Raw genomic sequence first — 57,671 nt, forward strand, 5'->3', positions numbered from 1 at the left:
GGATTTATATTGAGAAGATGAAGTTGAAGAAGAAAGAATAGTCTTTGTTACACCTTATGCGTCAAATGCGACATAAAACCTCCACTTATCTTGTTCAACTAGCTCCTCGTTTGCTGAATAAAAGCACCCGATCATTGATCTGCAGCTTTCTCTGTATTACAAACTATCGTTTCCCGTTAGCGTAATGATGTTAGGTTCGATCCGAGGGCCGAATGTCTCGAAGCGTGAATGTGGTGTTATATTAAGTCCCCTGACTTCTTGAGTTGCTCTTAAAATTGATTCTTGTTCTTAGTTAATTTACTAAATAAAGTCTTAGAAAGTCTCAGTTGTTCCTCCAAGACAAATAAATCTCCCCCTACTTCTTCACGATCCTTCAAATTCAAAACAAGTGTTTCAGATAACTTATATATACTTGTAAATACTTCATTGAACCTGCAGTAAATATTCTTGGATATTAGTTTTCCTTCCTTTGAAAATATTGAATGAATTATGTTCCTGTGACTCTTAACATTCCTTTGAACTAATCTTATTGATAAAACTTCATTGTCAACTAATTGAAATGTTATGAAGTTATTTGTATCAGGATAAAAATATACATGACGTTCCGAAATTGTATTACTTTTTGAAATTAGTAACCGCAATTCTTTCAACATAAATCTCAAAGTTGTAATTGGAAGACCATTGTAATTTCTAGTCGGAAAAGTGAGGTCTGCTGTTTCAATGAAAAATTCAGTCATAAAAGTACTGTGTTCATGAGACAAAAATATGTGACTTTGATCTATCTTGAATTCAAGTGCAGTTAGTTTCACTAAATCACTACTTTCAAATCGTTTATTAAGCTCTTAAGGGATTTCAATAATAACATATTACGAATTTCACTAATAACCCTTACTTGGATTATTCGCGAAGGTATTAAACTATCCTGCCCGTTAACGTAACAAGACACAGTCAGCCGGTCCTTGAGCCCGGCTGACTGTGTCTGTACTGAGCTATAGTCTCTCGTTAGTTGAATCTGTATGCTTTCTTTTACTACACAATATCTTCGTACTGTACATCATCATCAAACAGGACCGTTTTGTCAAAAAACAAAATAATACTCTGTCGAGGGAATTAAACTGTGCAGGATACTTTGATAAATTTGATAAATTCCACGAATATCTAATCTCAGTGTTATAACGTTATGTGAGAATAAAGAAAACTAAATAAGGAGACCAACATGGAAAAGCTAATAAAAACTATTCTACTAGCCATGATCCCGAGCATACTAACCATATTTTTATTAATCGAATACTTTCCTTATACTGGTCTTGGAAGAATTTTGAGTGTTCCGATAACCGTATTTCTTAATATTGTTATTTTATTAATCTCTATACTGATTACTCGAAAGATTAAGCCAGGAGTATATAAAAACTTGTATTGGATAACAGTTATTTTAAATCAAATAAGAGAATTAATATTTACCCGTACTTCAAATGAATAGAGCTAAAGGGAGCGTTAGTCAAATAAATCAACAGTAGACTAGGACTCCATTTTCAGTTTAAGACAGCTTGAGCTCTTTGTAATCGGCACAATACTACTCATCGTGCTGGGAGCTGTTACTTATGAGGTGGAATTCGGAGCCCTACACGGTGAAAAAAACACCAAAATGGACCGGTTGCCTCCCGATAACGTTCTATTCGAGATGCAATGACACCAGACGGGGCTACCCATACATAAACAGGCCGCACCTACCTTTAAGGTAAGCACGGCCTATTGTTTAATACAGCTTATTTCAATTTAATCGCTGAACCCGCACCAGCCGCATTGCCATCCGAAGCCTGCACTGTTGCAGTGTAGCCTTCCGGCAGGTAAGTCACAGCAGATGCGCTGGAGATGACCTGCGGATACATGCTGTTCGGATCAGGCTTGGTTACGCTGAAGTAGATTACAGCGGTTTTGTTCTTGCCGAATTCGATCTTGTCGATGGCCAGGCCGTAGCCAGGGTTCGGCAGGTTGTTAACGGTGACGGTAGCTTTGCTGATGCCGTCGGCCGCTTTTTCCAGCTTCACTTCCGCATCGTATTCATAGGCCGGAGCTTCTGTGCTGTCGTCCGGAGTGATCACTTCTTTGGCAAATTTGGCTGCATCGTGGATCCATACCGCTGCTTCGCTGCGGGTTACCGCTTCGGTCGGACGGAAGGTGCCGTTAGCACCAAGGCTTACAATCCGGGTATTAACCAGAATCTGCAGGCTGTTCATTTGCTCTTTGGTCATTTTGTCGCCGTCGGTTACGTTCGCATACATCAGGGTGACCGGGAAATTTCCTTTGCTCTGCAGCGCCTGGGTCAGCAGATGGGCGAACTGGGCCCGGGTGATTGTTCCGTTCGGATCTACGGTTTTGTCCAGAGCCAGTCCATTCTGCTTGGCTGCCACGAATGCGGAAGCATACCAGGCATTATCCTTTATTTTGTCAAAATAGTCGCTAGCCTTACCGGATTCGGTAGGGGACAGCTTCAGGCCGCTGACGATAAACTGCACGCCCTGGGCAAAGGTTACTTTTGCTTTTGGTGCGAACAAATCACTGGTTACTCCGTTAACAATGCCTTCACTGTGCAGTGCGTTGATTTTTGCTTCGTTGGCATCGCCCTTCATATCGGAAAAGGCAAACGCCGATGTTCCCATGGATACTGTTGCCGCCAGGATACCGCACGCTATTGTCAGTTTTTTAGCGCCAGTCTGGAATGATAATTTCTTCATGTGCCTCACCTCTCATACTCATAGATGGGGGAAAGCGGCAAAAGGTTGCAGACTCGCACAAATTCAATGCAATTTGAATGGTTAGCCGCGCAGCAGCGACTCCGCCCCATCCACAAAAATCTCCGTCCCCGTAACATGAAACGACTCATCCGATGCCAGGAACAACACCAGATTCGCGACCTGCTCCGGCTTGCCGGGAGCCTGCTCCAGCGGATGACTGCCCTCCGGGAACTCTACCGGAATCTTCACTTCCTCCAGGTCATCGCTCTTATACGTATTATCGCCAATTTTCGTATCAATAGCACCAGGACAGACCGCATTGACGCGGATTGCATACCGGGCCAGCTCAAGCGCAGCCATTTTCATAAAAGCAACCTGTCCTGCTTTGGAAGAAGCATACGCCGACGCACCCGCATTGGAGAACACACGGTTGCCGTTAATGGAGCTGGTGATGATAATGCTGCCGCCGTGCTCTTTCATTAAAGGAACGGCATATTTCACAGTGGCAAAGGTGCTGCGCAGATTGGTGTTCAGCGTCTCATCCCATTCATCCATGGTAAGCTTTTCGATTGGAGCCATCGTTCCGTTAATCCCGGCATTAACAAAAACCACATCGATCCGCCCCGCCTCCTCGCCAATCCGGTGAATCGCTTCCTCGATCAGTCCCGGGTTAGCCACATCGCATTCCATTACGGCGGCGGTTCCGCCTATATCTTCAATTGCTTGCTTTGTCTCATTGGCCTCATCCGGCGTACGGTCGAGCATATATACTTTGGCCCCGTGCTGGGCGAAACGGATGGCGGTGGCCCGGCCGATTCCCGAGCCTCCTCCGGTAACTACGGCGATTTTATTCTGTAAACGTTGATCTGCCATGATGATTCCTCCTAAAAGTGTTGTGGAGCCTTCCGGCACGTCAGTAACTAATACCCGTCTGACCCTTGATGAACCATCCGCAGCAGGCTCTGGCATTGATCCAAGCTGCATTTTCGCAGTACACTTATAGAATGAGAGCGTTATTATAACTTATTCGTACAGGACTGGAGACAATAGATGAATCAGCAGCAACGCGCAGAGCGTATGAATATCGGGATTTTTGCCCATGTCGATGCCGGGAAGACGACGACTACGGAGCATATTTTATATGAAAGCGGGCGTATCCGCGCACTCGGCAGTGTGGACAGCGGTACGGCGGTGACCGATTCGATGGAGGTGGAGCGGCAGCGGGGCATTTCAGTCCGGGCGGCATTGGCTTCTTTTAGCTGGAAAGGGGTGCAGGTGAACCTGGTCGATACGCCGGGGCATGTCGATTTTCTGTCTGAGGTGGAGCGGAGCCTGCGGGTGATGGACTGCGCGGTGCTGATCCTCTCGGCGGTCGAAGGTGTACAGGCCCAGAGCGAGATGATCTGGAATGCGCTGCGCAAGCTGGGGATTCCTACACTAATTTTTGTCAATAAAATGGACCGGACCGGTGCAGACCCGGAAGCCGTACTGGCGCAGGCGCGGACCTATCTGTCGGGGGACATCATTCCGGTGCAGCAGCCGCTCGGCAGGGAGCAGGATTATCGCGGTGCAGCGGATTTGTGGTCTGGTGAGTCGGCTACGGTTGCACGGACGGAACTGCTGGAGACACTGGCGGAACGGGATGAGTCGCTGCTGGAGCTGTATATGGCGGGCGGGGAGCCGGATCTTCTCTACTGGAAAAAATATATGCAGACCGCGGCTGCTGCCGGGCGCCTGTTCCCGCTCGTATACGGAGTGGCGGCTAAAGGGATCGGCATTACGGACCTGCTGGATGCGATGATTGACTATTTGCCGAGGGCGGGGGGAGATGCGGAGCAGCCCGTTTCCGGTATCGTCTATAACATCCAGCGGGATAAAAGCATGGGCCGTATGGCATTTGTCCGCCTGTATGAGGGTACGATCCGTAACCGTGATTCGGTAACGAACTACTCCCAGGCGACAGAAGCCAAAGTGACGCAGATCCGCAAGGTGGAGGGCGGCCGTACCGAGGATGTCGGCGCGCTTGAGGCCGGTGACATCGCGGTAGTCTACGGTCTATCCGGCGTGCGGATCGGCGATGTACTGGGCCGGCCGGATGCGGTTCCGCAGGAGGCGAAGCTGGCTGTGCCGCTGTTGACCGTGCGGGTGTTCTGGGGCACAGACATGGACGACCACAAGGTAATCGGCGCGCTGCAGGAGCTGGCGGACGAGGATCCGCAGCTTGGCGCCGAGTGGCTGCCGGAGGAGCGTGAGCTGCACATCAAGGTGATGGGGCCGATCCAGCTGGAGGTGCTGGACAGTGTGCTGCAGAGCCGTTACGGCCTGAAGGTCACCTTCGGCCAGCCGTCGGTGATCTATAAGGAAACGCCGCGTGCTGCGGGTGAGGGTTATGTTGCTTACCTGATGCCGAAGCCGTGCTGGGCGATTCTGCGGTTTAAGATTGAGCCGGGGCTACCGGGCAGCGGCCTCGTATATGAATCGGTCGTGCGCAGCTCCGACCTGCTGCCGCAGTACCAGAACGAGACGGCGCGCCGCGTACCGGAGGCGCTGCAGCAGGGGCTGTACGGCTGGGAGGTTACCGACCTGAAAGTGACGCTGGTGGAGGGGAACCATCATGTGTGGCATACCCATCCGCTGGATTTTGCCGTGGCTACGCCGATGGGCCTGATGGACGGGCTGAACCGGATTGGCACCCGGCTGCTGGAGCCGATTCTGGCCGTGCGCATCGTCGTGCCGGAGGAGAACGCCGGCCGCGTGATGAACGACCTCGTGCAAATGCGCGGCAGCTTCGAGCCGCCCGTACTGCAGGGCGAGCGGATGATCATCGAGGGCCGGCTGCCGCTGGCCACGTCACTGGATTATCCGGTGACGCTCAGCTCCTACACGAAGGGGCGCAGCACCTTCGCTTCCGCTTTTGCCGGCTACGAGCCGTGCCCGCCGGACGTCACCGCCGAGCGTACGCGCCGCGGCGTGAACCCGCTGGACCAGGCGAAGTATATTTTGAGTGTGCGGAAGGCGTTGCAGGGGTGAGGGTGCCGTCCATCCGGCCGGAGATAAGCAGTTTCGCTGGACAGCCTGGCGACCCTGTCACCGGATAAGTGTACTTTGTGCAACTAAAACGCCGGAATCTAGAGTATTTCGTGAGTTAACTGCACTTTATACAAATAAAACAGCCCAAAATCGCATTTTTTAGCGAAATGGGTCAACTTAGTTGTATAGAATGCAGTTATCCTTCCGCACTCCCTAAAAAGGTACATAATAGTTGTACAGAGTGCAGTTATTCGTAATCTCGAATTCCGTCTGCCTAAGGATTTAGGAAGATATAAGGAAAGAACGGTTTATTCTTAACTGTATCTGTTTATATTTCCGTAAATAAACATTGCAGGCACTGAATAAACTATATTATTTAGAGATGAGGAGACTTGCGAATGGTCATACTTGGAACCATCGTTGCAATTGTAACCGCTATCATTATATCTTCCTTCCTTGGTCCGTACGGGCTGCTTACGATGCTTGCGGTGGGTTTTGGTTTCTTGTTCAGCATTCACGCCAGAGTCCGGGAGGTACAAAGCGATCTGAAGCTGATTAAGCAGCACTTGGGAATAATGGAGACAAAGGAAGCTGTTGTGAGCAACGAAGAAATTGAGGCGGAGCTGGAGCAGGAGATGGCGGTGGCCAGAGAGTAGTGTCTATATAATGTAAATAAGTGCGTGCCCTCAGTGGAAAGGAAACTGGAGGGGCGCACTTTTTTTTGGCTTAGGCATAGCTTTTGATGTATTGAGAATGTATCTTTCTCTGTAGCATTTCTAATGGAGTGCGTGGATTGAAATACCCTGTGTAAGATTTGCTAATGCTTCACGTTTTCTTTGTACTGCGCATTTTCTTATTCTCAAGTTGCTCAGATTCCCTGATGTTCTAGAACCCGTTTGCGCATCACCGCAGCCTTTATCGTCTTCTTCTCCCACTCCAGTTCTGTATCACCAGCTTTCGTGAACCCGTTCCGCTCCCAGAAATTCAGCACAGAATTTTTGTAACCTGTCACTACATCAATGCGGATCGAGCCGTTAGGAATATTCAGCGACCGGATATATCCTTCAAATGAGGAATAGATCTCTTTGCCGAGTCCTTTAGCTTGATATTCTTGATCTAGCAACAGCAGTGATAAATAGGTCTCCGTTCCTGGCAGAAAATCAATTACTCCGATAATACGTCCTGAAATTTTCTGCACTATTTTACAAGATAAAAAATTCAGTTCCCGCATAGACATAAGCTCTTTCTCCAACCATTCTTCCGCAATCTGCTTCACACCCAAATGTCTTAATAGAAATGCAGGATTGGAGTTGTATACATTAACCAGTTCTGGTACATCGTCATTTCCTACAATTTCTACTATGAATAACTTTGTTTCAAAAATCATTTAACCTTCCCCTATTCCTAAAACGTTCTCAGTATACCTTGTAAGAATCAGTAAATTTACGTCACAGTATGAGTCTACTGCCCATCTTACGTTGCACTTTGCTTGGAGTGCATAAGATACAATACATATAAAGGGTATGCTGTGAGAGTAGACCTATCGCGGTAATCCGGCTGCACTCCATAAAGAGTGGCAAAAGTCTACTCCCCAGCCTTCCTCCGCGCACGGAACCGCCTCACCTTCATCAGATTCCCGCACAATTTATCATCGCAATACCGCTTGGAGCGGTTGCGTGTATCATCATAGTAAACCCAGAGACAGTCGGTATTGTCGCAGATGCGGATGCGGGAGGTTTCTTTCTCGAGTACGGCTTCGGCAAAAGACGCTGCAATCTCGGCCATGATCTGTCCCCAGTCGCTGCGCTGCGGCAGGAGGGTAAGCTCTGGAGGCTTGTCCGGATTACGGATGATTTGCCGGATAACCGAACCTGCCGCCATATAGCTGTTGAGCTGCTCAAGCAGTGACTGATCCGGGGGAGCTCCCTGTACCAGCCGCTGGACTTCTTCCCAGAGCAAACTGCGTAACTGCTTAAGCTGCTGCAATTCCTCCGGTTTTGCCGGTGCAGCTGCCGGCAGCCCGTGCTGCTCCAGCCACTCCGCCAGCCACTGCGGATCGTCCAAACGATCACGGTCCAGGCTCCGGTCGCCGGTCCGCCAGTCCCGCCAATAGCTGTTAATGTAATCATCCCAGAGCATTGTATATCCCTCCTCCCGCAACTTATTCCGTAACTCATTGTTCCCTTGATTGTAACAGTTAAAACTAAGTATTGCTAGTTACTTGATTCAGTTTTGGAGTTGTGCTATATTTTCGTTGTAACTATTATTTATGGATTTAAGTGGTTACGAAAGAATGAATCATATGGCCGAGCTGAATACTAAATACGAGACAATGGACAATGAATGTACTAACCATTTTACGCTAACCATTAAATAACCCCACAGGAGGTTTATCATGCAAAACAAAATAAGCGAAGTACTGCTCGAAAACTGGGATTATGCCATGGACACTGAGGACTGGGCACCGCCGCTGAGTGATGCACTGGAGGGTGTAACGGCCGAGCAGGCGGCCTGGAAGCCGGGCGAAGCGGGGAACACGATCTGGGAGACGGTGAATCATCTTACCTTTTACAAGGAGCGCCTGCTGCGCAAGCTTAAGGGACTTGAGCAACTGCCGGATCTGGAAAGCAACGATGCCACATTTACCGTTACGGAGAGCGGGGAAGAAGCCTGGGCACAGGCCGTTACCAAGCTGAAATCAGTCCATGCATCCTTGCGTGAGATCATCGAAGCACTGGAAGAGGGCGCGTATGACTGGGGCGGTTCCGGACATGCTCCTGGCGAAGAGGTCATGAGCCTGATCCTGCATGACTGCTACCATACCGGACAGATTGTACTGATCCGCAAGCTGCAGGGCTCCTGGCCGTCAACCCGCAGTTTTAACTAAGCTATTCCGTGTACCATAAATCTTGCTAATCTTTAAGCCGCACCTTACGGCGTCCCATTCCATGCCGGGCGCCGTAAGGTGCGGCTATTTGTTTCAATCATAAAAATCCGGGGTTAATGGATGTCATAACAGCTTGATAATCGAAGGGAGAGATTGATGATGGATCCGAATTACAAGGATAGAAGTGTTGAGGTTGAACGCACGGAGGTACGCAAGCACTCGGACTCCAGCGCTGTCGCATCCACCTTTATTAAATACGCCGCTTATATCATTATTATCTTTGGTATCCTGTTCTTCCTGGTGCGGTACGTCTTCCCGATGTTTTAATTAGAGGGTGAGCGGACACACGCCACAGTGCCACTTACCGGCATCAGCTGTGACTGCCACAGTACAGCCGACCCAAAAAGCCGCGCCTACCTGGAGGTAGACACGGCTTTTGCTTTTGCGCATCGTTTAATTCCACTTATACATCCCGCTGGACAAATTCACGGGAATCACCGGAGTTACGATAAAAGAACCAGCATTCATTCAGCATTTTGATCTGGCGCCGGTCTTTTTTGAAATAAGCCTTCATCAGCTGCTGGCAGAGCCACTGCGGCAAGTGTACCCCTCCTCTAAGCATGCATCCTATGTACAGATAGCATATGGGGAAAGGTGCCTAAAGGTGCGGCAGCAGTTCATAATTTAGCTCTTGAAATAAGGTTAGTGCACGCCTTCTTCTTCCTCTTCGTACCACTGCTCCAGCTGCGCCTGCAGGGCACGGATCTCTGTCAGCAGTGAGATAAGCGGATATTCCTTCTCCTGAATGGAGGCAAAAGCGCTCTCCAGCCGGTTGATATACCCCAGCCCCGATTCCAGCACATCCCCTTCACGCAAAAGCTCCAGCGCATCGCATTCCGCAACCGCCAGCGGCAGATCCGGCACATTGTCGGCGGTCAGCTTGGCAATCTCCTTGTTCAGTCGCAGATTTAGCGCACTCAGCTGGTACGCATACTCCTCAGGCATTTCTACAAATTGCAGTTCCTTATGCTGCTGCAAAATTACATAACGCATTTTCGGCATTCCCGATGTCTCCCTCCGTACTTGTCTTCCTTCTTGACAGTGTAGCCTATGGGCAAGTTACAATTCAAGTGGTGATATTATTTTGCATATCTAAAAAGGGGGCGGACGCTATGACCAGTACCAGCATCAGTATGAGTAATGAGGAGCTGCAGCAGTGGATCGAGCGGGTATCGCTCAGCAGCTTCGGCGTGCCGTTCCGGCACAAGGCCAGCTTTAACAGCAGACTGACGACGACGGGCGGACGGTATTTTACCAAAAGCCATAATATAGAGATTAATCCGCAGCAGCTTGCCATCCATGGACATGAGGAGACGGAAAAAATAATCAAGCATGAGCTCTGCCACTATCACCTGCACCTGGCGAAGCGCGGATATATGCACCGGGATGCCGATTTTAAAAGCCTGCTGGCCAAAGTCGGCGGCAGCCGCTATTGCCAGACCCTCCCCGGAGCCAAGGCGCGTAAGCCGCAGCCTTACCGGTACAAGCTGGTGTGCACGGCCTGTGATATGGAATATCCGCGCAAACGGCGGGCCGATCCGGCACGCTACCGCTGCGGCAAATGCTCAGGCAAGCTGAAGCTGCTGACGCTAGAAGCCGGCAAATAATCCGTTATTTAATGACAAGGCCCAGCAGACCGGCAAAAGAAGCCGCCTGATCCGCAGAAATAATGCAGCCCGGCAGGTCTTCAATGTCCACCAGCAGTCCGGTGAATTCACAGCTGCTCAGATCGGTATCCCTCAGCCTGACTCCGGCCATGACGGCCTGGTCCATTTTGCATTCCTCAAACGCCACTTTCTGAAAGTCGGCCTGATAGTAATCAGCGCTGTTCAGCGAGCATTGCCCGAAGGCGGTAAGCTTGAGCTTGCCGAACCGGAAGCTGGAGAAATCGCAGAGTGAATCAATCACAGAGACATTCTGGAAGCGGGCGCGGGTAAAGTCGGTGCCGATCATTTTACATTGTCTGAACTCGGTCCGGTGGATGAAAGCTTCACTGAAATTTACATTAGAGAGGTCGCAGTTCTCAAAGATCACATCCGTCAGCTCAATGGCGCGGAGTGAGGATTCGCTGATAATCACATTTTTGAATAATACCTTGTCAAAAGAGACCTTCTCGGCTTCCTGATACTCCAGTAGAATATCGCTGATCTGGCAGCGGCTGTATTCCTCTTTGGTCTGCAATGCATCTATAGGCTGCAGCGGCAAAAGAGCGGGGGCCGTGATTTTTGGGGGTTCGATCTTATCGATTTTTTCAACTGAATCCTTCTTGTTCTTCATGAATGCCTCCAGGTAACAAGTCTATAAATGAAGATTACTTTCATCTGGTAATTATTATGCGGTAAACGCTCTCCTGAATGCAAACAAACATTCTGTGCTGGAGGGAAAATAAAGTTCCTTCTATAATATAGGGCAGTCCGGATGAGCTGAACGCGGCTTTTCCAGGGCTGCTGTTTTTTTGGACTCCAATAAAAGGCTATACGATAGAGCATACTGCCCACCCCTACGGATCTCCGTAAAAATACACCTGTGCCTAGTACAATCACACCTCGTTTTGTAAACGCTGTCATCCTAAGATGAAAGGGAAGTCCATTTTGGCTTAGAGGGGGCGCATTTATGAAACGGTTCAGGTCACTGGTGGCGGGGCTGCTGGTGCTGCTGCTTATGCTTCCGGATCTGTCTGCTTTTGGCGCGGGAGGAAGTCCGGCGGAGGCTGCAGGTGTCGGGGGAACAGGGGCAGGGCAAATTCCGGCAGGCACAGTCCTGATCAAGAACAAGTGGAAAAGCAATTATCTCTACGAGACCAGCGGAGGGGTCGTCCGTTACGGAATGACGAATCCGGCAGATACCTCTGCGCACTGGAATGTGGAAACCACGGAGGGTGTATCCCGGATCAAAAATGTCAAAACAGGCCACTACATCACGCTCGCCGGTAATGCCGGCAAAGAGGATTCCTTGAAAGCAGCGGCTAGTACAGGTGGAGGGGGCGCATCTGAACAGTGGCTGATTGATCTCTCGAACCGAAGCGGGTATATGGTCATCCGCAGTGCTACTGCACCCGAGGGCAAGCTGGTCATCCATCAGGAAAATCAGCTCGGCTATGCCCAGGTCAGCTCGGATATCAATGTGACCTTTGAGAGTCCGCAGTGGGCTTTTATTGATCTGGGCGCAGCGCCGGCGGTGCGGCTGGAGAGCCGGATGCGTCCCGGGCAGGTGATGTATGAAGAGGAAGGTAAAGTCCTTTACGGCACAGCAGCGCTGGGCAATGAGGCTGCGCAGTGGTTTCTGGAGCCGGGAGAGAACACCGGAACCTTGACCATCCGCAACCGTGCGACAGGGCATTACATCAAGCAGAACGCGGAGCACTGGTTCGGTGTTTTTGCGGATGTTATTGATCCGGCGGACAAAGGATTAAGTGAATGGGTTCAGGAGGCAGCTCCCGGTGAAGACGGGGCAGGCTATATCACACTTCGCAACCACGGGCTGACAGACGGGGGCAAAGAGCTGTGGCTGAATCCCCAGTACGGCGACGACAATAATGTGCGCTCCAACAACTGGCCGGGCTGGGCAGGCAATCACAGCGCGCAATGGACGATTGTACCGGTTACCGAGCTGCAGCCTGTGCGGATAGCGGCCTATACCGATGCGCAGACAGCAGCGGATTATATCTATGAGGCTTCCGGCGGCATGTTAGCTCATGGGGCGATTGCACCGGATGCGGCAAATGAGAACAGCTATTTATGGTATGCCGAGGATTATGACGGCCATAAACGGATACGTAATGCGGCGAGCGGCCATTATCTCTCATACACAGGGGATACGGTAAAAGCGCTCACGCTCAGCGAAAGTAACCTTTCCGACCGGTGGGTGTTCAATGAATCGGATGATTACGATGATTATCAGACGATTGAGAATGTGCAGAGTCCGGGCGTCTATCTGGCGATGCTGGCAGGCGGCGGTGCCGGTGCCGGAACGGATGCTAGTACACTTGCGGCGCAGTGGCAGTTGCTGGACCCAAGCACTCCAATAGATAACGCCGAGCATTATTACCGGATTCAGAACGGCTGGCAGTCTTTTTACTGGTACGAGAGCAAGGAGGGGCTGCTGAAATACGGCAATATGCAGGAGGACGGCTCTGACCAGTGGCTGGTGGAAAAGTATAACGGCCGCAAGCTGTTCAAGAACCGCAAGACCGGCCACTACATCAATATAGCGCAGATGCCGGACGGACATATTCAGGTAAGTCCGCTGGCGGATAAAACCAATGTGGAACAGGCCTATATCTGGACCGGAAAAAATACCGGTGACAGCACCTACGTTATATCCAATGTACTCGACAAGGAGCCGGGAAAACGGCCGGAGAAATATATTTCCCTGCAAAACCTGACCAAATATGCCGAGTACGGTGTCATTAATCCGGATTGGGGCAGCCCGAAATGGAGATTCGTCGCGGTGACGGAGAAGAAGCAGGATCTGTTCCGCTTCAAACTGAACGGGGTAAACGGCGAAGATCAGTATTTGCAGGACGGTCCTGTTCCGGCTGTGCAGGAGAATGAACGGAAGCTGGCAGAACACGGCGCTACGGTTACGGAGGACGTGTATGCCCGGCAATCCGGGGCGGAGGTGCAGGCGGCAGACTCCGGGCAAGAGAGTCCGCTGACTAGGGAAGGGGAATCAGTCGAGCAAAAAACGAAACTGGAAGCCGCTGATGTTGACATGACGGTCGGGCAGGCGACGTACGGTACGCTTGACCCGGAAGATGACAGCTTTGTGTGGCAGCTGCAGGAAATCCCGGGAGCCGGCGGGGCGGTGAAGCTTAAGAACAGGGGCACAGGCAGATATCTCTCGCTGCAGAATTTCGGTGAGGCGATCGAGCAGGAGAGCCCTGAGCTGGCTGTACCTACAGAGCAGACGGTCTATGATGTCTGGGCCAGTATCCGGTGGGTAGTGGATATGCAGCCATCCGGTGTTTCTACTATTAAAAGCGCCTGGGCGGGCCATTATCTGTACGGTGCATCCGGTACGGACGGCGAGCCGGTCATTAGGATCAGCAAGGCTGCCGGAGCCGCCGGTATGGACAGTGCACAGTTCACCGCCGAAGCGGTAACAGAAGCTCCGCCGGCTGTTCCGGCTGATCCGGTAAGATTCAAGAATGCACAGACCGGCGACTACCTCTATGAGAATGAACATGGTGTAGTGCTGTACGGACAGCCTGCGGCGGATAACGGTTACTCACACTGGACGATTTCAGGCGGAGCGGGCGGTCAGTTCATTGTGAACCGGGCTACCGGTCATTATCTGACGCTGAACGAGGATTATTCGTTCCTGGAAAGCGGCGCTGAGCCGGATACGCACGGTGCCTCATTCTGGAAGGTCAGTCTGGCTGCAGATTACCGGAATTATCTGATCCGCAGTCTGTACGGGGAATATGACGATGAACTGATCAATCTGAGCAATAAAACCGGCTATGCCGAGCGTGCCCTGCTGCTGGACAGCGAAGCATCCGCGCAGTGGGCGCTGGAAGCAGCATCGGCCGAATTTAACAGGCCGGCCGGTGAGGCGCGGAACAGCGATACCTCCACACCGGTTCAGGATGACACCAACATTGTGAGGATCGCGCCGCAAGCAGCGGCCGGGAAAGTACTGGCAGAGAAGGATGGCCAGCCGGTTTATGCAGACAGCAAGGACTTGACTGCTAAGGCTGAGTGGCTGGTGCAGGATGTTAACGGCCGCAAAAGGATTAAAAATGTGCAGACAGGTCATTATCTCTCACTTGATGAAAAAGGTGCTGCTGAGCTGACTTCCGGCGGCGGGGAGGCCTCGCAGTGGGTTGTGGAGGAGAAGCTTGGCCTCATGCGGATCAGCAGCGCAGACCGTAGCACAGTGTTCGCAGTGGACGGCAACGAGCAGTGGAGCTTCGTGCCGGTGCCCAGGGATATTGTGTATCCCGGCAAGGATGCCTTTCATGGCAGCGGTCTGCTGCGTTTTGCTGTAAATGCGGAGCAGGCTGGAGATTACAATGCGGTGCTCCGCTATAAATATGCGGCTTCTGCAGAGGCGGCGCTCGATGTGACCGTGAACGGGCTTCCGCAAGGTACGGCCAAGTTGCCGGCTGCCAGTGACTGGCACACGGTAACTTTAAAGCTGGCGCTCAGGGCTGGTATTAATACAGTTACGCTCAGCAGCGGAGGCGAGGACTGGAGCAAGGTATCTGTTGACAGTCTCACGGTCAAGGAAAGTGTGGCTAAAGCCTACCGCGGGGCTACTGTTCCTTATATCAGCTATGAGGCAGAGGATGCTGTTACGAACGGCGAGCTTATTGGCCCGTCCCGCAAATACCGCAGTGTAGCCTCGGAAGCTTCCGGACGGCAGGCGGTAGTGCTTAAGAATACGGGTGACTACATCGAGTTCACCCTGGCTGAACCTGCGAATTCCATCGTGCTCCGTTATTCCATCCCGGACAGTCCGGACGGGGCAGGTGCGCAGGAGACGCTGACACTGCTGGTGAACGGCAAACGGCAGGAGCTGAGCCTGACCTCCAAATATGCCTGGGAATACGGCAGCTATCCATGGTCAAATGATCCCCGTCAGGGCAGCGGGCACCGCTTCTTTGACGAGATTCATGCCCTGATCGGCGATGCTCCGGCAGGAGCTGTGATTCGCCTGGAGAAAAGTGCGCAGGATCAGGCGGCCTCTTATGTTATTGATCTGGCAGAACTGGAGCTGGTTGCCCCTGCACTGGAGATGCCGGAAGGATATCTGTCTGTGACGGATTACGGTGCAGTCCCTGATGATGAGGGCGATGACACTGCCGCCTTCAGGGCCGCGCTGGCTGCAGCAGAAGCAGCCGGAAGCGGCCTCTGGTTCCCGGCAGGCAGCTTCAATGTCGGCGACGGCCTGCTTAACCTGTACAATGCAGACATCCGCGGAGCAGGGATATGGTACACGACGTTGAACGGGGCCAAGTTCTACGGTCACGGAGGCAAGATTAGCGTACACGATCTGCTGATCGAGGGCGGGATTAATGTGCGTGACGATGAGGCGGTTACGAACGCTTTTCACGGGGCGTTCGGGCAGGGCTCGCTCATCCAGAATGTCTGGATCGAGCATACCAAAGCCGGGCTGTGGCTGACTCAGCCGGGAGGCGAAAAAGTCCGGACAGACGGCCTGCATATGGTCGGCCTGCGCATCCGCAATCTGATGGCGGACGGCATTAACTTTGCGGTGGGCACAGGCAACAGCATGATGGAGCAGAGCGACATCCGCTATCCGGGTGATGACGGGATCGCCATGTGGTCTTTTACCGATGACAAGCTGAGTGACGTTAACGGCAGTGAGCGGACGCCGAGCTTCAATAATACAGCCCGCTTCAATACCGTTGCGCTGCCTTGGCTGGCTGATAATATCGTCGTCTTTGGCGGCCGGGACAACCAAATCCAGGATAATATCGTCAAAGACACCGTAACGAACGGTGCGGGTATTGCTGTATCAACCCGTTTCTCGGCTGAACCGTTCCGGGGAACTACGGTGGTGGAGCGCAATACGCTGCTGCGCACCGGCAGCTATGATTCCGGTTATGGGTTCAACTTAGGAGCCATCTGGCTGTACGCGGGCGAAAGTAATCTGAATGCCGATGTGCAGATCCGCAGCAATACCATCCTGGACAGTACTTACTCCGGATTGGTAGCGCACGGCAATATGAAGCTGGACGGTGTTGTACTCACGGACAACATCATTGACGGGGCAGGCACAAGCGGCGTGGAAGTGACGCCTGAGCTGACCGGCAGCCTGCTCATCGACAATCTGATTATCCGCGGGGAACGGATGAACCTGCTGGCTAATCCGGCAGCCGGGTTCACTGTCCGTGAGAAGAACCAGGGTATCGCCACTGCCGTTAAGCCGTTCACTGTTAAGCTGGCTGACGGGCAGAAGGGGCCGTTTACCTTGAAGCAGGGCACGGCTGACGGGTTGCAGGTGCTGGATCAGACTGGCGCGGACCTTACTGCGCAGGCTGAATGGAGCTTCGCGGAAGCCGGTATAGCCGGCTTTAAGGACGGCAGGCTGCAGGCTGCTGCAGCAGGGAATACCCTGCTTACTGTGAGCGTGAACGGCAGCTCACGGGTGTATGACCTGGCTGTGCTGAAGCCGGACGATACGGAGTCCGGTATCCCCGGCGGCACCGGAGGCTCCGGCGGCAGCGCAGGAACTGGCGCTGCTGCAGCGGACGGTGACGCCCGCCTGAGCGCCGCCGCCGCCGCAGGGCAGCGCGAGATCGTGGTCGCTGCCGGTGCCGGCGGCACGGCGCGCTTCAGTGCAGCCGCCCTGCGGAGCGCGGCTGCTGCAGTGCCCGGCGCCGTGCTCGTGGTCACGAGCGGCGGCGCGTCCTACCGCTTTCCGCTGCACCGCGCGGAAAGCGTGCTTGAAGCGGCCGGCCTTGCGGACGGCACGCTGGAATTTGCGCTGGCTCCGCTTAGCGGCGCAGCGCTTGAGAAGCTGCTTGCGGGTGCAGGCAAGCAGGCCCTTGCGGTGAAGGGTGTGCCGGCAGGCTTCACCCTGAGCGTACTCGGCGGCAGCGGCGCAGCCGCCGTGCCGGTCAGCGGCCTCGGCGCTGCTTACGCAGAGCGGACGCTGACCGTGGAGGAAGCGGTCAGTGCAGACCGCGCGGCAGCGCTGCTGTACGACGCGCAGACCGGTACCTTCCGGTATGTGCCGGCCCTGTTCGAGACGGCCGGCGGGGTAACGAAGGTTACCGTCAAGAGCAGTGTGGCCGGAGGCGTTATAGCGGTTGCGCTGCATCCGGTCAGCTTCGGCGATCTCTCCGGCCACTGGGCCAAGACTGAGATTGAGCTGCTGGCCGGCAAGCTCATCCTGAATGGCCGCGGCGCCGGCAGCTTTGCGCCGCAGCAGACCGTCAGCCGGGCCGAATTCGCGGCCATGCTGGTGCGCTCACTCGGCCTGCTGCCGGAGGCTGCGGCTGACGCCGCCGCCTTCAGCGACGTGCCGGCCGGCGCCTGGTTTGCAGCCGATGCCAGGGCGGCTGCTGAGCTGGGCCTGGTGCAGGGCTACGCGGACGGAACCTTCCGTCCGGAGGCTCCGGTCACCAGGGAGCAGCTGGCGGTGATGGCCGCCAGAGCGCTGAAGCTGGTGCAGTCAGCTTCAGCACCGCCTGCAGCCGCACCTGCCGCAGGCGCCGGCGGAACGCCAGCCACCAGCGGAACGCCAGTCACCGGCAGAACGCCAGCCACCGGCGGAACGCCAGCCACTGCTGCAGCAAGTGGTATCACTATGACCACTGCCGGCGGAACGCCAGCCATCCTCGCCGCAGCCAGTATTGTCACCACCACTGCCGCCGCAAATGCTGCTGCTGTTGCCAGTGCACCTGGAGCAGCATCCGGCACTGCTCCAGCCGCTGCCACTCCGGCAGCATCAAGTTTAGCTTTTGACGTTAACGCCACCTCGCCCGGCGCAGCACCAACCGCCACTGGCAGCTTCACCGACGCTGCCGACATCGCTTCCTGGGCACAGGAAGCGGTGAACACCCTGACCGCCGGCGGAATTATGCAGGGACGGCCTTCCGGCAGCTTCGCGCCGCAGGCCGTCACCAGCCGTGCCGAAGCGGCGGTCATACTGGCCCGGCTGCTGCGGGCCGGCAGGCTGCTGAACGATTAATCGTGTTCATCCTGCCTTAATGCAGCACCCCAAAAAAGCCGCCGCCTCAGGAATCTCCATTCCTTTGGCGGCGGCCTTTTTATGCAGCTTCAATCAACGTCAATGCTTATCTTTACTTCCGATCCATGATCTGGATCGGACTGTTGCGGGCGGAGCAGGCTCAGTTGATGCTTCCATGCGGCGGGGGAAGAAGAGGGGCGGAATCCGGATTTTTCCGTATGGCCGAGCTGAACAGATGATCCAGGAACAGATTTTCCACGGAGGAGAGCCGCTCCTTGTTGTAAATGACGAATGTCTGCCGCATCGGAAAGGGATTGTCCTCGATCGGAATGGCAATCAGCGAGCGTTTGGCAACCTCGTGTCCCATGTAGGAGGGGGCGAATAGCGTGGCACCGTAGTTGGCGGCAACCATCTGCTTGATCAGCTCCAGATTGTTCATTTCATATTGGATATACAAATTCAGATGAAGCCGTTTGAAGACGAACTCCACCGTTTCGCGGTATTGCTTGCCCTCCTGATACATAATGAGCGGATGATGCCCGATATCCTTCAGCGTCACGGACGGGCATGCTGCCTGCGGACTGTCGGGGGAGACGATGTAATAGATATGCTCGCTGTTGAGCATCCGGAAAGACAGTTCACTGTCTTCGATAGAATATCGGGTGATGCCAAGGTTGAAGTTGCCCATCCGGATGCCGTGAATGACATTATTGGTAGAGAAGGAATGCACCTTAACATTTGTTTTCGGGAAAAATGAGATGAACTTTTCAAGAACCTTAAATAAAAACAGATTGCTTAACGAATTGGTGCAGCCGATCTCCAGCTGCTGCTCCTCCTGCTTCGCCGCTTTGTCCACCGCAACCTGCCCCTGTTCCAGAGTCCGCAATATTTTCAGGGCATAAGGGTAAAAGGCCTTCCCCTCTGCCGTCAGCTGATTTCCGCTTTTTCTCCGGATGAACAAGGGTTTCCCCACACTCTTCTCCAATTGCAAAATACGCTGGGAAACCGTCGGCTGCGGAATGAACAACTCCTCAGATGCTTTTTGGAAGCTCCCTGAATGATGGATGGCAAGAAAAGTCTTGATCTGCTCCAGGTTCATATCTAACACCTCTTAAAGAAGTTAAGTTTATTAACATATGAAAGTAATAGAAACCGATTACATTCAATTTACTAATTTAAATATTAGATATTCATAATTTACATGTAATTAATACTACCATAATATTAGGTTAACCCAATGGTCAAGCGGAAATTTATCGTAAACATTGTAAACTAATATTACTCCTGTAGTCATTGGGATGTAACAGTATTCAAAATTCAAATTTATGGGAGTGGGAGGTCAGCGCAAGTGAAAAGGATTAAGGGCATGCGTCTATATCTGGGGTGGTTGCTTATAGCTGTCGTTTTGGCTCTGGTTACAGCTTGCGGCAATGCAGAAAATGCAGGAAATGCCGGAAATGCCGGAAATGCCGGCAACGCAGGCAATGGGGGTTCGGTGAGCAGCGGAGAATCGGTCTCTGTCAGTTCTGGCAGCGGAGACGGCGGCAAGACGTTACGCATTCGTTTCTATGATGACCCGGCAGGTTTTGATCCGGCGACAATATTCCGTGTCGAGAACGAAAACATAGCCTTTAATATTTTCAGTGGACTGACAACATACGAATCCAAGACGGGAGAAATTATCCCTGATCTTGCGGAGAGCTGGACTACCGAGGATAACCAGACCTGGAACTTCAAATTAAGAGAAGGTGTCCAGTGGCAAAAAGGGTACGGGGAGTTTACATCGGCGGATGTACTGTACAGCTATGAGCGGATTATTGACCCGGCGGTGGCATCGCCGTACGCTTCGGAGTTCGGTAATGTGGAGTCGTTTGAAGCGCCCGACCCTTATACATTCATCATTAAGCTGAAGTCGCCGGACGGCAATTTTCTTCACCAGGTGGCCAATTACCATCAGGGTCAGATCGTGAAGAAGGAGGCGGTTGAGGAACTGGGCGAGCGGTTTATGTGGGAGCCTGTCGGTACAGGACCTTACCAGATTGAAAGCATCCGGACGAACTCGGAAATTGTAATGGTCCGTCACGAGGATTACTACCGCGGGCCTGCGCCGATTGCGAAGCTTGTCTTCAGTATCATCAAAGACGACGATACCGCTTCGATCGCCTTACAGAACGGAGAGGTCGATTTGGCGATGCGGATCGAGAAAACGGAATTGCTGCAGAAGCTGGAAGCAGCGGGGCTGAAGTTGAATGTGCTGCTGGAACGGGCAGTCAACCTGCGGATCTTCAATACCGAGCACGGCCCATTGGCGGACGCCAGAGTCCGGCAGGCCTGGGCGCATGCCGTGGACTGGACCGGCAATATTCAAGCCACGAACCCGATGGGGCAGATGGCAGCCTCGAATCTCCTGCCGACCTGGATGGACGGTTACACGGATGATATTCCTGTATATGAATACGATCCAGAAAAAGCGAAGGCTCTGCTGGCTGAGGCGGGTTATCCGGACGGATTCAGCATCACAATGCATACGCGCAGTGTAGAGGAAAGCGAGCAGCTCGAGCAGGAGAACTTGAGGGCGGTAGGTATTGCTCTTGATTTTGAAATTGTGGAAGCGGCCCAGTATAACCAGATCCGCAATGAAGGCAACTTTGAGGTATCCGGCCGGCAGCTGCCTGCCGTGAATCCCGATACCATCTTATTCAGCTATCTGCATCCGGATAATATTGCCCCGAAAGGCTTGAACGGTGCGCGGTACAGCAATCCTGAACTGACTGCGAAGCTGGAGGCTGCCCGTGCTGAGGTCAACGCAGACACCCGTGCTCAATTGTATGCCGAGGTTCAGCGGATTGCCATGACTGATCTGCCCTATATCCCGCGTCTGGCGGCGAACGGTTATTGGCCAAGCTCGCAGAATGTGCAGAATGTCAACATTAATCCGTTGTCACAGGTGAACTTCTTTGAGGTAGATATTACGGAATAAAGAGGAGGGATGCCCGTGGGCGGTTATCTGCTAAGGAAAACAAGTCAGCTCATCCCGACGATCATTGGAGTGGTGACACTGGTATTTATCATCATCCGCCTGATTCCCGGTGATGCGACGGCGGTCATGGCGGGGGACAGTCTCTCGGGCGATGCGCTGCAGGCCATGAAGGAGCGGCTGGGTCTGGATGTTCCGGTCTGGCGGCAGTACATCGATTATTGGCTGGATCTGCTGCGGATGGATCTCGGGACGACCCTGGTGACCGGCCAGTCTGTTCTGCAACTGATCGTTGAGGCTTTGCCGGTCACCTTCATCGTCGCTGTGCTGACCGTGCTGATCGCTTGCCTGATCGGTGTTGCATTAGGTACGCTTGCCGCGTTCAGCGCGCATAAGGGGAGGAAGGTAATGGACCGTTTTATCACCTGGCTGTCCATGCTGGTAGACCTGATGCCCTCCTTCTGGATGGCGCTGCTGCTGATGCTGCTCTTCACACTGACGCTGGGCTGGCTGCCTGCAACCGGTCCGATCCATTTCGGTGATCCTGCCAGTCTGTTCCGGCGCATCGCGCTGCCGCTGATTGTGCTCTGCCTGGGTCAGATTTCCACTATTGTACGCATCACCCGTACCTCTGTTCTTGAAGTGCTGGGCGAGGATTATGTCCGGACGGCGCGGGCATTCGGGGCACCGGAGCTTCTGGTGGTGTTCCGGCACGCGCTCAAGAATGCAGCTATGCCGATTATTACCGTCGCTGGACTCGCCTTCGGCAATCTGATGAACGGTACTGTCATCACCGAGTTTATTTTCTCCATACCCGGCATCGGTTCATTGCTTATCGGCGGCATCAAAATGCGCGATTATACACTGGTGCAGAATGTCATCCTGGTCTACTCGCTGTTATTCATTATGATCAACATGTTAACGGATATTTTGTACCGTCGAATGGATCCGAGAGTTAAATTCTGAGTAAAGGAGCTGAGAATATGGACAATAGTGCCGAAGGTTCTCTGCATCAAACGGGAACGGGGGGAAGAAGGTTATCCTTGCCTAGGCTTAAGGCGCTCCCGGCCTTTAAGCTGCTGAGGAACCGGCAGGGGGTTGCCGGTCTGCTGATATTGCTTCCGCTCATATTGGTTGCCCTGCTCGCTCCGGTTCTTCCGCTGGACGACCCGCTCAAGACGGATATCCAGGCGGGCCTCGCCTCCCCTTCCTTGGAGCATCCGCTCGGAACTGATAAGATCGGGCGGGATATTATGAGCCGGACAGTCTCGGGTATGCAGACTTCTATGATCGTCGGCTTTTCTGTCGCGCTGATTACGCTTGCCGGCGGCATTCTGATTGGAACGGTCTCAGGATTCTTCGGCGGGCGCTGGGACCGGTATATCATGATGGTAACCGACATTTTCCTCGCGTTCCCGTCGCTGCTGCTGGCCATCGCCCTGGTCGCCATCTTTGGAGCAGGCATGCTGCCCGTCATTGCTGCGATCTCCATTGCCGATCTGCCGAGAGCGATCCGGCTGCAGCGGTCGCTGGTGCTGAGTGTAAGATCCCGGACCTTCATCGATGCGGCCCGGATTGTGTCCGCTCCGGCAAGCTGGCTGATGTTCCGCCATATTCTGCCCAACACAATTGCACCCATGCTTGTTTCGGCCAGCATCGTTGCCGCGAGCGCCATTCTGACGGAGGCCAGTCTCAGCTTCCTCGGGCTTGGCATTACGCCCCCGGCGCCTTCGCTCGGTAACATTATTAAAGACGGGCAATCCTACTTGCAGCAAGCCTGGTGGATTTCCACCCTGCCCGGCCTCGTTATATTCGTGATTGCCATCGGCCTGCACCTGCTGTCCGACGGCATACGTGAAGTGCTTGACCCGCGCTCCAAGCGATAAACGGGGAATCAGGCTAACCAAAGGGCCAACCATTAAGGAGGAGAAGGATGGGAGAACGGGAGTTATTGCTGGCTGTAGATGATTTGCATACCTATTTTCATACGGAACGCGGAACCGTCCGTGCGGTAAACGGCGTGTCCTTTGAGCTTGAACGCGGAGAGCGGCTGGCTGTCGTCGGCGAGAGCGGGTCGGGAAAAAGCGCAATGGCGATGTCGCTCCTGCAGCTCCTCGCTTATCCGGGCAAGGTCGTCTCAGGTTCTGTACGTCTGGAAGGCGAGGATCTGCTGCAGATGTCGGAGCGGCAATTGAATGAAATCAGGGGCGGGAAGATTGGTACTGTGTTTCAGGACCCAATGACCTCGCTGGATCCGGTGATGACCGTCGAGGATCAATTGGTTCATACGATCTGCCGCCATACGAAGCTTGGCCGTAAGCAAGCTGCAGAGCGCGCCGTCGAACTGCTCAGACAGGTGGGCATACCCGATCCGCAGGTGAGGGTGAAGAATTATCCATATGAGCTTAGCGGGGGCATGCGGCAGCGGGTATTGATTGCGATGTCGTTGTCCTGTCATCCGAAGCTGATCCTGGCAGATGAGCCGACCACTGCGCTCGACGTTACGATTCAGGCACAAATTGTCGAGCTGCTGAAGAATCTGTCCGCTGAAACGGGCTGCGCGGTGCTCTTTATTACTCATGATCTCGGCCTCGTAGCACGATTTGCGCAGAAGGTTGCCGTCATGTACGCGGGGCGCATCGTGGAATATGGAACTGTACATGAAATATTTGCGAACCCGCAGCATCCCTATACGCAAAGCCTGCTCAGCACCATCCCCCGCGCCGATGAACGGAAGAGGGAGCGGCTGCTGCAGATCGACGGTTTCCCGCCGGATATGTCACGTCCCCTGGCCGGATGCTCCTTCAGGGAGCGCTGTCTGGCCGCTACCGCGGTATGCGGTTCACAGAGCCCCGAGCTTACCATGCGTTCAGATACGCACAGCGCTGCCTGTTTCGTGAAAGGCGGGCTGGGGAAGCTGGAGCAGCTCCGGCCTGAGTATGGGATAACGGAAGAGGAGCGGTATGTAATGCCGGAAGGGGCTGAGCCGGTCTTGCAGGTCAAATCGTTGAAGAAACGGTTTGAAACCGCCTCTTTATTCAAGAAGAAAAGAGTTGTGCATGCGGTTGATGGTATTGACATCACCCTGATGCCCGGCGAGACGCTTGGAGTCGTAGGTGAATCCGGCTGCGGCAAGAGCACCATGGCACGAATGCTGCTCCGTCTGGAGGAGCCAAGCGACGGTAATATTTTCGTGGAGGGGGTAGATATCGCCCATATGAAGGGAGAGCGGTTGAGCGCTTTTCGGAGCAAAGTGCAGATGGTATTCCAGGACCCGTATTCCTCCTTCAACCCGAAGATTACGATTCGCCAGATCATCGGTGAGCCACTGACTGTGATGAAGATCGGCACAAGAGCAGAACGGGAGCAACGCATCCGGGAACTGATCCGGACGGTCGGGCTGGATGTCTCCTACCTGGAACGTTATCCGAATCAGCTCAGCGGCGGGCAGCGGCAGCGGATCGGGATTGCCCGCGCACTGGCTCTATCACCTTCTATTATTGTAGCTGATGAACCGACCTCGGCGCTTGATGTGTCAGTGCGGGCTCAAGTGATCAATCTGTTGGCCGAACTGCGTGACAGGCTGGGAATCAGCATCGTCTTCATCTCGCATGACTTGTCTGTCGTCCGCCATATCTCCGATACGATTGCGGTGATGTATCTTGGCAAAGTTGTCGAGACCGGACCTGCAGCAGAGGTGTTTGAGAATCCTAAGCACCCGTATACGAAGGCTTTGCTTGCTGCTTCGCCGCTCCCGGACCCTGAACTTGAGGACCGCCGCATTATTGAAGTGCTGACGGGAGAGCTTCCAAGCCCGGCCAATCCGCCCGGCGGCTGCCGGTTTAGTACAAGATGTCCGCTCGTGGAGAGACGGTGCAGGGAAGAAATGCCGGCGCTTGATCCCGCAGGGGAATCAAGGAAGGTCGCCTGCTTCTTCGCATCCTAGAATGAAGGGGTAGTTGATTTGAAGAAAATGGGTATTATTGGCGGTGGCATTCACTTTGCCGTCAATTCCATCACACAGCCTTTCTTCGCGCTGCATGCGGCCCAGCTCGGCGCATCCACTGCCATGATCGGCGTTCTGCTTACGCTCAGAGCGGTCTTGCCGCTATTTATCGCGATGCCGGCCGGCCAGCTGATCGACCGTCTGGGCGCCGCTTATATGCTCCGGATAGGCAATATTCTTACCATCCTTCCCCTGGCAATGATGACCTTCAGCTCTAATCTGACGATATTAACGGTCGCGCAAATTGTGATCGGCGGCGGAACGATGATCGTAACCTCGGCGCTGCAGGTCATTGTATCCGAAGGGGGAAAAGAGGAGCGAGAACGTAATATTACCCGCTATTCGGCCTGGTCATCGGGAGGGAGCATGATCGGCCCCATCGCTGGAGGTATCCTTGTCACTTATGTCGCCTCGGCTGGCATCGCCGGCTCCGGAGGAACTGCTGCTACTGGTTATCAGGCCGCATTTCTGCTCTGCCTGATCGTGGCTATCGGCTTTGGCATCGCTTTTCATAGGGCAAGCCGGGATATGGCGGGCGCACCGAGGCTAGGCGTTGAGGTGAAGGAGGTGCTGCGTCCCAGGGAGATTGCGGGAAGCTATCTGTCGGGTATTCATTTAATGAAGCATCCCGGCGTGCAATTCGGTCTGGTCGGCACATTCCTCATCCATTTCATCCAATCCATCTGGCAGGGGTTCTTTCCCTTATATCTGGACACGCTTGGATTCAGCGCCCTCGTCATCTCTTTACTGGTTTCGATTCGTGGTCTGGCAGGCATGACTTCAAGGCTGTTCATCGGGCGGCTGACGAAGCGGTTTAGCCATCAGAATCTGCTGATTTCAGCCGGCTGTGTCGCCGCTCTCGCTTTAATGGCGCTGCCGTTTATGGACTGGAATCCTGTTTCCATCGCGGTCGTCGCTTTCGTTCTAGGTTCGTCGGTCGGCATCAATATGCCGGTCAGCACCATGATTATGGTGGATGAGGACTCCATGGCAGAGCGGGGCAAAATTATGGGCCTGCGTCTGCTGGTGAACCGTTCCTCACAAATTGCGGCTCCGGCGGTATTTGGATTATTCGGCCAGCTTTTGGGGCTGGCATCCTCTTTTATTGCAGGAGGTGGATTGCTGTTTGCGGCGATTCTTGGCTTTGGGCTATACCGGAAAATGCGTTTCAGGCAAATTCCGATTAATCATATGGAGGTTGAGAAATGAGTAAATACGGGTTTGAGGATCATTGCTGGAAAGATGTCGTGTCTGAGGAGATTCTTGAAATTTACACGGCGTACGAACGTGAGACCTATATCGGCAAACGCCCCGCACTGCTTGCAATTGATCTCTACAATGCCAGCTATAAGGGCGGTCCTAAACCGGTTATCGAGCTCCAGGGGGAGTATCCCAGTTCATGCGGCATCTATGCCTGGGAGGCGATTGAGCCCACCAAGCAATTGTTATCCAAAGTGCGCGAGCTTGGTATTCCTGTTATTTATTCCACCCGGGACCAGTACACGAAAGCGCCCAAACGAATCGGCTCGACCAACCGCAGGGTCAAAAATATAACCAGCGATGCTTACGACATTTTCGAAGCCTTTGCTCCGCAGCCGGAGGATATCATCATTAACAAAAGCCGGGCCAGCGCCTTTTTCGGAACGCCGCTCGCTGCTTATCTGAACATGATGGATGTTGACAGCCTGATTGTATGCGGCGAATCGACCAGCGGGTGCGTGCGTGCCAGTGTGCTTGAAGCATACGCTTACGGCTACCATGTTACCTTGGTTGAAGAATGCTGTTATGACCGCAGTCCGCTATCCCATAAGGTGAACCTCTTTGACATGCATCATAAGTATGCGGATGTTATGCACATCGACGAAGCGCTGGGGCATCTGGATGTTCGTTCCGCCCCCGCATCTATCTCCGTCAATTAACCGATGAATATTTTTAATAAATTCAACTAACAAGGAGAGATCGCTAATGCGTGGATGGGAAAAGTTTATGACCGAAAGAGACAGAGAGCATGATGCCGCTAGAGGAAAAAAAGAGCCCTTCGGTTTCGGAGACAAGCCGGCGCTTATTCTGATTGACTTCTATGTCGGAGCGCTTGGCCTGACGCGCCAGCCGTTGATGGAGCAGATCAAAACCCATCCTGGCGGCATGGGGCTGGAAGGATGGGCAGCGGTTGACCAGACGAAGAAGCTGCTGGAGTCAGCCCGCCGCAACGGCATTCCGGTCATTCATATCACGAAGCTGGACGGTGATAATGTCGTCGGCTGGGCCAAGCGGACGGGGCGGAGCAAGCAGGTCGGCCTGAGTGAGGCGAAGATGCCTGAAGAGCTGAAGCGGAGATCGGCTGAGATTGTGGCCGAGGTAGCTCCGCTGGAGCATGAACTTGTCATCCGGAAGGCGGCACCTAGCGCCTTCAACGGCACAGTGCTTCCATACATGCTGCAAAGCTGGGGCATTGATACGCTGATTGCCTGCGGGGAATCAACCAGCGGTTGCGTGCGGGCCACTGTCGTGGACGGCACCACGCACAGCTTCAAAATGGGTGTTGTCGAGGAATGCACCTTCGACCGTACCGAAATGTCGCATTGGGTCAATTTATTTGATCTGAATGCCAAATATGCGGATGTTGTGAAGCTTATTGAAGCCGAGGCCTACTTCGACAGGATCGGGAGCCGGAATTCCGCCGCTGCACAGCTGTAACGGATGATGGGGGATTCCGGCGGGTTAGTCAATATCGGAAAGGGCCGGCAGACAGCGGGAGCCGGCCTTTTCCTGCTGTTTGTGTCAGCTGTTCTCTACTGGCTCGGCTTCAGTATGCTTCGGCCGATGCTTGCGCTATATTTCAACGCTGCCGGCTTACCACTGGCGGGCGTCGGTGCGGTTATGGGACTGCATGCACTGATTCCAGTCGTGCTGGCCATGCCTGCCGGCCAGGTGATCGACCGGATCGGGCCGCGCAAATCGGTCATGGCCGGAGCCTTAATTATGCTCTTCAGCGGCGGCTGTTATATCGCCGGCGGCACATTGGATATGCTGTTGCCGATGATGATCGGCCAGCTCTTCAACGGTACGGGCAGCCTGCTCTGCTGGGGGGCGCTGCAGGCGTCTGTCGGCCAGATTGCCAGAGCAGGCGGGGACAAAAAGCGCAGCGTTCATCTGCTGTCCAACTTTGCCTTTATCAATGCGCTGGCTCAATTCGGCGGGCCTGCGCTCGGCGGCATATTCGCGGATACGGGCGGCATGGTATGGGTGTTCCTTGTATTTGCGGTATTGTCGGGAATCGTGCTGCTCCTCTCGCCGCTGTTGCCGGGAGCTATTCGGTTAACAGTGAGAGACTGTGAGGGTGAGGGTGCGGGAATCGTGAAGCCGGCCGGGACAAGGGGGAAATTCAGCTTCGGAATGCGCGGCAGTTACAGTAGCGGCATCCGGCTGCTGCGGGATAACCGCCCGTTCGGTACAGCTATGCTCTTCAATGGATTATTGTTTACGCTAATTGATATTCAGGGGACTTTTCTGCCGGTGTATCTTGCGAATATGGGCTATTCCCCGCTGCACGTAGGTACACTGCTGTCGGCAGGGGCCGTATCGTCGATTGTGATCCGTCCGCTGACCGGCTTCTTCATTAACCGCTTCGGCCACCGGCCGATGATGATGGGCTGCTTATGGGCCGGAGGTCTCTGTCTGGGCGTCCTGGTGTTTGAGCCGGGATACGGGATGATCCTGGGAGTCATGCTCGTCTGGGGAATGTGCTCGGGCATGAATCAGCCGATGGCCCTTATACTTGTGGCCCATACGGTTCCTGCTGACAGCCAGGGGATGGGCATGAGCCTGCGGACGATGGCGAACCGGGTCGTGCAGGTTGTTAACCCGCTGGCCGTCGGCGGAGTATCTGCCGTTGTCGGCCTGACTAACAGCTTCGGCTTCATGGCGCTGTTTCTGGTCGTGTGCAGCTTTGCCATGAATAAGAAGCTGGAAGAAAGGCCGTCTGCAGGCGGGTGAGTCGATACGTACAGCTGGGCAGCAGCGAAAATGAAGATGCTTTTCATCACGGTAAGCTTTTTAGTATAGGAATCGAACACGATCCGGTCCAGACCGGCTATATCCTTTAATAACAAACGCCCTACTTAAGCTGCCCCATCCCCAGGTTCACCCGGTAATTGCCGAACTCCAGCAGCTCGTCCAAAAAAGCGTTCAGCTCGTCCTGGTCTTTTAAACGAACGCGCATCCAGTAGCAGCCTTCGCCGCTGACGCGGTGCAGCTCAATCACACTGTTATGATTTTTTGCAAACTGCTGAAAAGGGGGATGTGCGGCATTGGAGCCCAAAAACACAGTGACAAAAGCAAGAAGACCCTGTCCGATTTTAGCCGGATTCCAGCGCACCGTATAGCCTTCGATAATCTCCAGCTCCCGCATTCTGCGGATACGTGCGCCTACGGCCTGTCCGGTCATGTGCACCAGTGCCCCGATGTCTTTATGGCAAAGTGTGGAGTCCTCAATAAGGTAGCGCAGAATGCGGTAATCTGTATCGTCGATCAGGTGGGAAGTCATAATGGGTTAATCCTTTCCGGATGAAAGTAGAAACGGCTGATCTGTTTCGCGCCGCAATGTATTGTACACCACAGACCTTCTATAATGAATTGTAGCAGAAGACAGTCTGAAGAAAGAGGTGTTCCCGTATGAAAATTCAACTGATCCGCAATGCCGCCCTGTGGCTGCAGTATGGCGGTCTTACCTTCCTGATTGACCCTATGCTTAGCGAAAAAGAAGCCAACCCGCCGGTAATCAACACGGCCAATGAGCGCAGAAATCCGCTGGTGCCGCTGCCTGCTCCGGTACAGCAATGGCTGAATCCGGATGTGGTGCTGGTAACCCATCTTCATCAGGATCACTGGGATGCGGCCGCGGTTTCGCTTTTGGCGCATGATCTGCCTGTACTATGTCAGGAAGGGGATCAGGAGAGAATCGGAGGACAAGGCTTCATTAATGTTGCTGTTGTATCTGACACAGCGCCGCTGGCTTTCCAAGGCGTCACTTTAACACGCGTAGGCGGACAGCATGGTACAGGAGAGATAGGGGAGCTGATGGGCAAGGTGTCGGGGTTTATTTTTCAGGCTGCGGATGAACCTGTACTGTACCTGGCTGGGGATACAATCTGGTGCGGGGAGGTTAAAGAGGCTTTGGATACGTATCATCCGGAAGTGGTTGTCGTAAATGCCGGGGGAGCACGTTTTGTGACCGGCGGGCCTATCACGATGGATGAGCAGGATGTTGTGGATGTGTGCCGCTATGCGCCGGATGCAGCCGTTATTGCGGTGCATATGGAAGCAATCAATCACTGCCTCGTAAGCCGGGAAATGCTGAGAGACCGTCTGGCTAATGAAGGGCTGCTGGAGCGTGTAAGCATTCCGTCGGACGGGGAGTCTTGTTATCCGCTGATTTAGCGGACATCCGGCTTCCAAATGTAACCGTTATAAAAATTCTCTGCCTTCGCTTGACGGGAACATGAAATCATGATAAATTATTTCTTGTTCATGTAATGTTCCCTGATAGCTCAGTTGGTAGAGCACTCGACTGTTAATCGAGTTGTCACAGGTTCGAGTCCTGTTCGGGGAGCCATTCTTGGAGAGATACCCAAGTGGCTATAAGGGGACCCTCTGCTAAGGGGTTAGACTGCGTAAGCGGTGCGAGGGTTCGAATCCCTCTCTCTCCGTAGAAATACTTCCCTGTAAGGGATGAGAACCCTCGGTGGTTCGTTGAAGCATAAGCTTCGTTAGCAACACTTCGCAATCTCATGCGGAGCATGAGTATCCCTCTCTCTCCGTCGTAATTACAGAAATGAAGCTCCCGGTTTTCCGGGGGCTTTTTTTGTGCTTCCGCAAAGTATGAATTCAGTGCCGGGAGGAGATTGAAGGTGGAAACAGGTTGCATAGGGCCTTTTTCGATTAATGTTATTCGGCAGTCGAATGGGTGAAGGGGATCCTGCAGCCCGTCCGGCGAGTTTCTGCTTCCTTTCCGAGAAATCTCAGGATTCCGGCTAATGAACCGGCGGTCATTAGGGAGTTTGTTAAAGATTTGTGTCTGATGTTAGCTTTTCTAACTAAAAACTACATTATACTACATGAAGCTACGGCATTCTAGTGATGTGACCCATTATCTCTTTAATTGATTGAAGAACTGCTGCTGTAAAGAGACAAATGTTATATTATTTGCGGGAAAATAAAGTATTGTATTAGAAAAGGAATTGATTTTTGAAAGCGGCGTCCTCTTAAATCCTCTGTTTTTCTCCGTTTTACTCCGAAATCCTCATAAAATACTAATAATGTAACTTAAGGATTACGTTACTTGTTATGTTTTGTAACACCAATTTTCGAAAATTATATTAATTCCTTGCATTTTTTAGTGACGGACCCAAAACCTTGTGTTAATATAAATCACATCTTAGAAAGAAAAACAGATTGGGAGACAGAGAAAGGGGAATTTTAATTACTATGGGAAAAGGGGATGGCGATGGAGTACTTCATTCAGCAATTAATTAACGGGATTTCCGTAGGCAGCATTTACGCTCTGATCGCCCTTGGCTACACAATGGTTTACGGGATTATCAAGTTGATCAATTTTGCCCACGGCGATGTGTTTATGGTCGGTTCGTTTATCGGCCTGTACAGTGCCAAGTTTCTGGCGAATGCCGGACTTCCTCCGGTGCTGGTATTGCTGCTGTCGCTGATCATTTCGATGACCATGAGCTCGCTGCTTGGTATCACCATTGAACGGCTGGCTTATAAGCCGCTGCGCAAGTCCACTAGAATTGCCGCGCTGATCACTGCAATCGGTGTATCCTTCCTGCTGGAATATGTCGGAGTGCTTATCCTCGGTCCGCAGGCCAAAGGGTTTCCGGATATTATGGAGAAGAAGCAGTATCAGCTATTCGGAACATCGATCCAGGTTGATTCCAACCAGGTCATGATTCTGATTACTACCATCGTTCTGATGATTATTCTGCAATATATCGTGCGTTACACTAAGACCGGTAAGGCAATGCGGGCTGTATCGTTTGATATGGAGGCGGCACGGCTGATGGGGATCAACGTAGACCGCACCATCTCGGCAACCTTTGCGATCGGGTCGGCGCTTGCTGCAGCGGCCGGCGTAATCTTCGGTATGACCTACAATTCCGTCGATCCGCTTATGGGCGTAACGCCGGGACTCAAGGCTTTTGTAGCGGCAGTACTTGGAGGAATCGGAAGCATCCCTGGCGCGCTAGTCGGCGGATTGCTGCTGGGAACAGTGGAGACGGAAATTTCATCGCTTGGCTACTCGTCCTGGCGTGACGGTGTTGCGTTTGCCGTGCTGATTCTGATCCTGATCTTCAAACCATCCGGGCTGTTTGGCAAAAATGTCCGGGAGAAAGTGTAGGTGGGGGACGGCATGAAGAAGTTTAATAAGAAATTCTGGCTGGGCACGATCATTGCCCTCGCGTTCTATGGTATTGTTCAAGTTCTTCTAACAACGGGGATATTTAATGATGTAACCCGGTCCATGCTGCTTCTGGTAGGCGTCAATGTCATGCTGGCAGTGTCGCTCAACCTGATTAACGGGATTACCGGACAATTCTCGATCGGCCACGCCGGATTTATGTCCGTAGGCGCATATACATCGGCAATCCTGACCCTCGATTATGATGTGCCGTTCATTCTGGCGATCATTATTGGCGGTATCGTAGCAGCCATCTTTGGTGTACTGATCGGGATGCCAACGCTCCGTCTTAACGGAGATTATCTGGCTATTGCCACACTTGGCTTCGGGGAGATCATCCGGATTGTCCTGCTGAATACAGAGTATGTAGGCGGCGCTTCCGGCCTTAGCGGCATCCCGGCGAAATCGACCTGGACGATTATTTTCTTCTTTACCTTATTTACTGTTGTGCTGATCAATAACTTTATCCGTTCAACCCACGGCCGTGCCTGTCTGGCGATCCGCGAGAATGAAATTGCTGCAGAAGCAATGGGGATCAACACCACCCTGTACAAGGTTATCGCCTTTACCATCGGTGCATTGTTTGCAGGTATGGCAGGCGGGCTGTCTGCACATACGTTCTATGTTATTACGCCAGGCAGCTTCAACTTCCTGAAATCCTTCGAAATTCTGGTAATGGTCGTTCTTGGCGGTCTGGGCAGCACGGCGGGTTCCATTGTGGGGGCGGTATTCGTTACCCTGCTCTACACCTATCTGCGTGAATTCCCGGAATGGCGGATGATTATTTATTCCATCGTGCTGATTATGATGATGATTTTCCGTCCGAGCGGCCTGCTCGGCAAAACCAGAATCAATTTCGGCAAGCTCGGTAAAAAGGAGGCCAAAGCCAATGGCAGCATCGACAGCAGTACTCCTTGACGTTAAAGGGGCCAGCCGTTCCTTTGGAGGACTCAAGGCGCTGAGTGAGGTTTCCCTGCATATTAACAAGGGGGAACTGATCGGTCTGATCGGACCGAACGGCGCCGGCAAGACAACATTGTTCAATCTGTTAACCGGGGTGTATCCGCCCTCTACCGGTAAAATCCTGCTTAATAATGAGTCGGTAGGCGGTATGAAGCCTTTTAAGATTAACCATAAGGGTGCGGCGCGCACGTTCCAGAACATCCGGCTGTTTACGGCCATGACCGTACTGGAAAATGTCAAAATCGCCTTCCACCAGCATGCCAGACATTCCTTGTTCAGCTCCATGCTCCGGCTGCCGAAGCATTTCAAGGGCGAAGAGGAAATTACACAGAAGGCGATGGATATTCTCAAAATATTCAATCTCGCTGATCAGGCCGAGGAGACTGCCGGTAACCTCAGCTATGGGAACCAGCGCCGTCTGGAAATTGCCCGTGCGCTTGCTGCCGGACCGAAGCTGCTGCTGCTTGATGAGCCGGCGGCCGGCATGAACCCGAATGAAACGCGGGATCTGATGAACCTGATAGCCTGGATCCGTGAAGAATTCGATCTGACCATTCTCCTGATTGAGCATGATATGTCGCTGGTTATGGGGGTCTGCAACCGGATCTATGTCCTGGACCGCGGAGTTCTTATCGCCGACGGTACGCCGGTGGAAATCCGGAACAATCCGAAGGTAATCGAAGCGTATTTGGGACAGGAGGCGTAAGGGCGATGCTTACAGTACAGGGAATCAACGTATATTACGGTGCCATTCACGCATTGAAGGATCTCAGTATCCAGGTTAATCAAGGGGAGATTGTAACGCTGATCGGTGCCAACGGCGCCGGTAAATCCACACTGCTCAAGACGCTGTCCGGGCTGCTCAAGCCCAAGACCGGCAGCATTGAGTTTCTGGGCAAATCGATCACTAACCAGAGTGTACAGGCGATTGTTAAGCAAGGGCTGATTCATTGCCCGGAAGGACGGCGTGTATTCGCCAATATGTCTGTAGAAGAAAATCTTGAGCTGGGAGCTTACCTGCAGGACGGCAAAAGTCTTGCCGCTGATTTCGAGAGGGTCTACAGCATGTTCCCTAGACTGCTTGAACGCAAAAAACAGCAGGCCGGAACCTTGTCCGGCGGGGAACAGCAGATGCTGGCCATGGGCCGCGCCATTATGGGTCACCCTAAGCTGCTGCTGCTGGATGAGCCGTCCATGGGGCTTGCTCCGCTGCTGGTGCAGGATATTTTCAAAATCATTAAGGAAGTCAACGCCGCCGGCACTACGGTGCTGCTGGTTGAGCAGAACGCCCATCAGGCGCTTAAAATTGCTCACCGTGCTTATGTGCTGGAAACCGGAAGAGTGGTTCTGGAGGGAGACGCCTCGGAGCTGGCGGATTCGGAAGAGATCAAGATGGCCTATCTGGGCCACTAGATTACTGTAGCTGAAGCATCACAGAACCAACACATAGAAACTATATTATTCGGGAGGCTGAGAGAAACTATGAAAAAAATTGGGGCCATTATTTTGTCGACAGTATTGACTGCGGTATTGGCATCGGGCTGCGGCAGCAACAACACAGAGAACAGCGCTAACTCTGCAAGCGGCGGAAATGCTGCCGGGGGCACAATCAAGATCGGTGCCGACCTTGAGCTCACAGGCGGCCAGGCTTCTTTCGGCGACTCCGCATCCAAAGGCGCTCAGCTGGCCGTAGACCAGATCAACGCCGCCGGCGGTATTCTGGGCAAGCAGCTGGAACTGGTTGTTGCCGACAATGCTTCGAAATCCGAGGAAGCAACACAGGCGGCACAGAAGCTGATTACCAACGATAAGGTAGTTACTATTATCGGAGCATCCACTTCTACCAACACACTGGGTATTGTTCCGGTTGCTACCGAGAAGAAGATTCCGCTTGTGGCTGTTGGTGCGACTAACCCTAAGGTTACTGTTGACGAGCGCAGCGGCGATGTGAACGAATGGGTATTCCGCGCCGCCTTTATCGATCCGTTCCAAGGCCAGGTTATGGCTAACTTTGCAAGCAACAACCTCAGTGCCAAAACAGCAGTAATCTACACAGATACATCGAGTGACTATTCCAAAGGTCTGCAGAAATTCTTCGAAGAGACCTTCAAGGCTAACGGCGGAGAGATTCTGAGCCAGGAATCCTACCAGCAGAAGGACTCTGACTTCAAAGCGGTTCTGACCCGTATCAAAGAAGCTAATCCGGATGTAATCTACCTGCCGGGTTACTACGAAGAGGTTGGTAAGATCGTGAAGCAGGCCCGTGAAATGGGCATCACTGTACCGTTCCTGGGCGGCGACGGCTGGGATTCCCCGCAGCTGGCTGAGATTGCCGGCGCTGCGGCCCTTGAGAACACTTATATGTCCAACCACTACTCGCCGGAAGATACGGCAACTGAAGTAACAACCTTCGTGGATGCTTACAAAGAAGCTAACGGCGGCGCAGTACCTGACGGTATGGCAGCTCTCGGCTACGATGCGCTGAAGCTGGTTGCTGATGCAATCACCCGTGCAGGCGAAGCTGATCCGGCGAAGATCAAGGATGCTCTTGCAGCAACCAAAGATCTGCAGCTGGCAACTGGTAAAATCACGCTGAACGAAACTCATGACCCGGTTAAAGCGGCTGTCGTGCTGAAATTCGTTGACGGTGTTCAGACTTTTGAAGCAAAAGTTAATCCATAAACGGTTCTTCCGCATACAATATGGGGAATGAATGAATAATGACTTTAGAGAGAAAGGCTCCTTTGCGGGCCTTTCTTTTGTCAGTAAAGGAGGAACGGACATGATTATCGGAGTACCCAAGGAGATCAAAAACAACGAAAACCGTGTAGCCCTCACCCCTGCCGGTGTGGAAGCCCTCTGTAAAGCCGGTCATAAAGTGCTGATTGAAGAGTCGGCCGGGATAGGCAGCGGCTTCAGCGACGGCGAATACCTGAATAAGGGCGCGGTGCTGTATCCGGCAGCTGCTCAAATATGGAATGAGGCGGAAATGGTGCTCAAAGTGAAAGAACCGCTGCCTGAAGAATACAGCTATTTCCGCAAGGGGCTGATCCTGTTTACCTATCTCCATCTTGCTCCTGAGGCAGAGCTTACCAAAGCGCTGGTAGACAGCGGAGTTACCGCTGTGGGCTACGAAACGATCCAGCTTGCGGACGGCTCGCTGCCGCTGCTGATTCCGATGAGTGAGGTAGCCGGACGGATGGCAGTCCAGATTGGAGCAAGGCTGCTGGAAAAGCCGCAGGGCGGCAAGGGCGTTCTGCTGAGTGGTGTGCCTGGTGTACAGCCCGGTGAGGTAGTTATCGTGGGCGGTGGTATCGTAGGCACCAACGCGGCCAAGATGGCGCTGGGGCTCGGTGCCCGGGTTACTGTGCTGGATAACAATGCCGCCCGGCTCCGTTACCTGGATGATATTTTTGGCGGGCGCCTGATTACGGTTATGTCGGACTCTTATCATCTGGAGCAGGCTGTACGCAAAGCTGACCTGCTGATCGGGGCTGTACTCATCCCTGGTGCCCGTGCGCCCAAGCTGGTGAAGGAGTATATGGTGCAGCAGATGGGTGAGGGCTCTGTTATAGTCGATGTAGCCATTGATCAGGGAGGCTCGATCGAGACTATCGACCGGATTACAACTCACGAGAACCCGACTTATGTTAAATATGGTGTCGTGCACTATGCAGTAGCCAATATGCCGGGTGCGGTTGCACGGACCTCCACGCTTGCCCTCACCAATGTGACAGTACCCTATGCACTGCAGATTGCGGGTTCAGGCATTTACAAGGCAGTGCTTGACAATCCGGCGCTTGCCCGCGGACTTAATGTGGTTGCCGGACATGTCGTGAATACAGCGGTTGCCAAGAGCCTTGGCTATGAACCGGTTGACGGAGTAGAAGCCTTGGCTGTGTATGGCGGATAGAGAGTTGGAGCAGCAATGCAGAGTATAGACGGGAGGGACGGTATCCGGTCATCCGCCGCCTCCCGCATATGAGAGTATTTTATTTTCAAAAAAAAGTGCTTGTCAAAGTGAGCAGAGTTTGATATACTCATTTTTGTTGTGGTAAACATAACTTCTCAGCTAGGCCCGTTGGTCAAGGGGTTAAGACACCTCCCTTTCACGGAGGTAACAGGGGTTCGAATCCCCTACGGGTCACCATATGCGGTAGTGGTGGAATGGCAGACACGCTATCTTGAGGGGGTAGTGGGCGTATGCTCGTGGAGGTTCGAGTCCTCTCTACCGCATTAATAAAGGAACGAAAACCTTGATCATCAAGGATTTCGTTCCTTTTGCTTTTTGTACATAATATTGAATTTACTGATTGAGAACCCCGGCGTATTGCGGATAGAGCTGGCGGATACAATCCGGGCATATATCATGGGTGAACTGCAGGGAGAGCTGTAACTGAAGGAAGCGTTCAACGGTAATCCATTCCTCCTTGCTGCTGCGAACAGACTTGCAGGAGGCGCAAATAGGTACAAGACTGCCTGAAATACGGCGGGGACGCAGAGAATGACAGCTGCGGACATGCTCATGCTGGAACGGTTCAGCGGGTCCCTTGTCGTGAAGGGAGAGAACAAGGGACTGAATACCGCAAGAGTGCTCTGTAAATAGCGGAAAAGCATCCAGACTGAATACACGGTCAGGTTGATCAGGAATGTGCATAATGAATTCGGAGCTGGAAATCAGACGTCCACCCTGAAGGACATGCTGCACCGCATTATCCAGTGCTGTCAGCTGAACAGGAATGGCGATCCATTCTTCAAACAGCTCCAGATAGTGGCTTCCTGTCCCCTTGATGGCCGAGGACAGCCCCCAATGCTCCAAATATGCGTTATAATGATCATTAATAAACAGGATGATTCCGCTTCTGTCTATAACCAGAGCTTTATGTGTCAGCGTGTTAAGAGAAGAAGTAAGGGATGTAGATAAGCTTAATGGCAAGATTATCGCTCCTTGAGTGCTTACAGGATAGGTAGTCAAGACAGAGGCAGGTTCAGAAGCTCGGATACTTGGCGCCGGTAGCGCTCGGCTTTTCGTGTACCATGTATCAGATTGGACAGGCGGTATGGCGGAATTCCGTGCAGCTCGCAGAATTTTTTCTGATCAAGCTGTAATTCCGTCAGCCTCTGTTTGATCTCCCAGCCATAGGGGGTCACAGGACGTTTGCTGTTCAACAGGCTTCACCTCTTATCGACCATCCAGCCGTATGATATAATCATTTGGAACTGATAATAACCAATTATACACTTTTTTACGTCATTTTACAATAAAAATAACGTAATTACGTCTGAAAAATGCTGTGGAAGGATGTTGAACGATGCAGTCCATATTTGACCGGATTGAATATCTGATTGAGCAGAAAGGCATTACCAAAAAATCCTTTTGCGAGCAGCTCAATATCAGCTCAGGCCATTTCGGAGACTGGAAGCGGAAGAAGTCTACGCCGGGAACGCATCATCTCATCCGGATCGCTGAATTTTTTCATGTCACCCTGGATTGGCTGATCTTGGGCAAATCGGCAGGTGATGGAGTGCGTGAAGAAGGAGAAGCGTATTTTTCTGCCCAAATGAGGCAACTGAGTTGCCAAAGTGAAGAGCTGCTGCCCAAGGAGCAGGAATTTATCAAGGAGTACATAGCGTTCACCCGATACCGCAGGCAGAAACAGGATGAAGAAAATTCCTGACAGGTTATCTTTACAATTGCTGCGTAGCGGTTTATAATATTGAATGTTGGCCTCAGACAAAGTAATCCCATTTGTAACACACTGCGCGGTAGTGGTGGAATGGCAGACACGCTATCTTGAGGGGGTAGTGGGTGTATACCCGTGGAGGTTCGAGTCCTCTCTACCGCATCATATTTTTGAACAGAACAAACAACAGGGCAGTAATTCTCTAGATGAGAGTTGCTGCCCTGTTGTTTGTTTTACTATAACCTTGATGGAAAAAATGTATGGAGGGATATTCGGATGATCATCAAATCTCCTGGCGGTTCCATTTTCCCGTATCACTATAAGGGCTGAGAAATACACTGTTTGAAATACGGCAGCTTCCACTCCAATAGCGAATCTGGCCAGGCTACAGCCCCATATCAGAAAGCTGGCGATCGTTGGGGAATATTTCAGCAGACACCGGCTCCACAGGTATTTGCGGAAGCAGGCTGGGCAATGTACGGTTCCGATTCAATATTATAGCGACCCTGAGGATGCTAAGACGTGGCTGATTCAATAATCCCTAAATTTGTTATACGTACTCAGTGTTCGAGTGTTTTTTAATTGAATAATTCTGATATTAATTGAAGATCAAAATCACTTGTTATTTTATAAGATAAAGACTGATTTCTTGAAGTATCTAAGTTATACAGAAATAAATTTAAATAATGATTGTCATATAGAGTGATTCCAGCTGTGTTTTGTTTGTTCTCTCCCTTTACTGTAATCCAATAAGAATGGTCAAACTCAATATCTGAAAAAGAATCCTTTTTCAGCTGCAATTCAGAAAACACTGACATAATTTTATTGATTGTTTCTGAATCGGTTATGGTTACTATCTCTTCATCCGGGCTTATCCGAATCCTAAAACTACGAGCACCAGAACAGTAGCAGTAATAGTAAAACGCCGATTTTTCATTATAGGACTCCTTAAGATGTTCTTTTTGACGAAACTCATACCATATGACCCAATATTAGCAATAAGTGGTTATTTGCTTCAAGTTTTTATCTTAATAATCTTTCATGAACTTGTGTGGTGAATAAATGGTTCGGCTTTGATATAATATCGCTTCACTCGCAGATATTTAAAAGAGACTTGAAACGTAGAGATATAGAATGATGTGAATTAATTGTGTAAAATATTATTGTCAGTGACATAGTATCCTTACATTTAACCGCGGAGGGGAATCACATGACAATAAGTGTAGTGCTGGTTGCGATTATTGCCTTACTGCATATCTACATACTCTATCTTGAAATGTTCCTGTGGGCGACACCGAAGGGGCAGAAGGCATTCGGCACCACAGCTCAAGTGGCGCAGGATTCGAAGGGGCTCGCTTTTAACCAGGGATTGTATAACGGATTTCTGGCAGCGGGGCTGATCTGGGGGATTTTCTATCCGGATGGTGCTGTAGGCCGGCAGATCCAGCTATTTTTTCTCAGCTGCGTACTGATTGCGGGGATTGTCGGCAGTCTGACTGCAAAAAGATCCATTTTGTATATTCAAGCTGTACCTGCCCTGCTGGCTATCGTTGCGGTACTTATGAAGTGGTAACTATATCATGAAAAAAACTCCCTGTATCCGGCCTTTGCCGGGTAAGGGAGTTTTTGGTGTGGCCAGAAATAAAAAGGAACTAGTCCAGCAGCTTGGCGATATCGGCTTCGATCTGGTCAGGAGTGGTCGAAGGGGCAAACCGCTTCAGCACCCGGCCGTCCTGATCCACCAGAAATTTGGTGAAGTTCCATTTGACGCTTTTAGATCCCAGTACGCCGGGTGCTTCCTTGGACAGGTATTTAAAGAGCGGATGTGCGCTGTCCCCTTTGACATCGATCTTTTCGTACATCGGGAAGGTTACCCCGTAATTAATCTCGCAGAACTCGGCGATATCCTCGCTCTCACCGGGCTCCTGGCCGGCAAATTGATTGCTCGGAAAGCCGAGCACCTCAAAGCCGCGGTCCTTGAATTTATCGTAGACCTCCTGGAGACCCTTATACTGGGGGGTGAATCCGCATTTGCTGGCTGTGTTGACGACGAGCAGCACTTTGCCTCTGTACTTGGAAAGCGACTCTTCCTGGCCGCGCAGGGTGCTCACTTCATAATCATAAATGCTCATGAATCATGCCTCCCGAACATAAATTTATCACAATTTAATTTTACACTATATATTTCAAGATGCAAGCATCAGGATTGTGACAAGACCGGTATCATCGTTTCAAAAAATACCTGTAGTTTAATTTTAAGTGTGTGTAAGTCAAAAATGGATTCCCAAAAAGGAGTAGATCACGATGACCACATTAAAAGCTTTGTATACTGCGACAGCGACAGTTAAGGGTGGACGCGAAGGTTCAGTAGAATCCTCAGACGGCGTTCTGAAGCATGACCTGAAGATGCCTAAAGAGCTTGGCGGACCCGGAGGTAACGGTACCAATCCTGAGCAGCTGTTTGCAGCAGGATACGGGGCATGCTATGAGAGTGCGCTCGCCAATATTGCCCGTAAAGAGGGTGTGAAGCTTCAGGATGTTACGGTTACCTCCAATGTGCTGATCAGTAAGGATGAGAGTGACGGCGGCTTTAAGCTGGGTGTGAGACTGGACATCAGCCTGCCGGGCATTGAACGTTCCCAGGCTGAGGACCTCGCCAAGAAGGCGCATGAATTCTGCCCTTACTCCAAGGCAACACGCGGAAATATCGATGTGGAGCTCAATATCGTTTAAGTTGACTATAAAGCTGTATTTTTGGGAAAAATGGCTAAATAGAGACGGAAGTCTGGTTGGCGGGACAAATAGCGGGCGGCAGCGCGTACTTCGGTTGACATCACCCCCAAAAATCTTTATTATGTCTAAGTACTTGTTAAAGCTACGTGTGCTATCAGAACCAAAAATTTAGATAATGGGTGATGAAGATGTCTTACAGACCGAAAATTACGAGCGTGACCAAAGCCAGCAGCAATGATAAAGTGGGCTTGTACGAATTTATTATTAAAACTGCTGACGGAACACAATGCCGCGCCTTTTACAGCCGGAATCCGGAATGGAAAATGACGAACATCAGCCGCTTGCTTAAAACTCCATGCCCGGTGTGCCGCAAGGACTTCATCTGCAAGTGCATGGAAGCATACACCGCTGATTTCGAAGATCAGATGATCGGTGATCAGTGGATTGAAAAGGCGATTGCCGAATAATTGTAACGGACGGACAATAAATGCGCGGGAGCTATCCCGCGTTTTTGTTTTATATAAGATAGGCGGTATACAGAGGGGGACGGAGTGTGAAAAAGGAAATAAGCCTGGAAGCCGGGCAGGCAGTTGTATTGATCGATGGTGTCTGTCATCTGTGCCAGGGGCTGGTCCGGTTCATTATTCCGCGTGATCCCACAGGCCGGATAAAGTTCGCTCCGCTGCAGAGTGACATAGGGCGTGAGCTGCTGCTGGCTGCAGGGCTTGAGCCTAACCGGCTGGATACGGTGGTACTGCTGGAGAATGGAAGGATCTATACGGAATCTTCTGCTGTGCTGCGCATTGCCGGTAAATTACGTTTTCCGTGGCCGGCGGCATACCTGTTTATTATCGTGCCTCGTCCGCTGCGCAATGCGCTGTACAGGCTGGTTGCGCGGAACCGTTACCGCTGGTTCGGACGGGATGAGTCATGTCTGCTCCCGACACCCGATATCAAGCGAAGATTTCTGTAAAGTTAAAATATAAAAGCAACGGGAGGGTCCCCGCTGCTTTTTTGTGCTGGTTAATATGTTATTTAAGCGGTTCGGAAGAAAGCGGGTAGCTCTGCACAAGCTTCCATTTACCGTCTGCCGTTTTTTTCAGCGTCGTGACTGTTGTACTGCGGTTGTCCTGGAACTGCGGTCCCTTGAGCTTTTTGATGGACTGTACTGTATATAAGACGGCTGTGTCGCCTGTGTAATCAATAACCTTCGACGATTCGACTGTACCCTGAAGGTCATAAGCCTGGAAAAGCTGGGCTGCCACTATTTTGTTCTGTTCATAACCAGGGGAGGACTCATCAATAGTGGACATCAGTCCATCGAGATCTTCCTTGTTGGTGTAGTCCATATTGGCAGCAAATACAGCCTTGATGGCATCCTCATCAGCTTTTGGTACGGTTACGGCAGCTGTCAGGGCCCCCTCCGGCAGACTGTACTTCACGGCTTGAAGCTGTATATTGCTGATTTTCCAATCGGCATCCTTGGAGCTGCGGGTGAGGGAATAAATATATTCCATCTGGCTGTTTGGCATAAAGGGTCCGCTAACCTTTTCAGTAGTCTCGATGGTATGTACCGTCACCTCGCTGGTTTTGCCATCGACGATGTTCAGCTGGTCTACAGATACATTCAGATTATAGGTTTCGAACTGCTGCTTGAGCTGCGGGCCGATCGCGGCCAGCGGTGATTTGGCATCAATGAGACTCATAAAGCCGTCATAATTTTCTTCATTAGAATACTTCACATATTTGCTGAAGAAGTCAGCAACCGAGGCGGTCTCGTCAGTGGCCTGCAGGCTTGTGATCTCAACGGTTCTGGTAGCAGCATTCCAGACTACGTGATTGCCAGTGGCTTCACTTACAAAGCGGATCGGCACGTAGGTGACGTTCTTGATCATTTTGGGAGCGGTCTGGAGCGGCTTGACGATACCGTTAATGCTGGCGTTTTTGCTGCCGAGCTGCAGCTTGATGACCAGCCCCTCCTTGGTTGCCGTAATGGTGCTTGTCTTGGCATCAAAAACGACGTTCAGGCCCAGCTTCTCGAAGATAGGCCGCATCGGTACGAGAATCGCATGGCCGTCATTTAACGGTGCGCCAGTGGTAAGCTTAAGCTGCTGCTGGTCGATCTGGACTGTAATCGGTTTCTCGGCTGCAGATGCGGAGAGGCTGATGGCACTGGATAAAGTAAGGACAGCGATAAATCCGGGCAGTAATTTCATTTGTGGCAGGTCTCCTTTGTAGATAAATGGTTTTGTCTGGCAATTCTTTACCAACTACCAGTATAACCTTTAATGCAGTTTGGGTATATATCCCATAATGGACATGGTGTACCAGGGGGCTTTGGAGGTACTTATAGAAATATTATTTTCAAAAAAAAGATTGCCGCTCTACTGCATATATGCTACTATAGCTGTAAATTAAAGGATTACGAGCGGAAGCACCGTTCAATGACCGTTTCTACGGTTATTGACGGTGCTTTTTTTGCTTTGTCAGAGAGGAGAGTGGCGGTTATGGCGGCAAGAGTGGTGCTGGCCGTACGCGAGAGTCAATATATCGAACCCTTACTGCATTATTTGCATCACAGCGATTACGGGGAATTGCTCAGAATATCTGCATTCAGCAGGCCGGATACCTTCATGGAATTTATGAGCAGCGGAGAGCCGGTGGATGCGGTAGTGGGTGATCTTGTCTTTATTGAAGCCTGGCTGGTGGAAGGGAAGAGTACCATGCCGTGGGCGGTTCTCAGCGAGGATGGAAGAACTGCGGGTAACAAGGAAAATCTGGCAGGCGGGATGGTCATTCAGAAATACCAGTCGCTGCCGTCGCTTCTGGAATCCGTTCTCCAATTGTGCGAGGTCAGGCGTCCACGGGCCCTTTCTGCCCGCAGAGAGAAGACACTGCTGCTCGGTGTGGTCTCGGCCAGCGGCAGCAGCGGCAAAACAACCCTTGCGCTCAACATGTCCAAACAGCTTGCAGCAACGGGCCTGTCCGTCTTTTATCTGAACCTGGAGAGCGTGGACAGCAGCGGTGTACTTGTCCGGATGCCTGCGCCTAAGGCACAGGGACTGGAACAGCTGCTGTACGAGCTGAAGGCCGGATATCCGGACGGGGGAGAAGGTGCGGCGGAGAAGATTGACCTGGACAGGTATGTATGCAGGCATGAGGCTCTGCGCTGTGACCGGTTCATGCCGGTGGAGAACTTCAAGGAGATGCTGCAGATGACAGAGCCCGATACGCTGGATTTGCTGGAGCTGCTTGCTGCAGCCGGCCATTACGATGTTGTGCTTGTTGATACAGGTTGCATTGAGGAGGAACGGACGCAGGCAGTGCTGAAGCGCTGCAGCGTGCTGCTATGGATGCTCAGGAGTGATGAGACGAGTCTTTATAAGACGGTCAAATGGCTGGAGCATGGCAGCTATGCCCACTCCGGCTGGCCGCAGGATATCCGGGATAAAAGCCGGTTCATTCTGAACTTTGCTGAAGCTTCCGGGTCCAACAGTGCAGCGCTGGAAGGGCTTGAACCGGCAGGTGTGCTTCCTTTTATCCCGGCCTGGGCGCTGCAGCATCATATGGAGCTCTGTCTGGAATCACCGCCGTTTATAGCAGGTGTACAGCAATTGTGCCAGGATATCATCGAGCCGCTGCTCCCGGAAGTATTCACAGGTAGTCTGCATGAATGAAGAATTGTTCAGAAAGCTGAAACGGGATATCCGTGCCGGGCTTGACGTCACAGCAGCAGTCGGGAACCGCGAGCTCAGCAGCTATATTGAGCGGACCATTCTAGGGATGCAGAGCCTGCGTTATTTGACCGCCCAGGAGAAGCATGAGCTGGTAAAGAAGTTGTTCGATTCCTTCCGCGGCCTCGATATTCTGCAGCCCCTGGTTGATAATCCGGCAATTACCGAGATTATGATCAACAGCCATGAGGAGATCTTTGTGGAGGAGGAGGGGCTGATCCGGCGGCTGCCGCTGGCCTTTGAGTCCAGGAGCAGGCTGGAGGACATTATTCAGACTGTGGTATCCGGTGTGGACCGGGTGGTCAATGATTCTTCACCGATTGTAGACGCCCGGCTGCGGGATGGCTCCCGGGTCAATGTGGTGCTGCCGCCGGTTGCCCTGAAGGGGCCGGCCATGACCATCCGCAAATTCCCTGAAACACCGATGACGATGAGTGACCTGGTGCGCCGGGACGCGCTGAGCGGGGAAGCTGCGGAGCTGCTGCAAATCTTTGTGGCAGCAGGCTACAACATTTTTATCAGCGGCGGGACCGGCTCCGGGAAGACCACCTTCCTTAACGCACTGTCCCAGTTCATACCGTCCCAGGAGCGGGTCATCACGATTGAGGATTCAGCCGAGCTGCAGATTGTTACCGTGCCGAATCTGGTCTCTCTGGAGACGAGGAATGCCAACACGGAGGGAAGGGGGGAGATTACCATCCGTGACCTTATCCGTTCTTCCCTGCGGATGAGACCCAACCGTATCGTTGTTGGGGAGGTGCGGGGTGCAGAATGCCTCGATATGCTGCAGGCGATGAATACAGGACACGCTGGAAGCTTGTCATCTGGTCATTCAAACAGTGCCCGGGATATGGTCAGCAGGCTGGAGACGATGGTGCTCAGTGCAGCCGATCTTCCGGTTGCCGTAGTCCGGCAGCAGATCAGCTCGGCCATTGATATTTTTGTTCATCTCTCGAGGCTGCGGGACCGTTCGCGGCGGGTGGTGGAAATCTGCGAGGTGGCCGGATTACAGGAAGGGGAGGTGGTATTGAACCCGCTGTACGAGTTCCGCGAAACCGGGGAACGTGAAGGGAAGATTGAAGGCAGCCTTGCGGCATGCGGCAATCCCCTGCTGCATGCCGGGAAGCTGAAGCTGGCCGGCATTTATCAATACCCGCTGATGGGCTTTGCAGCCGGACCCGGGATGAAGGAGGCGGTATGCTGAAGCAGCCGGATAAGATTCCTGCTTCCAGGCAGGGTAAGGTAAGAAAACGTGTTCTCCCGAGTGTTGAGGGGGCAGAGAGCAGGCCGCAGCTGCCGGATTATACCGTCTACATGCTGTCTCCCCGCTTGAAATTAGCGGCACTGCTGGCAGGCGGGCTGTTGATGTTCGGCATCGGTTACCTGTTCTATCATCAGCTGCTGATCTCTCTGCTGCTGGTTCCGGCCGGAGCTTATGCGCCGCGGATGCTGCGCCAATATCTGAAGGACCGTCGGCGCTCTGCGCTTAACCTGCAGTTTAAGCAGACACTGTTTTCACTTTCCTCCTCGCTGTCTGCCGGACGCTCTGTGGAGAATGCTTTCCGCGAAGCTGTAGCCGACCTCCAGCTGCTTGATCCGGAGGGGAACAGCGATATGCTGGCCGAGCTGTCGATCATCTGCACGCGGATGGAATACAACCAGCCTGTTGAAGAGGCGCTGCATGATTTCAGCCGCCGGGCCGGGATGGAGGATGTTGAACGGTTTGCCGATGTATTTACCGTCTGTAAGCGTACTGGCGGTGATCTGGTTGAAGTGGTGCGCCGTACCTCCACCATTATTGGAGAGAAGCTGGATATCCAGCAGGACATTGCGGTAAGCATCGCCCAGAAGAAGTTTGAAGCCAAGGCATTGCTGGCGGCACCGCTGCTCATGGTTTTGTTTATGAGCCTGACCGCAAGTGACTATATGCAGCCGATGTACACCGGTGCAGGCATGGCTATTTCTACACTTTCATTAGCCGGCTTGTTCCTGTGTTACCGGTGGACGACAAAGATTATGGATATTCCGCTATAGAGCGGTAAGGCCGTTTGGAGGTGAGGGCATGCGGTGGGTGAGCGGTGCTGCAGCAACTGTGCTGGTTCTCGGCTGGCTTCTGCTGCGCATGAAATGCGGCCTGCGCTATGCCGTGCTGCGGAGTCTGCCGATGGAGGGACTGAGGCTGCGGGCAGCCGGGGAACCATTTCTGCTGCTGATCGAGAAATGGCGGATCGGCAGCCATCTGCCTTCGGTCATGTTCAGAATCCAGCGCTCGCTGCAGCGCAGCTACGGTGTGCGCTACAGCCCGGAGCGGACACTGCTCTTCACGGGCGAAATGCTCAGCTACAGCTGGCTGTTTATGCTTGGAGGCAGTCTGCTGACCCTGTTAAGCGGTGAGGAGGCAGGGTTCATTCTCGGCGTGCTGCTGGCGCTGATTCTGCCGGCGGCCCTGGTCAATGATCTGCACAAGAAAGTAAAGCTGCGGGAGCAGGGCATTATGCTGGAGCTGCCGGAGCTGCAGAACAGCATTGTACTGCTGGTTGGTGCCGGCGAGACTGTACAGCGGGCGATTGTCCGCTGTGTAGAGAGCCGCAAAGGGGATTACAGCCATCCGCTCTATAAAGAGCTGTTTACAATGATTACCGAATGGGAGGGGGGATATTCATTCCAGCAGGCCTTTGAGAATTTCAGCAAGCGCTGCGCGGTTCAGGAGGTGTCGCTATTTACCACTACGGTGCTGCTGAATTACCGCAGGGGAGGTGCGGATTTTGTACTGTCTCTGCGTGATCTGTCACGGATGTTATGGGAGAAGCGCAAGGCGCTAAGCCGCACACGCGGGGAACAGGCTTCCTCGAAGCTGGTATTCCCGATGGTACTTATCTTTTTGATTGTAATTGTGCTGGTGGGAACACCTGCAATCATGATGCTCAAAATGTAGGAGGATGAGGACAATGATGATAACAATAACAGATGCTGCGAGACGCTTGTGGAAGGATGAAGAGGGGCTGGGCACGCTGGAGATGATTATGATCATCGCGGTACTGATCGCAGTGGTTCTTGTATTCCGGACGGAAATTGTCAAGGTAGTCAAGGATCTGATCAGTACGGCGGGAAGCAAGAGCCAGGAAGTTTTTGAGTAATGAATCTGCGGAGTGAGGAAGGCAGCTTCACTATTGAGGCCTCTTTGCTGCTGCCCATCATTATGGGAATTATCATGCTGCTCCTGTTCTTCAGCCTGTATACCTATCAGAGAACAATGCTGCTGCAGGCTTCCTCTGTGACAGCTGAAAGGGCTGTTTACAACTGGGACAACAGCCATAAGGGAATGGGCGGAGAGTTTGCTGCCGGAGAATATGATTCCTTATATTGGCGGATCGGTGAAGATAGTCTACTTGCCTCCCTTTTTGGTATAGGGGCGCTAAATGGGGGAGTGAAGCTCGCTGTGCCGGCTGCCGGTGTCCAGCAGGCCTTGCCTGAGGTAAAGCTCCTGCAGTCTGCAGAGAATATTCCGGCGAATATGACCGGAGAGCTCAACTACAGCTACAGTCTGGCCGGCCGTACAATAAGCGCCCAATTGAAGCGGATGCTTCAGCTCCCCATACTGGATGGGCTGCTGGAGGATGGGGCAGTTCCTGTGGTAACGACACGGTCTGTGGTCACAGAACCGGTGGAGTTCATCCGTACTGTCGAGCTTATGCGCTATTATGGTGCAAAGTTTAAGAGCGGTGGTGGACAGGACAGCAGCTCCGGAACAGGCATGGATAAGCAGGATGCCGCAAAAATGCTGTCTACGCTGAAGAAATGAAACGGCTGAAGCTGATTACTTATCCTGCTGAGGTCAGGATTACAGGCAGGGAGGAGCAGGGGAGTGTGAGGCATGTACATCATGTGTTGCCGGATCTGAGCCATTACAGAAGGCGGAATTTTTTATGGATAAAGGAAAGCGGCGGATCCGTCTCGATTTTTCTGATTGCGGCACTCGCCTTTGTCTTCCTGTTCACAGCTGTATTGATTGACTATGCAAGGATTGCCGCTGCCAATGTGCAGCAGGAACGGCTGGCAAGGGCGGCAGTCCGGTCTGTAATGTCCTCTTATGACCTCAGCCTGCAGCAGAGCTATGGCTTGTTTGCCTTCGGGGGCGATGACGGCGGCCAGCTGTTGTCTGCAGTACTGAATGATCATTTGTTTGAGAGCGGCCGGGGAGACGCCTTTAATCTGCTGCCCGTCAAGCTGGATAGCTCTGTGCTGGACTGGAGCAGGCCGGTCGGAAGCTATGATATTTTCCGCCGGCAGATCGCCGAGGAGATGAAGTATAAAGCCCCTGTCGATTTCGCTCTTGAACTGGCTGGCAAATTCAAGCCGCTATCAGCGGCAATGGGAGAAGCCTCGCGCTCCACAAAGGTGCTCGGCAAGCTCCAGCCCCTCTACGATGCGCGTGAAGCTGCACTTGATCTGATGCTTGAACGGCGGCGGCAGGCTGCAGAGAGCGCAAGAAGCCTGCAGCAGACAATTATGAATCCGCCGCAGGATTATATCAGCACCCGCTCCTTAAGCAATGTTGACTCAGCTGCAGATATTGCAGCCATGTATAACGATTATGTAGGCAAATACTACACGGATCTGTACCGTGACAGAGAGAAGGAGCACGAAAGGTATCAGTATGATATAGGCCGCTATTTGCAGCAGTCGCAGAAGCTGATCTCCGGGATACCGGGAGCTCTGACTGCTGCCAGGCTGAAGCATGATTCTCTTATGGCTGAGGCCAGAGCGGCGCTGCAGCAGGCAGCGGAGCTTAATACCCAAATGAAAAATGTGCTTGAGCAGTCCAGAAGCAGCGGTTCTGAAGCCGGCCAGGCCTCGGCAGGCAGCTGGGACATCCCCGGCAGTGAAAGCACCGGACTTGGTACAGAGGCCTTGGCTAAACTGCGCGAACAGGAGGATGCACTGATTTTATCACCGGATGAGCTCAGCGGAATGGAACGGAATATAAGCATCCAGGAGCAGGCCGCACAGGCGTTTGAACCGGCCGTATCCGCCTTGCCTGCTGTACTCACTGAAGCTTCCGGGCTGTACGCTGACCTTTCCCGTATGACCAAGGCTGTAATAGATGCTTCGCAGGCCGTTTCCGGGTATCTGCAGAATTACGGTAATTCAGGTGCGGCAATCTCCGCAGAGGCGGCCCGGATCGAGTCGCACCGCACCTCCGACGGTGAACGCAAGCAGATGGAGAAAGAAGCTAAGGTCAAGCTGGGGGAAGCGATGAAGCTGGTGGACCAGCTCCGCAGCTTTGGCGATAATGCAGCAGCAGCGGAGCAGCGTTACAGCACGCTCCGGAAATACTACGGGGAGAATATCCGGTTTAATCAGGCTCAGGAGACTGCTGCAGCTGCAGATTCCGGGAGCACAGATATTTATTCCGCCGCCGGCTCCGCGATGGGCAAGGTGGACGGACTATACACATCCATAGGCAGCATAATGACTGGTGCAAGAGACAGGCTGTTCCAAACAGAGTATGCTGCACTTTATTTTCCGCATTTTGACCTCTCAACTCTGACTGCAGCAGCAGAATCTGGTGATAGTGTGGTTTCTGCCCTGGCGGACCAGCTTGATCCCCATGCGCAGGAGCTGGAGTATATCCTGTACGGGTTTCATAATCCTGCGGGCAATGTGGCAGCAGCATATGGCGAGATTTTTGCGCTGAGGCTGGCAATCCGGACAATGGAAGGCTTTATCGAGAATGCCCGGCTCAGCAATCCGCTGGCTATCCTGGCCGCAGCGCTGCTGTACGGGGTTGAGCAGGCGGTTCAGGACATGCTCATGCTGTGCAGGACGGGAGAGGTGGTTATGTCCAAATACCTGCCCGTAAAGCTGGACTACCGCGGTTATCTGCGGCTGTTCATGCTGCTGCATGGGGCGGGTGAAGCAGAGTTATCCCGTATGCTTGCATTAATCAGGCTGAATACAGGGATCAACCCGCAGGAAAGGTTTACTTATGCCGCCGCTGACATCCGTACGGGCTTGCGGCTTTGGTTCCTGCCGGGGGCAGTGAAGCTGCTGGATTATGCCTCCGGCCTGCCGGGAGGGGTAGAAGGCAAGGTATACTACCGTACCGTGCAGGCTGACTTTTCCTATTAGCAGAAGGAGGGAAGAATGAAGGGCCGGAATCAGAGTCCCAAGAAGCAGCGGGATGAAGGCAGTATGGTTGTTGAAGCGGCGATGGTGCTCCCGTTGTTTCTGCTGTTTGTCCTGTTTTTGATTTTTATCATTCAGATGACCCTATACTCGACGGCACTGCAAAGTACGGCATCTGACACAGTCAAAGTGATATCCACGCATATCTATCCGGCGGCGCTGGCGGCACAGAAATGGGGTCAGGCAGACAATGGCGGCCCGGATGAAGCAGGCCCTGCTGCAAATGCCGGGGGAACAGCGGATGAAGCGGCCGCAGGCGCAGCCTCCGGGAAGTGGAGTATTCCCCGCCTGTCACTTGAGGAGTGGAGCGGCAGTTACGTAGAGGAGATGCCAGCACCTATCAATGATTGGGTCAGAGCGGCTGTGCAGCGGGCAGAGGGCCCTCTGCAGGAGCTGCAGGCTGAGACCTCGGAGGCTGTGCTTGATCATGTGCTTAAACCGTTAATGAAGCCCTACCTGGCCACAGACTGGCTTGATTATGAACGGATCCATGTCTCCAATGTCACAATTCCCGATTTGAAGAAGGGGACACGCCCGTACTTCGGACTGGTTGTCAGTTACGAGCTCCCGATGAAGGTGCCCTTTCTGAATAAAGCCATTGTCCTGGAAGCCAGCAGCTTAGAACGGGTATGGGTAGGGAACACCGATGCTTCCGGGCAGGGCGGAGAGAGCGGAACTGAAGAGCCGCAAGGTTATATCGTCGTACTGGAGAAGCCTGACCCTGGTGTTGCTAACAAGCAAGGGAAAATCAGGGTCCAGGTTCCCCCGGGAGCAACGGCAAATCTTTCGATATTCTACAAAAGCGGCCAAAGTACAGCCAGGCATTTAGGCTGGAAGCAGGCCGACGAGTCCGGGTACATCGAATGGGAGTGGAAGATCGGGGTGAATACGACACCCGGCTCCTGGACGTTTATTGTTACGCTAGAGGATGGCACCAGCCTGGAGGCCGTTTTTAGAGTTGTAAAAAGATTATAAATGAAGGAGAGGACGGTATGGCAGGGTGGGCCTTTGGGGGCTGTCTGGTGATACTGGCAGCGGCCTTTGTCACAGATTTACTGTGGATGAGGATACCGAACTGGATTTCTGTATTTGCCCTGATAACGGGACTGCTGACAAGGAGTGTTGTATCCGGAGGTCACGGGCTGTTGTTTGCACTGACCGGTGCTGCTGCCGGATTTGCCGTTCTCCTGCTCCTGTATGGTATGGGGGCGGTCGGAGCGGGAGATGTAAAGCTTTTTGCGGGGATTGGAGCCTGGACAGGGATATGGTTTACCTTTCAGGTCATCATGTACTCCATATTATTCGGGGCGGTAATCGGCTGGATCATTGTGCTCTTTAGACGGGAGGCGGCCGGGGGAATCCGCAGTATACTGAGCAGAACAGCCGGACTTTTGCTGCTGCAGAGGCCAGCCCTTTTAAGAAGCGGTGCAGGCAGTGAGATGCTGAGATTTCCGTTCATGCTGGCTGTGATACCAGGATTTCTGTATACCTATTTCTGCTTTTAGATGGGAGGTGGAACATATCTTGTTCGGATTAAACCGTGATTTCATACAGCAGGACGGCATCTCCATGCAGCTTGGTACTGCTGAAGGATTATCTTTGGCAGAGCTGAATATGGTCCAGGCGAAAATGCTGATGAACACTGCTATCCCGCATCATCTGCGGCTGCTGCTTAGGGAAATTGATCTCAAGGTGACGCTGGAGTACGCCGTATCCCGGCGCAAAATGCTCAGTCACCTGCTGAAAAGCGAAAAAATGAGTATGGCGGAGCTCTTTGGACTGCTGCTGCAGATTGCCCGGGGCATGGAGGAAGGCAGACAATATATGCTGCGGGCTGAGCAGTACGCGCTTCATAAGGATTATATTTTTATTGAAGGGCCGCTTGGCAGCGGCAAGGTGTTTCTTACTTACATACCTTTGCAGCCGACAGGAGCGCCAATATCTTCGGGAGAAGCAGTGAAGTCGCTCATTATGGTACTTGTTGCATCTGTGACGGAGTTATCGGGAAGCGGGGTGCAGCGATTACTTCAGTATTGCGGGAGCGGGGATTTTTCACCGTCCGGGCTCAAGGGCCTGCTGGCAGAGCTGCTCGCAGAAGATCATTCCGCCGGGAAGCTTGCAGGCAGTACAGAAGCTGTCTCGTTAAAGGTGCCGCCTGATGGGGGAACTGCTGTATCCGGAGAAATGCCAGTCCGGCTTAGAGAGGGCCCGCAGGCTTATGTACCGGCAGGGTTTACTGCAGCTCCTGCAGCTACGGGAATATCTGTGAAGCAGAGACAGCTAAGTGCCCGATCAGAGGAAACAGCAAGTGACAGTAACCACGCTAAGGAGCTGCGATGGGGAAACGGTTTGCCGAAGCTGAGGCTGAGTGAAGAAGTCGGGGCGGATGATCTGGAGGATTCAGGAGAACCTGCAGTCGCAGTGCCTTCTTCCTACAGAACATATACTGTATTGGGTGCTGTTCTGGCTGATGCCCTGCTCTGGAAATTCCTGTACCTGGACAGGCCGATGACCATGTGGCTGGCTGTTTGTATTGCCGCTACTGTTATATTTGCGGCTGTAAGCTGGATGGTGTGGAGCGGGAGGATCATGGCTGTGCTGGACCCTGTCAGTGACGAAAGCAGAGAGATACCTGAATCTGCATTAGCTGAGACCCGGGAGCGCAGTGTAAACCGTAAACCGTTCCGTTCAGAGTGGGATTTTGGCCGAAATCCGGTAGTTCCGGCAAGGCCGCATGTTCAGCAGGGGGCTGAACAGAAGCCGCCTTCACAGGTAAGGCAGGATTCCGGGGGCTCATTATCAGGGGCTGCGGGACTAGTGCCGCCTCAGCCCGCTGCTGTGGCGGCAACAGCGCTGCTTACGGCCAGCGATAACGCGGTCAGTAGACAGGCGAAGGGGCAGCTCCGCCCGGCCGGTCCCTTTTTGGAACGCACCGGCGCAGATGAGGATGGGGCACCCGAGAAGATTGAACTGGACCGTGCAAGCTTCATAATCGGCCGGTCACCTGATGTGGCCCAGTATGTAGAGAAGTCCGAGGGGGCTTCCAGGGTGCACGCAGAAATTTCCAGAGGCCCTGCCGGTTACATCATTAAGGATCTGGACTCGCGGAACGGCACGCTGTATCAGGGGAATCCAATGATTCCTTATAAAGAATATCCGCTGACTGAAGGCAGCGTCTTTACAATTATTAAGGGCAGCTATACTTTTCGTACCGCCTGAATGAATCATTGCTTCTCTGATTTCAGCTGCTCCAGTGCCGGCTGCAGAGTCGGATAGCTGAAGGTGAAGCCATGGCTTACCGCTTTGGAAGGGAGTACACGCTGGCCTTCCAGCAAGATTTCCGACAGCTCGCCGACAGCTGCCTTTAATACAAACGCGGGCACCGGAAACCAGTGCGGACGATGGTACACTTTGCCGATCATCCGGCCAAACTGCTCGTTGGTCACCGGGTTAGGGGCGGTGGCATTAACGGGGCCGGTGATTTCCGGGGTGCGTACACAGTAATCGATCAGGCGCGCGATGTCCTCAAGGTGAATCCAGGATAACCACTGCTTCCCGCTGCCGATTTTGCCGCCAAAGCCAAGCTTATAGGGCAGCTTCATCTTGGGAAAGGCTCCGCTTTCGTTGCCGAGCACAACACCTGTCCGCAGCTTGATGAGCCGTATATCCTGATAGGCTGCATCTGCGGCGGCCTCCCAGGTCTGGACCACCTCCGAGGGAAAATCTACCACCCGGGCAGGTGAGTCCTCGTTATAGGTATCCGTGAGCGAGGTGCCGTATATGGCGACGGCGGAAGCCTGTACAATGACAGGCGGCTTATGCTTTAGCACCGCAATCAGTTTGCCGGCGGCTTCCACCGTTTTAAGCCGGGACTGCATAATAGCCCGCTTACCGTCAGCGTTCCAGCGCTGGCTGAGCGAAGCTCCGGCCAGATTGACCAGCGCATCGGCGTTCTCTGCCAATTCCGGATTGGCGGCGAGGTCGTCCCAGGTTGTATAACTTAGAGCAGGGTGAGAAGATGCCTCTTTGGGCAGCTTGCGTCCGGCGACAATGAGCTGATGTCCGGCTGTAAGCCACAATTCAGTGAGCTCACGGCCGATAAAGCCGCTGCCGCCGCAGATAATGTATTTCATGCTGAAATCCTCCGTTTCAGGATGCGGCTTACTTGATCAGATGACGGTAGGGAGAGTAGTCGATCCCGTTCTTTTCCAGGAAAGATACAAGGAACTTGTTGTCCCGGCGCGGGGTAGCTACGATATAGCCTTTAATGCAGTGTTCCCGGGTAACCGCCGGAGCGCCGCTTTCAACAGCAATTTTGCCGATCTCGGCAGCGATGGAATGCTTGGCTATATCGCGGAAGGGTCCGGGCACCGGCTGCACGAGCTGGTCCAGAAAAGCCTTCATTTCGTCGCTCCACAGCGGCCGGCTGCGTTCCACCCAGTAGTTCTGCCAGTCCAGCTTGGACTTGCCATCCGCTTTGGGCAGCACCTTGAGGAATTTGCGGAACATGAAATAACCGCCGATGCACATGCAGCCCAGCAGTAAAAAGGTCCAAAATACGATAGAGTTCATAAACCAGTTGCTTGGTCCTGACGATAATAACCTGAATCCTGATACAGAAAACATGTATACACCGCCTTTGACAATGATGATTGTCACAAACCTTCATCTCATCTAAAGTATAGCGTATTTCCAAAGTTTTGCGAAGTGGAAGCAGCTTGCCGGGGCTTGCCTAGATTTATTTTCCCGATCACGGTAGAATAAGGGTTAATTCGTGAAGGAAAGAGGGAAAAAAGGCATGCTGAAAATAGGTTCACATGTGTCCTGCGCGGACAAGGGTCTCTTGAGCGCAGCCAATGAAGCAAATGAGTATGGTTCCAGTTCGTTCATGATATATACCGGGGCGCCGCAGAATACACGCCGCAAGCCGATCGAAGCCATGTACCCTGCTGAAGGAAAGCTCGCAATGAAAGCGAACGGAGTAGAAGAGATTGTGGTACATGCTCCATATATCATTAATCTGGGTTCCTATAAGGATAATACCTATCAGCTTGCTGTTGATTTTCTGCAGGAGGAGATCCGCCGTACCCATCAGCTGGAGGTCAAGCATATCGTACTTCATCCGGGGGCGTATACTGACAAGGATGCAGAATACGGTATCCAGCGGATTGCCGACGGGCTGAATGAGGTGCTTGGCGGTACGAACGAGACGGAAGTGCACATTGCCCTGGAGACGATGGCCGGCAAAGGAACAGAAGTCGGCCGCAGCTTCGAGGAAATTGCCTCCATTATTGACAAGGTCGTACATAACGAGCGCTTGTCCATCTGTCTGGACACCTGTCACATTCATGATGCCGGCTATGACATCGTTGGCGACCTGGACGGGGTGCTCCGAAAGTTCGATGAGATTATCGGCCTCAAGCGGCTCGGCGTAATCCATATCAATGACAGCAAAAATCCGCGCGGAGCGGGTAAAGACCGCCATACTCCAATTGGTTCAGGCTGGATCGGTTTTGAGACGATTAATAAGGTCGTC

52 protein-coding genes and 5 tRNA genes (1 of these 57 only partly in view) are annotated in these 57,671 nt (G+C 52.7%); 42 read left to right on the top strand and 15 right to left on the bottom strand.

The window, feature by feature from the left end; genetic code table 11:
* Positions 1-1,766 precede the first annotated feature (1,766 nt).
* Both M2108_RS14300 and M2108_RS14305 read right to left on the bottom strand, forming a co-directional pair.
* Complete coding sequence (locus M2108_RS14300) at positions 1,767-2,735, bottom strand: S-layer homology domain-containing protein (RefSeq protein WP_277470067.1); 969 nt, start codon at positions 2,733-2,735, stop codon at positions 1,767-1,769.
* Between the two features lie 81 nt (positions 2,736-2,816).
* Positions 2,817-3,608: an SDR family oxidoreductase gene (locus M2108_RS14305; RefSeq protein WP_277470066.1), complete on the bottom strand. Its 792-nt coding sequence runs from the start codon at positions 3,606-3,608 to the stop codon at positions 2,817-2,819.
* 177 nt (positions 3,609-3,785) lie between these two features.
* Here M2108_RS14305 and M2108_RS14310 point away from each other — a divergent pair, with 177 nt between their 5' ends.
* Positions 3,786-5,765: a GTP-binding protein gene (locus M2108_RS14310; RefSeq protein ID WP_277470065.1), complete on the top strand. Its 1,980-nt coding sequence runs from the start codon at positions 3,786-3,788 to the stop codon at positions 5,763-5,765.
* Positions 5,766-6,163: 398 nt separating this feature from the next.
* Positions 6,164-6,421: a hypothetical protein gene (locus tag M2108_RS14315; RefSeq protein WP_277470064.1), complete on the top strand. Its 258-nt coding sequence runs from the start codon at positions 6,164-6,166 to the stop codon at positions 6,419-6,421.
* Between the two features lie 212 nt (positions 6,422-6,633).
* Here M2108_RS14315 and M2108_RS14320 read toward each other — a convergent pair whose 3' ends face one another.
* Both M2108_RS14320 and M2108_RS14325 read right to left on the bottom strand, forming a co-directional pair.
* Positions 6,634-7,152: a GNAT family N-acetyltransferase gene (locus M2108_RS14320; RefSeq protein ID WP_277470063.1), complete on the bottom strand. Its 519-nt coding sequence runs from the start codon at positions 7,150-7,152 to the stop codon at positions 6,634-6,636.
* Positions 7,153-7,349: 197 nt separating this feature from the next.
* Complete coding sequence (locus M2108_RS14325) at positions 7,350-7,904, bottom strand: CGNR zinc finger domain-containing protein (protein WP_277470062.1); 555 nt, start codon at positions 7,902-7,904, stop codon at positions 7,350-7,352.
* A 256-nt stretch (positions 7,905-8,160) separates the two neighbouring features.
* On the opposite strand from M2108_RS14325, the gene M2108_RS14330 reads away from it, so the two are divergent.
* A complete protein-coding gene (locus tag M2108_RS14330) occupies positions 8,161-8,652 on the top strand; it encodes a DinB family protein (protein ID WP_277470061.1) in 492 nt (163 codons plus the stop codon).
* 156 nt (positions 8,653-8,808) lie between these two features.
* The gene (locus M2108_RS14335; RefSeq protein ID WP_156123784.1) at positions 8,809-8,979 is read left to right on the top strand and encodes a hypothetical protein; all 171 of its coding nucleotides are present in this window, start codon (positions 8,809-8,811) and stop codon (positions 8,977-8,979) included.
* 136 nt (positions 8,980-9,115) lie between these two features.
* Here M2108_RS14335 and cmpA read toward each other — a convergent pair whose 3' ends face one another.
* Positions 9,116-9,253, bottom strand: a complete 138-nt coding sequence (gene cmpA, locus M2108_RS14340; RefSeq protein WP_144027122.1) for a cortex morphogenetic protein CmpA — start codon at positions 9,251-9,253, stop codon at positions 9,116-9,118.
* Between the two features lie 101 nt (positions 9,254-9,354).
* Positions 9,355-9,714, bottom strand: a complete 360-nt coding sequence (locus tag M2108_RS14345; RefSeq protein ID WP_068728239.1) for a hydrolase/acyltransferase — start codon at positions 9,712-9,714, stop codon at positions 9,355-9,357.
* A 131-nt stretch (positions 9,715-9,845) separates the two neighbouring features.
* Between M2108_RS14345 and M2108_RS14350 the strand changes: the two genes are divergently transcribed.
* Positions 9,846-10,319 carry a SprT family protein gene (locus tag M2108_RS14350; protein WP_277470170.1) on the top strand — a complete coding sequence of 158 codons (474 nt, stop codon included), beginning with the start codon at positions 9,846-9,848 and terminating at the stop codon, positions 10,317-10,319.
* Positions 10,320-10,323: 4 nt separating this feature from the next.
* Here M2108_RS14350 and M2108_RS14355 read toward each other — a convergent pair whose 3' ends face one another.
* Positions 10,324-10,989 (bottom strand): pentapeptide repeat-containing protein, encoded by a 666-nt coding sequence (locus M2108_RS14355; RefSeq protein WP_277470060.1) that lies wholly within the window; start codon positions 10,987-10,989, stop codon positions 10,324-10,326.
* Positions 10,990-11,325: 336 nt separating this feature from the next.
* Between M2108_RS14355 and M2108_RS14360 the strand changes: the two genes are divergently transcribed.
* Positions 11,326-18,378, top strand: a complete 7,053-nt coding sequence (locus M2108_RS14360) for an S-layer homology domain-containing protein (RefSeq protein ID WP_277470059.1) — start codon at positions 11,326-11,328, stop codon at positions 18,376-18,378.
* Between the two features lie 160 nt (positions 18,379-18,538).
* Here the strand turns inward: M2108_RS14360 and M2108_RS14365 are convergent, their stop codons facing one another.
* Positions 18,539-19,477, bottom strand: coding sequence for a LysR family transcriptional regulator (locus tag M2108_RS14365; RefSeq protein WP_277470058.1), 939 nt, complete (start codon positions 19,475-19,477; stop codon positions 18,539-18,541).
* Between the two features lie 249 nt (positions 19,478-19,726).
* On the opposite strand from M2108_RS14365, the gene M2108_RS14370 reads away from it, so the two are divergent.
* The 8 genes from M2108_RS14370 (at position 19,727) to M2108_RS14405 (ending at position 29,357) form a co-directional block, all read left to right on the top strand.
* Positions 19,727-21,358, top strand: coding sequence for an ABC transporter substrate-binding protein (locus M2108_RS14370; RefSeq protein ID WP_277470057.1), 1,632 nt, complete (start codon positions 19,727-19,729; stop codon positions 21,356-21,358).
* Between the two features lie 15 nt (positions 21,359-21,373).
* Positions 21,374-22,321 carry an ABC transporter permease gene (locus tag M2108_RS14375; protein ID WP_277470056.1) on the top strand — a complete coding sequence of 316 codons (948 nt, stop codon included), beginning with the start codon at positions 21,374-21,376 and terminating at the stop codon, positions 22,319-22,321.
* Between the two features lie 77 nt (positions 22,322-22,398).
* Positions 22,399-23,241, top strand: a complete 843-nt coding sequence (locus M2108_RS14380) for an ABC transporter permease (protein WP_280777070.1) — start codon at positions 22,399-22,401, stop codon at positions 23,239-23,241.
* Positions 23,242-23,288: 47 nt separating this feature from the next.
* On the top strand, positions 23,289-25,301 hold the full coding sequence (locus M2108_RS14385) for an ABC transporter ATP-binding protein (protein ID WP_277470054.1): 2,013 nt from the start codon (positions 23,289-23,291) through the stop codon (positions 25,299-25,301).
* A 27-nt stretch (positions 25,302-25,328) separates the two neighbouring features.
* On the top strand, positions 25,329-26,570 hold the full coding sequence (locus M2108_RS14390; protein ID WP_277470169.1) for an MFS transporter: 1,242 nt from the start codon (positions 25,329-25,331) through the stop codon (positions 26,568-26,570).
* Entirely contained in the window at positions 26,567-27,280 is a 714-nt protein-coding gene (locus M2108_RS14395; protein WP_277470053.1) for a cysteine hydrolase family protein, read from the top strand. The genes M2108_RS14390 and M2108_RS14395 overlap by 4 nt, the downstream gene beginning before the upstream one ends.
* Positions 27,281-27,326: 46 nt before the next feature.
* The gene (locus tag M2108_RS14400) at positions 27,327-28,058 is read left to right on the top strand and encodes an isochorismatase family protein (protein WP_277470052.1); all 732 of its coding nucleotides are present in this window, start codon (positions 27,327-27,329) and stop codon (positions 28,056-28,058) included.
* Positions 28,059-28,061: 3 nt separating this feature from the next.
* Positions 28,062-29,357, top strand: coding sequence for an MFS transporter (locus tag M2108_RS14405; protein WP_277470051.1), 1,296 nt, complete (start codon positions 28,062-28,064; stop codon positions 29,355-29,357).
* Between the two features lie 121 nt (positions 29,358-29,478).
* Here M2108_RS14405 and M2108_RS14410 read toward each other — a convergent pair whose 3' ends face one another.
* Positions 29,479-29,907, bottom strand: coding sequence for an Lrp/AsnC family transcriptional regulator (locus tag M2108_RS14410; protein ID WP_277470050.1), 429 nt, complete (start codon positions 29,905-29,907; stop codon positions 29,479-29,481).
* A 128-nt stretch (positions 29,908-30,035) separates the two neighbouring features.
* On the opposite strand from M2108_RS14410, the gene M2108_RS14415 reads away from it, so the two are divergent.
* From M2108_RS14415 to M2108_RS14465, 11 genes are all read left to right on the top strand, one after another.
* A complete protein-coding gene (locus M2108_RS14415) occupies positions 30,036-30,800 on the top strand; it encodes an MBL fold metallo-hydrolase (RefSeq protein ID WP_277470049.1) in 765 nt (254 codons plus the stop codon).
* Between the two features lie 99 nt (positions 30,801-30,899).
* Positions 30,900-30,975, top strand: a tRNA-Asn gene (locus M2108_RS14420).
* 5 nt (positions 30,976-30,980) lie between these two features.
* Positions 30,981-31,069 (top strand) — tRNA-Ser (locus tag M2108_RS14425).
* A gap of 875 nt (positions 31,070-31,944) precedes the next feature.
* Positions 31,945-32,772, top strand: a complete 828-nt coding sequence (locus M2108_RS14430; protein WP_481857211.1) for a branched-chain amino acid ABC transporter permease — start codon at positions 31,945-31,947, stop codon at positions 32,770-32,772.
* A 12-nt stretch (positions 32,773-32,784) separates the two neighbouring features.
* On the top strand, positions 32,785-33,750 hold the full coding sequence (locus tag M2108_RS14435; protein ID WP_277470048.1) for a branched-chain amino acid ABC transporter permease: 966 nt from the start codon (positions 32,785-32,787) through the stop codon (positions 33,748-33,750).
* A complete protein-coding gene (locus M2108_RS14440; RefSeq protein ID WP_277470047.1) occupies positions 33,722-34,501 on the top strand; it encodes an ABC transporter ATP-binding protein in 780 nt (259 codons plus the stop codon). The genes M2108_RS14435 and M2108_RS14440 overlap by 29 nt, the downstream gene beginning before the upstream one ends.
* A gap of 5 nt (positions 34,502-34,506) precedes the next feature.
* Positions 34,507-35,208, top strand: a complete 702-nt coding sequence (locus M2108_RS14445) for an ABC transporter ATP-binding protein (protein WP_277470046.1) — start codon at positions 34,507-34,509, stop codon at positions 35,206-35,208.
* Between the two features lie 69 nt (positions 35,209-35,277).
* On the top strand, positions 35,278-36,477 hold the full coding sequence (locus M2108_RS14450) for an ABC transporter substrate-binding protein (protein WP_277470045.1): 1,200 nt from the start codon (positions 35,278-35,280) through the stop codon (positions 36,475-36,477).
* A gap of 100 nt (positions 36,478-36,577) precedes the next feature.
* On the top strand, positions 36,578-37,708 hold the full coding sequence (ald, locus tag M2108_RS14455) for an alanine dehydrogenase (protein WP_277470044.1): 1,131 nt from the start codon (positions 36,578-36,580) through the stop codon (positions 37,706-37,708).
* A gap of 162 nt (positions 37,709-37,870) precedes the next feature.
* Positions 37,871-37,945 (top strand) — tRNA-Glu (locus tag M2108_RS14460).
* A 3-nt stretch (positions 37,946-37,948) separates the two neighbouring features.
* A tRNA-Leu gene (locus M2108_RS14465) sits at positions 37,949-38,031 on the top strand.
* Positions 38,032-38,101: 70 nt separating this feature from the next.
* Here the strand turns inward: M2108_RS14465 and M2108_RS14470 are convergent.
* Both M2108_RS14470 and M2108_RS14475 read right to left on the bottom strand, forming a co-directional pair.
* Positions 38,102-38,731, bottom strand: a complete 630-nt coding sequence (locus M2108_RS14470; RefSeq protein ID WP_277470043.1) for a PAS domain-containing protein — start codon at positions 38,729-38,731, stop codon at positions 38,102-38,104.
* Positions 38,732-38,766: 35 nt separating this feature from the next.
* Complete coding sequence (locus M2108_RS14475) at positions 38,767-38,964, bottom strand: XRE family transcriptional regulator (RefSeq protein ID WP_277470042.1); 198 nt, start codon at positions 38,962-38,964, stop codon at positions 38,767-38,769.
* Between the two features lie 143 nt (positions 38,965-39,107).
* On the opposite strand from M2108_RS14475, the gene M2108_RS14480 reads away from it, so the two are divergent.
* The 3 genes from M2108_RS14480 to M2108_RS14490 all read left to right on the top strand — a co-directional run bounded on the left by M2108_RS14480 (position 39,108) and on the right by M2108_RS14490 (position 41,052).
* Entirely contained in the window at positions 39,108-39,473 is a 366-nt protein-coding gene (locus M2108_RS14480; RefSeq protein ID WP_277470041.1) for a helix-turn-helix domain-containing protein, read from the top strand.
* 85 nt (positions 39,474-39,558) lie between these two features.
* Positions 39,559-39,641, top strand: a tRNA-Leu gene (locus M2108_RS14485).
* 1,048 nt (positions 39,642-40,689) lie between these two features.
* Positions 40,690-41,052 carry a DUF1304 domain-containing protein gene (locus M2108_RS14490; protein ID WP_277470040.1) on the top strand — a complete coding sequence of 121 codons (363 nt, stop codon included), beginning with the start codon at positions 40,690-40,692 and terminating at the stop codon, positions 41,050-41,052.
* Between the two features lie 79 nt (positions 41,053-41,131).
* Here M2108_RS14490 and M2108_RS14495 read toward each other — a convergent pair whose 3' ends face one another.
* Positions 41,132-41,611 carry a glutathione peroxidase gene (locus tag M2108_RS14495; protein ID WP_277470039.1) on the bottom strand — a complete coding sequence of 160 codons (480 nt, stop codon included), beginning with the start codon at positions 41,609-41,611 and terminating at the stop codon, positions 41,132-41,134.
* 172 nt (positions 41,612-41,783) lie between these two features.
* Between M2108_RS14495 and M2108_RS14500 the strand changes: the two genes are divergently transcribed.
* The 3 genes from M2108_RS14500 to M2108_RS14510 all read left to right on the top strand — a co-directional run bounded on the left by M2108_RS14500 (position 41,784) and on the right by M2108_RS14510 (position 43,185).
* On the top strand, positions 41,784-42,212 hold the full coding sequence (locus tag M2108_RS14500) for an organic hydroperoxide resistance protein (RefSeq protein ID WP_277470038.1): 429 nt from the start codon (positions 41,784-41,786) through the stop codon (positions 42,210-42,212).
* Positions 42,213-42,400: 188 nt separating this feature from the next.
* Entirely contained in the window at positions 42,401-42,679 is a 279-nt protein-coding gene (locus M2108_RS14505) for a hypothetical protein (RefSeq protein WP_068722215.1), read from the top strand.
* A gap of 86 nt (positions 42,680-42,765) precedes the next feature.
* On the top strand, positions 42,766-43,185 hold the full coding sequence (locus M2108_RS14510) for a thiol-disulfide oxidoreductase DCC family protein (RefSeq protein WP_277470037.1): 420 nt from the start codon (positions 42,766-42,768) through the stop codon (positions 43,183-43,185).
* A gap of 58 nt (positions 43,186-43,243) precedes the next feature.
* Here the strand turns inward: M2108_RS14510 and M2108_RS14515 are convergent, their stop codons facing one another.
* Complete coding sequence (locus tag M2108_RS14515) at positions 43,244-44,428, bottom strand: copper amine oxidase N-terminal domain-containing protein (protein WP_277470036.1); 1,185 nt, start codon at positions 44,426-44,428, stop codon at positions 43,244-43,246.
* 291 nt (positions 44,429-44,719) lie between these two features.
* Here M2108_RS14515 and M2108_RS14520 point away from each other — a divergent pair, with 291 nt between their 5' ends.
* The 10 genes from M2108_RS14520 (at position 44,720) to M2108_RS14565 (ending at position 55,354) form a co-directional block, all read left to right on the top strand.
* The gene (locus M2108_RS14520; RefSeq protein ID WP_277470035.1) at positions 44,720-45,889 is read left to right on the top strand and encodes a P-loop NTPase family protein; all 1,170 of its coding nucleotides are present in this window, start codon (positions 44,720-44,722) and stop codon (positions 45,887-45,889) included.
* Positions 45,882-47,150 (top strand): TadA family conjugal transfer-associated ATPase, encoded by a 1,269-nt coding sequence (locus tag M2108_RS14525; protein WP_277470034.1) that lies wholly within the window; start codon positions 45,882-45,884, stop codon positions 47,148-47,150. Before M2108_RS14520 ends, M2108_RS14525 begins: the two co-directional genes overlap by 8 nt.
* The gene (locus M2108_RS14530; protein WP_481856908.1) at positions 47,144-47,980 is read left to right on the top strand and encodes a type II secretion system F family protein; all 837 of its coding nucleotides are present in this window, start codon (positions 47,144-47,146) and stop codon (positions 47,978-47,980) included. The genes M2108_RS14525 and M2108_RS14530 overlap by 7 nt, the downstream gene beginning before the upstream one ends.
* A 28-nt stretch (positions 47,981-48,008) precedes the next feature.
* Complete coding sequence (locus M2108_RS14535; RefSeq protein ID WP_277470033.1) at positions 48,009-48,881, top strand: type II secretion system F family protein; 873 nt, start codon at positions 48,009-48,011, stop codon at positions 48,879-48,881.
* Positions 48,882-48,894: 13 nt separating this feature from the next.
* Positions 48,895-49,083, top strand: a complete 189-nt coding sequence (locus tag M2108_RS14540) for a Flp1 family type IVb pilin (protein ID WP_277470032.1) — start codon at positions 48,895-48,897, stop codon at positions 49,081-49,083.
* Positions 49,083-49,748, top strand: a complete 666-nt coding sequence (locus M2108_RS14545) for a TadE/TadG family type IV pilus assembly protein (RefSeq protein ID WP_277470031.1) — start codon at positions 49,083-49,085, stop codon at positions 49,746-49,748. The genes M2108_RS14540 and M2108_RS14545 overlap by 1 nt, the downstream gene beginning before the upstream one ends.
* Positions 49,749-49,813: 65 nt before the next feature.
* Positions 49,814-52,078, top strand: coding sequence for a hypothetical protein (locus M2108_RS14550; RefSeq protein ID WP_280777073.1), 2,265 nt, complete (start codon positions 49,814-49,816; stop codon positions 52,076-52,078).
* A gap of 15 nt (positions 52,079-52,093) precedes the next feature.
* Entirely contained in the window at positions 52,094-53,110 is a 1,017-nt protein-coding gene (locus M2108_RS14555; protein ID WP_277470029.1) for a TadE/TadG family type IV pilus assembly protein, read from the top strand.
* 17 nt (positions 53,111-53,127) lie between these two features.
* Positions 53,128-53,640 (top strand): A24 family peptidase, encoded by a 513-nt coding sequence (locus M2108_RS14560; RefSeq protein WP_277470028.1) that lies wholly within the window; start codon positions 53,128-53,130, stop codon positions 53,638-53,640.
* 19 nt (positions 53,641-53,659) lie between these two features.
* The gene (locus tag M2108_RS14565) at positions 53,660-55,354 is read left to right on the top strand and encodes a DUF6382 domain-containing protein (protein ID WP_277470027.1); all 1,695 of its coding nucleotides are present in this window, start codon (positions 53,660-53,662) and stop codon (positions 55,352-55,354) included.
* A gap of 5 nt (positions 55,355-55,359) precedes the next feature.
* Here the strand turns inward: M2108_RS14565 and M2108_RS14570 are convergent, their stop codons facing one another.
* Positions 55,360-56,268 carry a TIGR01777 family oxidoreductase gene (locus M2108_RS14570; protein ID WP_277470026.1) on the bottom strand — a complete coding sequence of 303 codons (909 nt, stop codon included), beginning with the start codon at positions 56,266-56,268 and terminating at the stop codon, positions 55,360-55,362.
* Between the two features lie 28 nt (positions 56,269-56,296).
* Positions 56,297-56,761 carry a DUF2621 domain-containing protein gene (locus M2108_RS14575; protein ID WP_277470025.1) on the bottom strand — a complete coding sequence of 155 codons (465 nt, stop codon included), beginning with the start codon at positions 56,759-56,761 and terminating at the stop codon, positions 56,297-56,299.
* A 172-nt stretch (positions 56,762-56,933) separates the two neighbouring features.
* On the opposite strand from M2108_RS14575, the gene M2108_RS14580 reads away from it, so the two are divergent.
* On the top strand, positions 56,934-57,671 hold the 5' portion of the coding sequence (locus M2108_RS14580) for a deoxyribonuclease IV (protein ID WP_277470024.1). It continues 390 nt past the right edge of the window; 738 of the gene's 1,128 nt are visible here — the first part of the coding sequence; the start codon lies at positions 56,934-56,936; its stop codon lies beyond the right edge, outside the window.

Origin of the sequence: Paenibacillus sp. PastM-3, assembly GCF_029893965.1 — a bacterium.
Taxonomy (GTDB): Bacteria; Bacillota; Bacilli; order Paenibacillales; family Paenibacillaceae; genus Paenibacillus_AQ.

What these genes read in the sequence shown, in the direction of transcription:
- M2108_RS14300 (WP_277470067.1), bottom strand. Translation starts at nt 2,735, where the DNA reads ATGAAGAAATTATCATTCCAGACTGGCGCTAAAAAACTGACAATAGCG.
- M2108_RS14305 (WP_277470066.1), bottom strand. Translation starts at nt 3,608, where the DNA reads ATGGCAGATCAACGTTTACAGAATAAAATCGCCGTAGTTACCGGAGGA.
- M2108_RS14310 (WP_277470065.1), top strand. Translation starts at nt 3,786, where the DNA reads ATGAATCAGCAGCAACGCGCAGAGCGTATGAATATCGGGATTTTTGCC.
- M2108_RS14315 (WP_277470064.1), top strand. Translation starts at nt 6,164, where the DNA reads ATGGTCATACTTGGAACCATCGTTGCAATTGTAACCGCTATCATTATA.
- M2108_RS14320 (WP_277470063.1), bottom strand. Translation starts at nt 7,152, where the DNA reads ATGATTTTTGAAACAAAGTTATTCATAGTAGAAATTGTAGGAAATGAC.
- M2108_RS14325 (WP_277470062.1), bottom strand. Translation starts at nt 7,904, where the DNA reads ATGCTCTGGGATGATTACATTAACAGCTATTGGCGGGACTGGCGGACC.
- M2108_RS14330 (WP_277470061.1), top strand. Translation starts at nt 8,161, where the DNA reads ATGCAAAACAAAATAAGCGAAGTACTGCTCGAAAACTGGGATTATGCC.
- M2108_RS14335 (WP_156123784.1), top strand. Translation starts at nt 8,809, where the DNA reads ATGATGGATCCGAATTACAAGGATAGAAGTGTTGAGGTTGAACGCACG.
- M2108_RS14345 (WP_068728239.1), bottom strand. Translation starts at nt 9,714, where the DNA reads ATGCCGAAAATGCGTTATGTAATTTTGCAGCAGCATAAGGAACTGCAA.
- M2108_RS14350 (WP_277470170.1), top strand. Translation starts at nt 9,846, where the DNA reads ATGAGTAATGAGGAGCTGCAGCAGTGGATCGAGCGGGTATCGCTCAGC.
- M2108_RS14355 (WP_277470060.1), bottom strand. Translation starts at nt 10,989, where the DNA reads ATGAAGAACAAGAAGGATTCAGTTGAAAAAATCGATAAGATCGAACCC.
- M2108_RS14360 (WP_277470059.1), top strand. Translation starts at nt 11,326, where the DNA reads ATGAAACGGTTCAGGTCACTGGTGGCGGGGCTGCTGGTGCTGCTGCTT.
- M2108_RS14365 (WP_277470058.1), bottom strand. Translation starts at nt 19,477, where the DNA reads ATGAACCTGGAGCAGATCAAGACTTTTCTTGCCATCCATCATTCAGGG.
- M2108_RS14385 (WP_277470054.1), top strand. Translation starts at nt 23,289, where the DNA reads ATGGGAGAACGGGAGTTATTGCTGGCTGTAGATGATTTGCATACCTAT.
- M2108_RS14390 (WP_277470169.1), top strand. Translation starts at nt 25,329, where the DNA reads ATGGGTATTATTGGCGGTGGCATTCACTTTGCCGTCAATTCCATCACA.
- M2108_RS14395 (WP_277470053.1), top strand. Translation starts at nt 26,567, where the DNA reads ATGAGTAAATACGGGTTTGAGGATCATTGCTGGAAAGATGTCGTGTCT.
- M2108_RS14400 (WP_277470052.1), top strand. Translation starts at nt 27,327, where the DNA reads ATGCGTGGATGGGAAAAGTTTATGACCGAAAGAGACAGAGAGCATGAT.
- M2108_RS14405 (WP_277470051.1), top strand. Translation starts at nt 28,062, where the DNA reads ATGATGGGGGATTCCGGCGGGTTAGTCAATATCGGAAAGGGCCGGCAG.
- M2108_RS14410 (WP_277470050.1), bottom strand. Translation starts at nt 29,907, where the DNA reads ATGACTTCCCACCTGATCGACGATACAGATTACCGCATTCTGCGCTAC.
- M2108_RS14415 (WP_277470049.1), top strand. Translation starts at nt 30,036, where the DNA reads ATGAAAATTCAACTGATCCGCAATGCCGCCCTGTGGCTGCAGTATGGC.
- M2108_RS14430 (WP_481857211.1), top strand. Translation starts at nt 31,945, where the DNA reads ATGGTTTACGGGATTATCAAGTTGATCAATTTTGCCCACGGCGATGTG.
- M2108_RS14435 (WP_277470048.1), top strand. Translation starts at nt 32,785, where the DNA reads ATGAAGAAGTTTAATAAGAAATTCTGGCTGGGCACGATCATTGCCCTC.
- M2108_RS14440 (WP_277470047.1), top strand. Translation starts at nt 33,722, where the DNA reads ATGGCAGCATCGACAGCAGTACTCCTTGACGTTAAAGGGGCCAGCCGT.
- M2108_RS14445 (WP_277470046.1), top strand. Translation starts at nt 34,507, where the DNA reads ATGCTTACAGTACAGGGAATCAACGTATATTACGGTGCCATTCACGCA.
- M2108_RS14450 (WP_277470045.1), top strand. Translation starts at nt 35,278, where the DNA reads ATGAAAAAAATTGGGGCCATTATTTTGTCGACAGTATTGACTGCGGTA.
- ald (WP_277470044.1), top strand. Translation starts at nt 36,578, where the DNA reads ATGATTATCGGAGTACCCAAGGAGATCAAAAACAACGAAAACCGTGTA.
- M2108_RS14480 (WP_277470041.1), top strand. Translation starts at nt 39,108, where the DNA reads ATGCAGTCCATATTTGACCGGATTGAATATCTGATTGAGCAGAAAGGC.
- M2108_RS14490 (WP_277470040.1), top strand. Translation starts at nt 40,690, where the DNA reads ATGACAATAAGTGTAGTGCTGGTTGCGATTATTGCCTTACTGCATATC.
- M2108_RS14495 (WP_277470039.1), bottom strand. Translation starts at nt 41,611, where the DNA reads ATGAGCATTTATGATTATGAAGTGAGCACCCTGCGCGGCCAGGAAGAG.
- M2108_RS14500 (WP_277470038.1), top strand. Translation starts at nt 41,784, where the DNA reads ATGACCACATTAAAAGCTTTGTATACTGCGACAGCGACAGTTAAGGGT.
- M2108_RS14505 (WP_068722215.1), top strand. Translation starts at nt 42,401, where the DNA reads ATGTCTTACAGACCGAAAATTACGAGCGTGACCAAAGCCAGCAGCAAT.
- M2108_RS14515 (WP_277470036.1), bottom strand. Translation starts at nt 44,428, where the DNA reads ATGAAATTACTGCCCGGATTTATCGCTGTCCTTACTTTATCCAGTGCC.
- M2108_RS14520 (WP_277470035.1), top strand. Translation starts at nt 44,720, where the DNA reads ATGGCGGCAAGAGTGGTGCTGGCCGTACGCGAGAGTCAATATATCGAA.
- M2108_RS14525 (WP_277470034.1), top strand. Translation starts at nt 45,882, where the DNA reads ATGAATGAAGAATTGTTCAGAAAGCTGAAACGGGATATCCGTGCCGGG.
- M2108_RS14530 (WP_481856908.1), top strand. Translation starts at nt 47,144, where the DNA reads ATGCTGAAGCAGCCGGATAAGATTCCTGCTTCCAGGCAGGGTAAGGTA.
- M2108_RS14535 (WP_277470033.1), top strand. Translation starts at nt 48,009, where the DNA reads ATGCGGTGGGTGAGCGGTGCTGCAGCAACTGTGCTGGTTCTCGGCTGG.
- M2108_RS14540 (WP_277470032.1), top strand. Translation starts at nt 48,895, where the DNA reads ATGATGATAACAATAACAGATGCTGCGAGACGCTTGTGGAAGGATGAA.
- M2108_RS14545 (WP_277470031.1), top strand. Translation starts at nt 49,083, where the DNA reads ATGAATCTGCGGAGTGAGGAAGGCAGCTTCACTATTGAGGCCTCTTTG.
- M2108_RS14555 (WP_277470029.1), top strand. Translation starts at nt 52,094, where the DNA reads ATGAAGGGCCGGAATCAGAGTCCCAAGAAGCAGCGGGATGAAGGCAGT.
- M2108_RS14560 (WP_277470028.1), top strand. Translation starts at nt 53,128, where the DNA reads ATGGCAGGGTGGGCCTTTGGGGGCTGTCTGGTGATACTGGCAGCGGCC.
- M2108_RS14570 (WP_277470026.1), bottom strand. Translation starts at nt 56,268, where the DNA reads ATGAAATACATTATCTGCGGCGGCAGCGGCTTTATCGGCCGTGAGCTC.
- M2108_RS14575 (WP_277470025.1), bottom strand. Translation starts at nt 56,761, where the DNA reads ATGTTTTCTGTATCAGGATTCAGGTTATTATCGTCAGGACCAAGCAAC.